Annotated in this window: 51 protein-coding genes and 1 pseudogene (1 of these 52 running past the window's edge); 18 read left to right on the top strand and 34 right to left on the bottom strand. The window is 67.7% G+C overall.

What is annotated here, in order from left to right; all coding sequences use genetic code 11:
- Positions 1–348: 348 nt before the first annotated feature.
- The 6 genes from ACZ5LB_RS20395 to ACZ5LB_RS20370 all read right to left on the bottom strand — a co-directional run bounded on the left by ACZ5LB_RS20395 (position 349) and on the right by ACZ5LB_RS20370 (position 4,963).
- The gene (locus ACZ5LB_RS20395; protein WP_464604050.1) at positions 349–1,440 is read right to left on the bottom strand and encodes a protein-glutamate methylesterase/protein-glutamine glutaminase; all 1,092 of its coding nucleotides are present in this window, start codon (positions 1,438–1,440) and stop codon (positions 349–351) included.
- 5 nt (positions 1,441–1,445) lie between these two features.
- The gene (locus tag ACZ5LB_RS20390) at positions 1,446–2,294 is read right to left on the bottom strand and encodes an HDOD domain-containing protein (protein ID WP_464604049.1); all 849 of its coding nucleotides are present in this window, start codon (positions 2,292–2,294) and stop codon (positions 1,446–1,448) included.
- Between the two features lie 2 nt (positions 2,295–2,296).
- Positions 2,297–3,145, bottom strand: coding sequence for an HDOD domain-containing protein (locus tag ACZ5LB_RS20385; protein ID WP_464604048.1), 849 nt, complete (start codon positions 3,143–3,145; stop codon positions 2,297–2,299).
- An 18-nt stretch (positions 3,146–3,163) separates the two neighbouring features.
- On the bottom strand, positions 3,164–4,018 hold the full coding sequence (locus tag ACZ5LB_RS20380; protein ID WP_464604047.1) for a CheR family methyltransferase: 855 nt from the start codon (positions 4,016–4,018) through the stop codon (positions 3,164–3,166).
- 67 nt (positions 4,019–4,085) lie between these two features.
- Positions 4,086–4,466, bottom strand: a complete 381-nt coding sequence (locus tag ACZ5LB_RS20375; protein ID WP_464604046.1) for a holo-ACP synthase — start codon at positions 4,464–4,466, stop codon at positions 4,086–4,088.
- Positions 4,463–4,963, bottom strand: a complete 501-nt coding sequence (locus ACZ5LB_RS20370) for a GNAT family N-acetyltransferase (RefSeq protein ID WP_464604045.1) — start codon at positions 4,961–4,963, stop codon at positions 4,463–4,465. The genes ACZ5LB_RS20375 and ACZ5LB_RS20370 overlap by 4 nt, the downstream gene beginning before the upstream one ends.
- A gap of 138 nt (positions 4,964–5,101) precedes the next feature.
- Between ACZ5LB_RS20370 and vorB the strand changes: the two genes are divergently transcribed.
- The 5 genes from vorB to ACZ5LB_RS20345 all read left to right on the top strand — a co-directional run bounded on the left by vorB (position 5,102) and on the right by ACZ5LB_RS20345 (position 10,140).
- Positions 5,102–6,502 (top strand): 3-methyl-2-oxobutanoate dehydrogenase subunit VorB, encoded by a 1,401-nt coding sequence (gene vorB / locus ACZ5LB_RS20365; RefSeq protein ID WP_464604044.1) that lies wholly within the window; start codon positions 5,102–5,104, stop codon positions 6,500–6,502.
- A complete protein-coding gene (locus tag ACZ5LB_RS20360) occupies positions 6,502–7,926 on the top strand; it encodes a 2-oxoacid:acceptor oxidoreductase family protein (protein WP_464604043.1) in 1,425 nt (474 codons plus the stop codon). The genes vorB and ACZ5LB_RS20360 overlap by 1 nt, the downstream gene beginning before the upstream one ends.
- A 70-nt stretch (positions 7,927–7,996) precedes the next feature.
- On the top strand, positions 7,997–8,248 hold the full coding sequence (locus tag ACZ5LB_RS20355) for a hypothetical protein (RefSeq protein WP_464604042.1): 252 nt from the start codon (positions 7,997–7,999) through the stop codon (positions 8,246–8,248).
- Positions 8,249–8,320: 72 nt separating this feature from the next.
- Complete coding sequence (locus ACZ5LB_RS20350) at positions 8,321–9,379, top strand: sensor histidine kinase (protein ID WP_464604041.1); 1,059 nt, start codon at positions 8,321–8,323, stop codon at positions 9,377–9,379.
- Between the two features lie 20 nt (positions 9,380–9,399).
- Entirely contained in the window at positions 9,400–10,140 is a 741-nt protein-coding gene (locus ACZ5LB_RS20345; protein ID WP_464604040.1) for a LytR/AlgR family response regulator transcription factor, read from the top strand.
- Positions 10,141–10,145: 5 nt separating this feature from the next.
- On the opposite strand, the gene ACZ5LB_RS20340 is transcribed toward ACZ5LB_RS20345, so the two are convergent.
- From ACZ5LB_RS20340 to metK, 3 genes are all read right to left on the bottom strand, one after another.
- Entirely contained in the window at positions 10,146–11,735 is a 1,590-nt protein-coding gene (locus tag ACZ5LB_RS20340) for an NHL domain-containing protein (RefSeq protein WP_464604039.1), read from the bottom strand.
- A 481-nt stretch (positions 11,736–12,216) separates the two neighbouring features.
- Positions 12,217–12,786, bottom strand: a complete 570-nt coding sequence (locus ACZ5LB_RS20335) for a hypothetical protein (RefSeq protein ID WP_464604038.1) — start codon at positions 12,784–12,786, stop codon at positions 12,217–12,219.
- Positions 12,787–12,900: 114 nt separating this feature from the next.
- A complete protein-coding gene (gene metK, locus ACZ5LB_RS20330) occupies positions 12,901–14,043 on the bottom strand; it encodes a methionine adenosyltransferase (protein ID WP_464604036.1) in 1,143 nt (380 codons plus the stop codon).
- Between the two features lie 181 nt (positions 14,044–14,224).
- Here metK and ACZ5LB_RS20325 point away from each other — a divergent pair, with 181 nt between their 5' ends.
- Together ACZ5LB_RS20325 and ACZ5LB_RS20320 are read left to right on the top strand one after the other, a co-directional pair.
- On the top strand, positions 14,225–15,313 hold the full coding sequence (locus ACZ5LB_RS20325; RefSeq protein WP_464604035.1) for a coiled-coil domain-containing protein: 1,089 nt from the start codon (positions 14,225–14,227) through the stop codon (positions 15,311–15,313).
- A 195-nt stretch (positions 15,314–15,508) separates the two neighbouring features.
- Positions 15,509–16,198 carry a CsgG/HfaB family protein gene (locus tag ACZ5LB_RS20320; protein WP_464604034.1) on the top strand — a complete coding sequence of 230 codons (690 nt, stop codon included), beginning with the start codon at positions 15,509–15,511 and terminating at the stop codon, positions 16,196–16,198.
- A gap of 42 nt (positions 16,199–16,240) precedes the next feature.
- On the opposite strand, the gene ACZ5LB_RS20315 is transcribed toward ACZ5LB_RS20320, so the two are convergent.
- Both ACZ5LB_RS20315 and ACZ5LB_RS20310 read right to left on the bottom strand, forming a co-directional pair.
- The gene (locus tag ACZ5LB_RS20315; RefSeq protein ID WP_464604033.1) at positions 16,241–16,642 is read right to left on the bottom strand and encodes a phage holin family protein; all 402 of its coding nucleotides are present in this window, start codon (positions 16,640–16,642) and stop codon (positions 16,241–16,243) included.
- Positions 16,643–16,728: 86 nt separating this feature from the next.
- Positions 16,729–17,340 carry an LPP20 family lipoprotein gene (locus ACZ5LB_RS20310; protein ID WP_464604032.1) on the bottom strand — a complete coding sequence of 204 codons (612 nt, stop codon included), beginning with the start codon at positions 17,338–17,340 and terminating at the stop codon, positions 16,729–16,731.
- 193 nt (positions 17,341–17,533) lie between these two features.
- Here ACZ5LB_RS20310 and ACZ5LB_RS20305 point away from each other — a divergent pair, with 193 nt between their 5' ends.
- A complete protein-coding gene (locus ACZ5LB_RS20305) occupies positions 17,534–18,637 on the top strand; it encodes a hypothetical protein (RefSeq protein ID WP_464604030.1) in 1,104 nt (367 codons plus the stop codon).
- Here ACZ5LB_RS20305 and ACZ5LB_RS20300 read toward each other — a convergent pair whose 3' ends face one another.
- On the bottom strand, positions 18,638–20,296 hold the full coding sequence (locus ACZ5LB_RS20300; protein WP_464604029.1) for a serine/threonine protein kinase: 1,659 nt from the start codon (positions 20,294–20,296) through the stop codon (positions 18,638–18,640).
- Between the two features lie 108 nt (positions 20,297–20,404).
- Between ACZ5LB_RS20300 and ACZ5LB_RS20295 the strand changes: the two genes are divergently transcribed.
- From ACZ5LB_RS20295 to ACZ5LB_RS20285, 3 genes and pseudogenes are all read left to right on the top strand, one after another.
- A complete protein-coding gene (locus tag ACZ5LB_RS20295) occupies positions 20,405–20,866 on the top strand; it encodes a hypothetical protein (RefSeq protein WP_464604028.1) in 462 nt (153 codons plus the stop codon).
- 61 nt (positions 20,867–20,927) lie between these two features.
- Positions 20,928–21,020: pseudogene (locus ACZ5LB_RS20290) on the top strand (hypothetical protein); the annotation flags it as partial.
- Between the two features lie 182 nt (positions 21,021–21,202).
- Positions 21,203–21,592 (top strand): PIN domain-containing protein, encoded by a 390-nt coding sequence (locus ACZ5LB_RS20285; RefSeq protein WP_464604027.1) that lies wholly within the window; start codon positions 21,203–21,205, stop codon positions 21,590–21,592.
- On the opposite strand, the gene ACZ5LB_RS20280 is transcribed toward ACZ5LB_RS20285, so the two are convergent.
- From ACZ5LB_RS20280 to ACZ5LB_RS20215, 14 genes are all read right to left on the bottom strand, one after another.
- Positions 21,589–22,881, bottom strand: a complete 1,293-nt coding sequence (locus tag ACZ5LB_RS20280) for a protoporphyrinogen/coproporphyrinogen oxidase (protein ID WP_464604026.1) — start codon at positions 22,879–22,881, stop codon at positions 21,589–21,591. The two genes, ACZ5LB_RS20285 and ACZ5LB_RS20280, sit on opposite strands and share 4 nt — an antisense overlap.
- Before the next feature lie 13 nt (positions 22,882–22,894).
- Positions 22,895–23,842 (bottom strand): ferrochelatase, encoded by a 948-nt coding sequence (gene hemH, locus ACZ5LB_RS20275; protein ID WP_464604025.1) that lies wholly within the window; start codon positions 23,840–23,842, stop codon positions 22,895–22,897.
- Positions 23,839–25,209 carry an oxygen-independent coproporphyrinogen III oxidase gene (hemN, locus tag ACZ5LB_RS20270; protein WP_464604024.1) on the bottom strand — a complete coding sequence of 457 codons (1,371 nt, stop codon included), beginning with the start codon at positions 25,207–25,209 and terminating at the stop codon, positions 23,839–23,841. Before hemN ends, hemH begins: the two co-directional genes overlap by 4 nt.
- Positions 25,210–25,272: 63 nt before the next feature.
- Positions 25,273–26,259, bottom strand: coding sequence for a uroporphyrinogen decarboxylase (gene hemE, locus ACZ5LB_RS20265; protein WP_464604023.1), 987 nt, complete (start codon positions 26,257–26,259; stop codon positions 25,273–25,275).
- A gap of 12 nt (positions 26,260–26,271) precedes the next feature.
- Positions 26,272–27,537, bottom strand: coding sequence for a glutamate-1-semialdehyde 2,1-aminomutase (hemL, locus tag ACZ5LB_RS20260; RefSeq protein ID WP_464604022.1), 1,266 nt, complete (start codon positions 27,535–27,537; stop codon positions 26,272–26,274).
- Between the two features lie 2 nt (positions 27,538–27,539).
- Positions 27,540–28,511 carry a porphobilinogen synthase gene (hemB, locus tag ACZ5LB_RS20255; RefSeq protein ID WP_464604021.1) on the bottom strand — a complete coding sequence of 324 codons (972 nt, stop codon included), beginning with the start codon at positions 28,509–28,511 and terminating at the stop codon, positions 27,540–27,542.
- Between the two features lie 2 nt (positions 28,512–28,513).
- A complete protein-coding gene (locus tag ACZ5LB_RS20250) occupies positions 28,514–29,110 on the bottom strand; it encodes a uroporphyrinogen-III synthase (RefSeq protein ID WP_464604020.1) in 597 nt (198 codons plus the stop codon).
- 35 nt (positions 29,111–29,145) lie between these two features.
- The gene (gene hemC / locus ACZ5LB_RS20245) at positions 29,146–30,015 is read right to left on the bottom strand and encodes a hydroxymethylbilane synthase (protein WP_464604019.1); all 870 of its coding nucleotides are present in this window, start codon (positions 30,013–30,015) and stop codon (positions 29,146–29,148) included.
- Positions 30,012–31,085, bottom strand: a complete 1,074-nt coding sequence (locus ACZ5LB_RS20240; RefSeq protein WP_464604018.1) for a glutamyl-tRNA reductase — start codon at positions 31,083–31,085, stop codon at positions 30,012–30,014. Before ACZ5LB_RS20240 ends, hemC begins: the two co-directional genes overlap by 4 nt.
- A gap of 269 nt (positions 31,086–31,354) precedes the next feature.
- On the bottom strand, positions 31,355–32,758 hold the full coding sequence (locus ACZ5LB_RS20235; protein WP_464604017.1) for a M20/M25/M40 family metallo-hydrolase: 1,404 nt from the start codon (positions 32,756–32,758) through the stop codon (positions 31,355–31,357).
- 46 nt (positions 32,759–32,804) lie between these two features.
- Positions 32,805–34,463 carry an AsmA family protein gene (locus ACZ5LB_RS20230; protein ID WP_464604016.1) on the bottom strand — a complete coding sequence of 553 codons (1,659 nt, stop codon included), beginning with the start codon at positions 34,461–34,463 and terminating at the stop codon, positions 32,805–32,807.
- A gap of 104 nt (positions 34,464–34,567) precedes the next feature.
- Positions 34,568–34,888 (bottom strand): hypothetical protein, encoded by a 321-nt coding sequence (locus tag ACZ5LB_RS20225; RefSeq protein ID WP_464604015.1) that lies wholly within the window; start codon positions 34,886–34,888, stop codon positions 34,568–34,570.
- Entirely contained in the window at positions 34,881–35,438 is a 558-nt protein-coding gene (locus tag ACZ5LB_RS20220) for an RNA polymerase sigma factor (protein WP_464604013.1), read from the bottom strand. The genes ACZ5LB_RS20225 and ACZ5LB_RS20220 overlap by 8 nt, the downstream gene beginning before the upstream one ends.
- 66 nt (positions 35,439–35,504) lie before the next feature.
- Positions 35,505–36,986, bottom strand: a complete 1,482-nt coding sequence (locus ACZ5LB_RS20215; protein WP_464604012.1) for a carboxypeptidase-like regulatory domain-containing protein — start codon at positions 36,984–36,986, stop codon at positions 35,505–35,507.
- A gap of 62 nt (positions 36,987–37,048) precedes the next feature.
- Here ACZ5LB_RS20215 and lepA point away from each other — a divergent pair, with 62 nt between their 5' ends.
- The 5 genes from lepA to ACZ5LB_RS20190 all read left to right on the top strand — a co-directional run bounded on the left by lepA (position 37,049) and on the right by ACZ5LB_RS20190 (position 45,640).
- A complete protein-coding gene (gene lepA, locus ACZ5LB_RS20210) occupies positions 37,049–38,866 on the top strand; it encodes a translation elongation factor 4 (RefSeq protein WP_464604011.1) in 1,818 nt (605 codons plus the stop codon).
- 3 nt (positions 38,867–38,869) lie between these two features.
- On the top strand, positions 38,870–39,112 hold the full coding sequence (locus tag ACZ5LB_RS20205; protein ID WP_464604010.1) for a hypothetical protein: 243 nt from the start codon (positions 38,870–38,872) through the stop codon (positions 39,110–39,112).
- Positions 39,113–39,139: 27 nt separating this feature from the next.
- Positions 39,140–40,033, top strand: a complete 894-nt coding sequence (locus ACZ5LB_RS20200) for a response regulator (RefSeq protein ID WP_464604009.1) — start codon at positions 39,140–39,142, stop codon at positions 40,031–40,033.
- 369 nt (positions 40,034–40,402) lie between these two features.
- Positions 40,403–45,088, top strand: a complete 4,686-nt coding sequence (locus ACZ5LB_RS20195) for an RHS repeat domain-containing protein (protein WP_464604008.1) — start codon at positions 40,403–40,405, stop codon at positions 45,086–45,088.
- Positions 45,089–45,091: 3 nt separating this feature from the next.
- Positions 45,092–45,640 carry a hypothetical protein gene (locus ACZ5LB_RS20190; RefSeq protein WP_464604007.1) on the top strand — a complete coding sequence of 183 codons (549 nt, stop codon included), beginning with the start codon at positions 45,092–45,094 and terminating at the stop codon, positions 45,638–45,640.
- Between the two features lie 826 nt (positions 45,641–46,466).
- On the opposite strand, the gene ACZ5LB_RS20185 is transcribed toward ACZ5LB_RS20190, so the two are convergent.
- The 7 genes from ACZ5LB_RS20185 to ACZ5LB_RS20155 all read right to left on the bottom strand — a co-directional run bounded on the left by ACZ5LB_RS20185 (position 46,467) and on the right by ACZ5LB_RS20155 (position 54,220).
- Positions 46,467–47,699 carry an ISL3 family transposase gene (locus tag ACZ5LB_RS20185; RefSeq protein ID WP_464604006.1) on the bottom strand — a complete coding sequence of 411 codons (1,233 nt, stop codon included), beginning with the start codon at positions 47,697–47,699 and terminating at the stop codon, positions 46,467–46,469.
- Between the two features lie 501 nt (positions 47,700–48,200).
- Positions 48,201–48,569, bottom strand: a complete 369-nt coding sequence (locus tag ACZ5LB_RS20180) for a HepT-like ribonuclease domain-containing protein (RefSeq protein ID WP_464604005.1) — start codon at positions 48,567–48,569, stop codon at positions 48,201–48,203.
- Entirely contained in the window at positions 48,535–48,828 is a 294-nt protein-coding gene (locus ACZ5LB_RS20175; protein WP_464604004.1) for a nucleotidyltransferase family protein, read from the bottom strand. Before ACZ5LB_RS20175 ends, ACZ5LB_RS20180 begins: the two co-directional genes overlap by 35 nt.
- Before the next feature lie 56 nt (positions 48,829–48,884).
- Positions 48,885–49,757 carry a hypothetical protein gene (locus tag ACZ5LB_RS20170; protein WP_464604003.1) on the bottom strand — a complete coding sequence of 291 codons (873 nt, stop codon included), beginning with the start codon at positions 49,755–49,757 and terminating at the stop codon, positions 48,885–48,887.
- A 113-nt stretch (positions 49,758–49,870) separates the two neighbouring features.
- Positions 49,871–51,550 (bottom strand): LytS/YhcK type 5TM receptor domain-containing protein, encoded by a 1,680-nt coding sequence (locus ACZ5LB_RS20165; protein ID WP_464604002.1) that lies wholly within the window; start codon positions 51,548–51,550, stop codon positions 49,871–49,873.
- Positions 51,551–51,566: 16 nt separating this feature from the next.
- Positions 51,567–53,699, bottom strand: coding sequence for an L-lactate dehydrogenase (quinone) large subunit LdhH (ldhH, locus tag ACZ5LB_RS20160; protein ID WP_464604001.1), 2,133 nt, complete (start codon positions 53,697–53,699; stop codon positions 51,567–51,569).
- Positions 53,696–54,220, bottom strand: a complete 525-nt coding sequence (locus tag ACZ5LB_RS20155; protein ID WP_464604000.1) for a LutC/YkgG family protein — start codon at positions 54,218–54,220, stop codon at positions 53,696–53,698. The genes ldhH and ACZ5LB_RS20155 overlap by 4 nt, the downstream gene beginning before the upstream one ends.
- Positions 54,221–54,431: 211 nt before the next feature.
- Here ACZ5LB_RS20155 and btsR point away from each other — a divergent pair, with 211 nt between their 5' ends.
- Positions 54,432–55,145: a two-component system response regulator BtsR gene (btsR, locus tag ACZ5LB_RS20150; protein WP_464603999.1), complete on the top strand. Its 714-nt coding sequence runs from the start codon at positions 54,432–54,434 to the stop codon at positions 55,143–55,145.
- A gap of 438 nt (positions 55,146–55,583) precedes the next feature.
- On the opposite strand, the gene ACZ5LB_RS20145 is transcribed toward btsR, so the two are convergent.
- A complete protein-coding gene (locus tag ACZ5LB_RS20145) occupies positions 55,584–55,817 on the bottom strand; it encodes a hypothetical protein (RefSeq protein ID WP_464603998.1) in 234 nt (77 codons plus the stop codon).
- A 218-nt stretch (positions 55,818–56,035) separates the two neighbouring features.
- Between ACZ5LB_RS20145 and ACZ5LB_RS20140 the strand changes: the two genes are divergently transcribed.
- On the top strand, positions 56,036–56,153 hold the 5' portion of the coding sequence (locus tag ACZ5LB_RS20140) for an IS4 family transposase (protein WP_464603519.1). It continues 1,118 nt past the right edge of the window; the window shows 118 of its 1,236 coding nt (coding positions 1–118); its start codon is at positions 56,036–56,038; the stop codon falls past the right edge of the window.

Genomic DNA, 56,153 nt, shown 5'->3' with positions numbered 1-56,153 from the left:
GGAGGAGCAGGGCCTCGCCCTGGAGGAGCGGGGCCAGAATGGCGGGGGGGGCGGGGGGCTGGGCCTGGAGGGTCTGGAGGCGGAGGTTGCCGCCGTCCGCGGCCGTGACGCGCACCAGGAGCTGGGTGCCCTCGGGATAGGGGAAATCGCCCTGGGCGGTGAGGATCTGGCCGGACGGCAGGGTGAACTGGAGGCCGGAAGGGGTCTGTCCCTGGAAACGGAGGTTCACGTCCTGGCCCACGAGGGCGTTGAGGACGGCCTGGGGGGCCGCCGGCAGGTCCGGCAACGGCTTGGCCGCCTGAACGGCGTTCAGGAAGGCGGTGACGGCGGTCTGGACGGGGTCCATGGTCAGATCTGGAAGTGCCTGCGCAGGATGCCGGCCATGTCCTGGAGGGGGGCGACCTGGTCCACGCAGCCCTTCTCGAAGGCGGCCCGGGGCATGCCGTACACCACGCAGGACTCCTCGGCCTCGGCCAGGGTGTGGGCGCCCTTGGCCTTGAGCGACACCATGCCGCGGGCGCCGTCGCTGCCCATGCCCGTGAGGATCATGGCCATCACCTGGCGGGTGCAGTGGTCGGCGATGCTCTGGAAGAGCACGTCCACGCTGGGGCGGTGGAGGGTGGAGGCGGGCTCCGCGCTGAGCTCGATGAAGCCGCCCAGGCCCCGCTGGCGGTAGAGCATGTGGTGGCCTCCGGGGGCGATGTAGACCACGCCGGGCCGGGCCGTCTCGCCGTGCTCGGCCTCCTTGACCTCCACCTGGCACAGGCCGTTGAGGCGCTCGGCGAAGGCCCGGGTGAAGGTTCCGGGCATGTGCTGGACGATGAGGCAGGGGACGGGGAGCGTCCGGGGAATGTTGGGCAGCAGGTCCTGGAGGGCCTTGGGGCCGCCGGTGGAGCACCCGATGGCCAGCAGTTCCGCCATGGGACCGCTGATGCCCCCCACCCGGCCCACGTGGGCGGCCGGCGCGGCGGGGGTGGGCGCGGGGAACGCCGGGACCCCGGGCCGCGGCGGGGGCGCGGGGGGCCGCACCTTCTGGAACCGGGGGCTCCGGGCGAGCTTGCGCACCTTCTCCTGCAGGTCCTGCTGGATCTGCAGGATGCTGGAGCTGGCCAGGCTGCTCTCCTTGGGGATGAAGTCCAGGGCGCCCAGGGCCAGGGCGTCCAGCGTGGCGGCGGCGCCTTCCTGGGTGAGGCTGGAGACCATGAGCACGGCCCGGGGCATCTCGGCCATGATCCGCCGGAGGCAGCCCAGGCCGTCCAGCCGGGGCATCTCCACGTCCAGGGTGACGATGTCGGGGTTGAGCTGGGGGATCTTCTCGAGGGCGTCCAGGCCGTCGCGGGCCGAGCCCACCACGGCGATGTCGGGCGCCTGGAGCATGCGCTCGAGAGCCTTCCGCATGAAGGGGCTGTCGTCCACGATCAGGACGCGGATGGGGTCCATGGCATTCAATCCTGGAAGGCGAGTTTCACGAAGGTGACGGCGTGCTCGAGCTCGTCGTCGATGCTGAAGGTAAGGCGCTCCGCGTCGAAATCCCCACTGCCGAAGACCACGGGATAGCCGGGCTGCTCCTCCAGGGCGAACATCAGGGTCTCGTCGGCGGGCCCGTTGGGGATGCGGGTCCGCACCAGCAGGTCGGCGATCTGCACCAGGGCCGGCAGGAAGTCCGTGGGGTGATCCTGGTGATGGTCCCGGATGGCGGTGACCATGGCCGCCGGGAAGCTCCAGTGCTCGGCCACCATGGCCCCCACCTCGGCGTGGGTGATGCCCAGGGTGCCGAACTCCGCGTCGAGGCAGGCGTCGCCGCGCTCGATGGCGAGCACCACGGGGCCGTACTCGTCGGTGAAGCAGCGGTCCAGGGCGATCTTGCCGATGTCGTGCAGGAGGCCCGCGAGGTAGGCGGACTCGTCCATGTGGTTCATGCGGATGAGCCGGCAGATGCCCTTGGACACCAGTCCCACCGCCACGCTGTGCTGCCAGAGGCGGAAGGGGTCCAGGTGGTTGGTGCCGCGGAAGCTCCGGATGATGGCGGCGGTGCGGCCCAGGTTGAGCAGGGCCTCGAAGCCCAGGCGCATCACGGCGGTGCGCAGGTCCATGACCCGCTGGTCGCCGGCGTACATGACCGAGTTGGCCAGGCGCAGCATGGTGGCCGACAGGGCCGGGTCCTTGGCCAGGATGTTCAGGATCCGGTCCACGCTGCAGCGGTCGTCCGCGACCGCCTGGCCCAGCGACACCACCGTGGTGGGAAGGCTGGGGAGGGTCCTGACCCTCGTGCGGACGAGATCGGAGGTGATCATGGTCAGAAATCCCGGATGAGGTTCTTGTCGGTCTCGAGGGCCTCCACGACCTGCAGCTGGTAGGCCTCCATCTCCTCGGGGGAGATGACGAGGAGCTCCATGGCCTGCCGGGTGCTGCGGGCGAGGGATTCGGGGCGGCCCAGGCCGGACTTGCGGTCCAGGGCCATCTGGTTGCCCAGGGCGACGAAGGCGGTGAGCGCCTGGTCCTCGTCCGGGGCCTGGCGGGGGTCGTGGTGCCAGCGCACCGTGTGCACCATGCTCGCCGGAAGGTTCCAGGAGATCAGCAGGGCCTCGCCCACCATGGTGTGGTCGAAGCCGAAGAGGTCCAGCTCCGACTCCAGGCAGTCCGCCTCGCCGTTGTAGATGCTGCGCACCAGCGCCGAGTAGCGGTCGGTGAACTTGATGCCCATGACGGACTTGCCGATGTCGTGCATGAGGCCGCCCAGGAAGGCCTCCTCCACCCGCGGGCTCCGGAAGGCCTTGGCGTACGCGCGCCCCGCCATGGCCGTGACCAGGGCGTGCTCCCAGAGCACCCGCTCCTGGAGACCCGTGCCTCCGCGGCTGTAGAGGTTCTTGGCGCTGGAGGCGATGACGACGCTCTTGATGGTGGAAAAGCCCAGGGTCATGATCGCCTGGGTGAGGGTCTTGACCTCGCGCACCATGCCGAACATGGCCGAGTTGGCGATCTTCAGGATCTGGGTCGTGAGGGCCACGTCCGAGGCGATGACCCGCCGGAGTTCGTCGGTGGTGGAATCCGGATCCGCGGCCAGGCGGAGCACCTGGGCGGCCACCTGCGGAAGCGGGGGCAGGTCGCCGAGGTTCGAGATCAGTTCCTGGGGTGTGATGGGCATCTTGGTGAACCCTCCTGGTCAGCGCTTCCGGTAGCCCATGGCCTTGCTGAAGTGAAGCAGCTCGAAGCCTACGTTGAAAGAGTGGATGGATTCGCTGTGCCCCACAAGGAGAAAAGACCTGGGCTGAAGGACCTCGTGGAATCCCTTGATCACCTTGCTCTTGACCGCCTCGTCGAAGTAGATCAGGACGTTGCGGCAGAAGATGATGTCAAAGATCCCCAAGGTCTTGTAGTTGGCGTAATCCACCAGATTGAAGTTCCTGAAGCTGATGAGCTGCTGGAGCTCGGGCTTCACGAGGAAGTTGTCAGGCCCCTGCTGGTTGAAGTGCTGCTTGATCTGCACGGGGGTGAGGTTGCGCAGGGTGTAGTTGCCGTAGCTCCCTTCCCGGGCCATGGCCAGCACCTTCTCCGAGATGTCGGTGGCGATGATCTCCACCTGCATGCCCCGCAGGAGCGCGTCCCGGGCCTCGACGCAGATCATGGCCAGGGTGTAGGGCTCCTCCCCGGAGGAGCAGGCCGCGGACCAGATCCTCAGCCGGTTGGCCCCGCGCGCCTTGGCCAGGGACACCGCCTCGGGCAGGACGATCTTCTGGAAGGCCTCGATCTGAGGGGGATTCCGCCAGAAGCTGGTCTCGTTGGTGGTGATCTCGTTGAAGAGCTGCTTGAGCTCCTCCTTCCCGGCATGGCCCTGCAGGTGCCCCAGGTAGTCCCGGTGGCTGCCCAGGTTCAGGTCCTGGATCCGCCGGTTCAGGCGGTTCTCCAGGAAGTACTGCTTGGACTCGTTGAAGAAGATCCCCGTCCTGGCGTAGATGAACTCCCGCACCGCCAGGAAGTCCTGGGCACTCATCGGCTGGTTGGCGGGAAGGGCGGTCATCTACGGTTCCGGGTGGGGGTCGGGATGGTGTCTTATCATGCGGGATCGGCTGGATTGGCAAAAGGCATTAATCGCGGTCACCTTTCTTCTCGAGAATCACCACCGCGAAGGAGATCCCCCCGTCGTGGGTGACGCTGCCGTGGATGGGCCCGACGCCCCTTTCCTGGATCATCCGGGCCAATTCCCCCTCGGCCCAAAGCCTTCCGTCCAGGAACCGCAGCTGTTTCCAGGACCAGCCGTCCAGCCCAATGCCCAGGGCCTTGCCGAAGGCCTCCCGCAGGGCCCACCTTCCCGCCGCCCGTTCCGGCAGGCGCTGCCGGTTCCCCCCCAGGAGGTAGTCGGCCTCCTCCTGGCAGAGGACCCGCCTGAGGGCCTTTTCCCCGAAGCGGTCCAGGAGGTGGGCCCACCGCGCGGCGGGACAGATGTCGGTGCCCATGCCCAGGATCATTGCGTCGCCTCGAGGTCAAGAATAAACCACTTATCACACCCGTGATGCCCCGTGCCCCCCATGGGGGCGCACACCGGCCGGAACCCGACCCGCGCATAGAGCCGCATGGCCGCATCCATTCCCGTGAGCGTCTCCAGGTAGCAGGACCGGTACCCCAGTTCCCGGGCCTTCGCCAGGCACATCCGCATCATGCGCTCCCCCTGGCCGCGGCCCCGGGCCGAGGGCAGGAAGTACATCTTCCGCAGCTCGCAGATTCCCGGGGGCCCGTTCTCCAGGGCGGCCACCCCGGCTCCCCCGACGACCCTGCCCTCCTCCTCCAGGACGAAGTAGGCGGCGCCGGGCTGGGCGTAGGCGCGGGACATGTGGTCCACTTCCGGGTCGTGGAGCGCGAAGCCGGGGCCGTCCGCGCCGAATTCGGGCATGACGGCCCGGATGATGGAGGCAACGGCCCCGTCGTCGGCCGCGCAGATGGGTCGGATCACGGATTGGGTAAACATCGGGGCTCCGGTCTACATCATGACAAGGGTGGCATCCAATTGTGACCCCCTGCACTGGTGGCACGTTTGATACTTCAGCGTCGAGTTGGCTAGACCCCTTAATTTTCAGCACGTCCACCCGCCCTGAGGAGTGTGCAAATGGCTCAGCTTAAGGAAAGACCCAAACCGTTCCTCTTGCCGGACTACTGCAAGGGCTGCGGCAGGTGCATCAGCGCCTGCGCGAAGCACTGCATCAGCTTCGACAAGGAGATCGACGCCGCCACGGGCTACGTTCCGGTGGTCATCGATCTGGAGGCCTGCAACGCGTGCGGCCTTTGCATGGAAGCCTGCCCGGAACCCTACGGCCTTCGCGGAACCCCCGAGGACGTCGATTTCGAGCTCCAGGACCCCGCCAAGCTCTTCGGCAGCAAGAAGCCCCGGCCCGAGCCCAAGGTCGTGCCGGACACCCTGATCCCCCTGCCCCGCACCGAGCCCCTGGTCATCAAGGGCAACTACGCCTCGGCCCTGGGCGCCCTGATCGCGGGCTGCCGCCACGTCTTCGGCTACCCCATCACCCCCTCCACCGAAGGCGCCGAGCTCATGGCCAAGCTCCTTCCCAAGCTGGACGGCACCTTCCTGCAGGCCGTGAGCGAAGTGGCCACGGTCAACCACATGTATGGCTCCGGCGGCGCCGGCTACCCCTGCATGACCTTCACCTCGTCCCCGGGCTTCAGCCTCATGCTCGAAGGCGTCTCCTACATGATCGGCGCCGAAGTTCCCGGCGTCTTCGTGAACGTCATGCGCGGCGGCCCGGGCCTGGGCAACATCGCCCCCGAGCAGTCCGACGTCAAGCTGGCCTGCCGCGGCCTCGGGCACGGCAACACCCACGCCATCGCCCTCATGCCGAGCACCCCCCAGGAGATGCTCGACCTGACCATGCTCGCCTTCGAACTCACCTTCAAGTACCGCAACCCCGTGATCATCCTGGGCGACGGCTACCTGGGCCAGATGACCGGCAAGGTCAACCTGCCCTCCGCCATGATCAAGCCCGGCATCCCCACCTGGGCCGTGAACGGCGACCCCGACCACCGCGGCAACCTGATCAGCTCCATCTATCTCAGCGAGCAGGATCTTGAGCAGCACAACATCTACCTGAACGACAAGTACCGCCGGATGGAGGAGAACGAGAGCCGCAGCGAGTCCTTCATGACCGAGGACGCCGAAATCCTCATCATCGCCACCAACACCCCCGCCCGCGCCTCCAAGGGCGCCGTGCAGGACCTGCGCAGGCAGGGCATCAAGGCCGGCCTGTTCCGTCCCATCACCGTGTGGCCCTTCCCGGTCAAGCAGCTCGTCAAGGACCTGGCCGGCGTCAAGAACGTTGTCGTGGTGGAAGCCAGCAACGGCCAGCTCGAGGATGAGATCCGGCTGGCGCTCTCCAAGGCCGGCGTCACCCAGCTCCCCGTCATGTCCCACGTCCGGCACTTCGGGGGCATGCTGCCCCAGCAGACCGAGGTCCTTGCCCACGTCAAAGCCATCATGGCGAAGGAGGTCCGCTGATGTCCGTCTTCTACGACAAGTTCGAGCGTCATTCCCAGGGCGCGGGCCTCAAGGGCAACTCCACCCACTACTGCCCCGGCTGCGGCCACGGCCTGGCCCACAAGTACCTCGCCGAGGCCATCGAGGAGCTGGGCATCCAGGACAACACCGTGCTGGTGTCGCCCGTGGGCTGCTCCGTGTTCGCCTACTACTACTTCGATGTGGGCAACACCCAGGCCGCCCACGGGCGCGCCGCGGCCGTGGCCCTGGGCCACAAGCTCAGCAACCCCGAGGCCAACGTCATCAGCTACCAGGGTGACGGCGACCTGGCCTCCATCGGCCTGGCCGAGACCGTCTCCGCCGCGCAGCTGGGCGCCCCCATCACCGTCATCTTCATCAACAACGCCATCTACGGCATGACCGGTGGCCAGATGGCCCCCACGAGCCTCATGGGCCAGTCCACCGCCACGAGCCCCGACGGACGGAGCATGTACAACGGCCAGCCCATGCGCATGGCCGAAGTCATCGCCGGCCTGGACGGCCCGGTGTACGTGGAGCGCGTGGCGCTCTTCGACGCCAAGAACCGGCGCAACGCCAAGAAGGCCATCAAGAAGGCCGTGCAGTGCCAGGTCGAGGGCCGCGGCTACGCCTTCGTGGAAGTGCTGGCCGAGTGCCCCACCCACCTCAAGATGAGCCCCGAGGACACCGAGAAGTGGGTCAAGGAGTGCATGGTGCCCATCTACCCGCTGGGCGTGAAGAAGGACCTGGCCACCGAGAGCTGGTGGAAGCGCCCCGCCCCGAACTTCGAGGCCGACGCCTTCCTCCACGCAGCGGGCGCCACCAGCGAAGCCCCCGTGCGCCACTGCGAGGCCTTCCCCACCCACCTGAACCCCACGGACATCTCCCTGAAGCTGGCCGGTTCCGGCGGCGACGGCGCCCAGACCGCGGCCATGCTCATCGCGCGCGCGGCCATCAACGAGGGCTTCGACGCCACGCACATCCCCAGCTACGGCCCCGAGAGCCGCGGCGGCACGTCCTACGCCGACGTGCATGTGGCCAAGGACGAGGTGCTCAACCCCGCCAGCCCGCACCCGGACGTGCTCATCGCGTTCAACGCCCCCAGCCTGGCCAAGTTCGGCCCCACCGTCGTCAAGGGCGGCACCATCATCTACGACAGCTCCATCGTCAAGGATGTCCCCCCGGGCATCGACCCCGGCGTCAAGGTGGTGGGCGTGCCCTTCACCGAGATCGCCGTGGACCTGGGCAAGGCCGTGGTGAAGAACATCGTGGCCCTGGGCGCCCTCCAGGCCGCCACCGGCATCTTCCCCAAGGCGACCCTCGTCGGCGCCATCGGCCAGATGCTCAAGGACAAGTGCGCCCTGATCCCCCTCAACGAGGAAGCCTTCGCCTGGGGCGTCAAGGCCGTGGAAGAACTGGGCAAGTAGCCCGCAAGCACCCCCGGGGGGCGCGGCCGGATTTCCCGCCCGCGCCCCCCTTCCCTTTCCGGAGCGCCCCGTGTCCGAACCCATCCGCCTCACCGCCTCCGAACTCCGAATGATCACGACCCTCCGGGACATGCCCGAGAGCCCCCTGCGCACCCGGGTGGAACGGCTGCTGGAGGACCTCCTGGCCTTCGCCCGGAACCCCCGCTGCCACGAACTCCAGGCCGACGGCGTCCCCTGCGCGGACCCCGGATCCGACTGCGACCAGTGCCGGGTGGTGCTGGACATGCTGGAAGCCATCGGGAAGCGCCTCCCGCGGGACTAATCCGCCCCTGAATTCGGCCGCTTCGCCCCATGGGGGCTTGTGGACACGCGGATTGGCCACCACCATGGAGGCATGTTCAGAAAGCCTGTGCACGCGTTCATGTACGCCGGCATCTGGGTCCTCATGGGCCTCTACTACACGACTTGGGACATGCTGGCCTACCACATGTCCTTCCTGTCCGTCCTGCCCATGAACCTCCTGCAGAACGCGGTGTGGGCCCTGGAAGGCCTCCTCATCATCCGCATCGCCCGGCGCTTTCCCATCCGGTCCTTCTCCCTGCGGGGGCTTCCGGCCTGGATCATCAACCTGGGGTCGGGCTTCGTCCTGGCCTGCGTGGGGCTGGGCATCGCCTGGCTCATCTCCCTGGCCTTCCAGGAGCCGGCGATGCGCGCCAAGACCCTCCAGTGGCCCGGCGCGAACCTCCTGCGGTTCTTCTTCACCTACCTCCATTCCACCCTCCTCCTCATGTGGGCCGTGCTGGGAGGCTTCCACGGATTCCTCCTCTACAACGGGCTCAAGGCCCGGGAGCTGGAGGCGGCCCAGCTGGAGGCCTCGCTCACCCTGGCCCGGAACCAGATGCTCCTGGCCCAGTTCCAGCCCCACTTCCTCTTCAACGCCCTCAACTCCATCTCCGCCCTCATCCATGTGGACCCCCTGGCCGCGGACCGCATGGTGGCCAGGCTCGGGGACCTCCTGCGCCTCAACCTGGACGCCGAGGCCTCCCAGGAGCTCCCCCTGGAGAAGGAGATGGCCCTGGTGGACGCCTTCCTGGCCATCGAGAAGGTGCGCTTCCAGGACCGGCTGGAGGTGGAGGTGGACATCCCCGCCGACCTGGCCCGGGTACCGGTGCCCAAGTTCCTCCTGCAGCCCCTGGTGGAGAACGCCCTGAAGCACGGCCTGGCCCCGCGGGCCCGGCCCGGCAAGCTCACCATCCGGGCCCGGAAGGAGGCGCCCTGGCTGATCCTGGAGGTGCAGGACAACGGGGCGGGCTTCGAAGGCAACCGCGAAGGGGTGGGCCTGCGAAATACCCGGGCCAGGCTACTAATGCTTTATCACGAAAATCACCAACTGGAGATATTCTCCGTCCTGGATAAGGGGACCCGCGTCGTCGTGCGTATACCCCTTCATTGATCCCGAAGGCGGCCACGAAGATGATCCGGTCCCTGATAGTCGATGACGAGATGCTGGCCCGCCAGCGTCTGCGCCGGCTCCTGGAGGACCACCCGGACATCGAGGTGGCCGGCGAATGCGCCAACGGCCTCGAGGCGGTGCGGGACCTGGAGGCCCTGCGCCCCGACCTGGTCTTCCTGGACATCCAGATGCCCGAACTGGACGGCTTCGGCGTCATCGAGGAGGTGGGCCCCGACCGGATGCCCCCCACCCTCTTCGTCACCGCCTACGACCAGTTCGCCCTGAAGGCCTTCGAGGTCCACGCCCTGGACTACCTCCTCAAGCCCTTCGACCCCGAGCGGTTCGCCGCGGCCCTGGCCCGGGTGCGCACCTGGATCCAGGGCAGCCCGCGCCCGTCCCTGGAGCCCATGCTCAAGCAGGTCCAGGCCGACCGCCCCCCTCCGGACCGCCTCCTCATCAAGGAGGGCACCCGCTACGCCTTCGTGCGCCCCGCCGCCATCCAGTGGGTGGAGGCCGAGGACAACTACGTCCGGCTTCACGTGGAGGGCACCAGCCACCTGGTGCGCCAGACCATGGGCGGCATGCTGGACAAGCTCAGCCCCAACCGCTTCCGCCGCATCCACCGCTCGGCCATCGTCAACCTCGACTTCATCAAGCACCTGGAGCCGTGGACCGGGGGGGACTACCTGGTCACGATGAAGGACGGCAGCCAGCTGACCATGAGCCGGACCTACCGGAACCAGCTGGGGGAGTGGCTCTGACCCCGTCAGGGGATCGTCGAGGAGGAACTGGAGCTGCTCGTGCTGGATGAGGAATCGTCCCGCGAGGAGGAGGCTCCCCGGGGCATGGGACCCGGGAACACCGCCGAAAGGTCCATCCGGAAGAGCTCGTGCCGGGAGGCAAGAATGCACTGCCCGTCCGCGTTGAGGGCGAATTCCGCCAGATCCCAGCCGACGGTCGCGCATTCGGAAGCGGGCCGCTGGCAGAAGAGGCGGAGAGGGCCTTCCCGCCAGGTTCCGCGCTCCGAGACGTCGACCAGCGTCTCCATGACCCGGGTATCGCGATTGTAGACGTAGATGGCAGAAAGCATCGGATCCATGATGAACAGGGACCTCCCGGACACATGCAATCCGTAGGGCACAGACCGGAAGCAACTGGTGCCCGGCGTCATGACCAGGGGATGGTCTTCCACGGGATTGACGGTGCACCGGTCCGCCCCTCCCAGGATCGTGTCGACCCTCAACCCCTCCTTCGTCTGGTGCACCCGCCGCACCGTGTAGAGGTCCGCGACGAAGAGCTCGCCGGTGGCGGGATCCAGCGCCAGGTCGGACAGACCCCTGAAGGTCACCTGGTTGGCCAGGCCGTCCGCCTCGGGCTGGCTGGGCGATGGCAGGTGGGCCGAAGGCCGGCCCGCGTACAGGGAAACCTCGCCCGTGGTGTCCAGCCGGCGGATGACCCGGCTGGTAACATCGCAGAAGTAGAGGGTTCCGTCCCGGTCCATGGCCATGCCGTGGACACCTCCGATGCGGGCCTCCGTACCCTTGCCCTCCCGGTAGACCGTGGGGTGCATCGGGTCGGCATCCGGACCCCCGGCCAGGGTGCGAACGGTCCCATCCAGCTCCATGGACCGGATGAGGGTGCCCGGCGAGCCCTTCATTCGCTCGGTGAACACCAGCCGGTGCGGATTGTCCGGGTGGCTGTCCCGGGGCCGGGTGATGAAGGTGGTGACCTCGTTCATCCAGGCGGGCACCGGGACGATCAGGCCTTGGGGGGAGACGGCCATGGCGTTCCGCCGCCACGGGTTGCCGTCCGTGACGAGCCAGGTGCCATCCAGGGCGCCCAGGCCCGTCCCCGGCTCGATGAACCGGACCTGGCCCACGTCCTGGAACAGGAACCCGCTCCCGGTCATGGGGTTGGCCCCCGGCGTGAAGCGCGACAGGGTGGGAACGGCGAAGAGATAGTCCGGCCCCAGGACGGCCGGGAGGACCACGTCGGCCAGCAGTTCTGGAAAGCCAGGAATCACCGGCCGGACCACGATCTGGTGGATCGCATTGGACCCCGGATGGGCCCGGTCGCTCACCTGAATCCTCACGGTTACCGGCTTGACGGTGACCACCGGGGCCTGGAAGCTGGCCTTCCCGTCCGGTCCTGGCTGGATCTGGCCACCCCCCGACAGGATGGCCCATTCCCAGGCGGGGTTCGTGCCGGGTTCCGCCGGATGGGCGCGGAGGGTAAGGCTTTTGCCGGATTCAACATGTGCCTTGGAGGCGGAGATCCGCACCTGGGCCTGGAGGAATGGGGCAGCCAGCACGAGGGCCGGGACGAGAAGGGCCAAGGAACGGTGGCGAGAGGACATGGGACTCCAGGAAAACCAATTAGCCACTCATTGAATACGCGCTTGACCTGGAAGGTTCCTTCGGAAAATCCGGCGGACCGTCGACTACGGTAGTCCGATCGTCCTTTCGTGCGGCCTTGCGGAGCTGGCTCGGTGGGACGGTGTGCGCGTCGCCGATGACGGACGGAGCACCTTCTGCGAGGTCCCTGGGGACGTCCTTCCACCGGGGCAAAGGGGGGCTGGGAGATTTCTCGTTTGCGAGGGAGGCCGCTTGGAGATCCGCCAGCTCGGGCGAGGAGTCGGCCGGGGATGAAAAAGGATGACAAGCTGGCATCCCAGACATGAATCGCAAGTCATGCTCGCTGCGGGGTTCAGCACGTTATGCGAGCGGGCGCCAACCGAGGTGATGGAAAAACGGAGGGATCGCTCCCTCCGTCTTTGGCTCGATTCTATGCGAACGGAATGGCCTTGGCCCCTGAAGGGCCCCTTCCCCGCGTATCCCTCAGCGGGAGGCCACCACGGATACCGTGGCCATGCCCCTTCCGTAGCTCGACACGCTGTTCACGAAGTTCGCCCGCTGGGGCAGGATCACCCCCACGGTCCCGATCATCTTGTCGGTGACCAGCAGGTTCATTCCCGTGGCCTCGCCGATGGCGAACACCGCGCCCTGGGCGATGGCCTGGGGGGTGGTGCCGATGGTGGGGATGCCCTTGTACGCGAGGCGGTTCACCACCTGGGTGGCGGCGAAGGAGCCGTCCCACACCAGGCGGTCCTTGGGCAGGAGGACCAGGTAGTCGGGCCGCACCCGGTTGGCGATGAGGGTGTAGGCCTTCTCCACGCTGGACTGGTTCCGCGTGTCCAGGACGGTGATGCGGTTCCCTTCGCCCGCGGCGAGGGCCAGGGCCTGGACCTCATCGGCGGACCGGCCGTAGTCGGCCACGACCGCCAGGTGCGTCTTGGCCGGCCAGGTGGAATGGGCGGCCTCCATGAGGGGGCCGAAATCGGTGGCGTGGACGGCGAAGCCCGCCAGGGCCATGGCCGCGATGCCGGAAATCTGAACCAAGGTGCGCATGCTACCTCCTCCTGGTGGGGACGGGATCGATCCCGTGCGCACCAAGGTTCGGGCATCCGCTCCGGAGCCCCAGGGAACTGGGGCGAACCCGGCGGGCGCCGGGGCGAAATCGCCCTAGCGCGCGGCGGACCGCAGGGCGTCCGCCTTGTCGGTGCGCTCCCAGCTGAAGCCCTCCCGGCCGAAGTGCCCGTAGGCGGCGGTCGGCAGGTAGATGGGCCGGCGCAGGTCCAGGGTCTCGATCATCGCCTTGGGCGTGCAGCTGAAGACCTCCCGCACGGCCCGGACGATGGCCGCGTCGCTCACCGCCCCGGTGCCGAAGGTCTCCACCGCGATGGACACCGGCTCGGCCACGCCGATGGCGTAGGCCAGCTGGATCTCGCAGGTGCGGGCCAGGCCGGCGGCCACGATGTTCTTGGCGATGTGGCGGCCCATGTAGGCGGCCGAGCGGTCCACCTTGGAGGGATCCTTGCCCGAGAACGCGCCGCCGCCGTGGTGCCCGGTGCCCCCGTAGGAATCCACGATGATCTTGCGGCCCGTGAGGCCCGTGTCCCCCATGGGCCCGCCGATGACGAACCGGCCGGTGGGGTTCACGTGGTAGATGGTGTCCGCGTCCAGGTACTCGGGGGGCAGGGCGGCCTGGATGACCTCCTTGATGATCCGCTCCCGGATCTCCTTGTTGCTCGCGGATTCGGCGTGCTGGGTGGAGATGACGACGGTGTGGATGCGGGCCACCCGGCGCCCGTCGTACTCCACGGTCACCTGGGACTTGCCGTCGGGCTGGAGCCATTCGATCTGACGGCTCTTGCGCACCTCGGAGAGCTTGCGGGTCAGGGCGTGGGCGAAATGGATGGGGGCCGGCATCAGTTCCGGCGTCTCGTCGGTGGCGTAGCCGAACATGAGGCCCTGGTCCCCGGCGCCGCCGGTGTCCACGCCCATGGCGATGTCCGGGCTCTGCTGGTCGAGGGTCACCATCACGGCGCAGGTGTTGCAATCGAAGCCCTTGATGCTGTGGTCGTAGCCGATGCTCCTCACGGTGTCCCGGGCGAGCTGGGCCACGGGGATGTAGCACTCCGTGGTGATCTCCCCGGCCACCAGGATCAGCCCGGTGGTCACGAGGGTCTCGCAGGCCACGCGGCTGCGCGGGTCGCCCCGCAGCGCGGCGTCCAGGACGGCATCGGAAATCTGGTCGGCAATCTTGTCGGGATGGCCTTCCGTGACGCTTTCGGAAGTGAAAAGGGCCCTGGAATCAGCTGACATGACGCCTCCCCCCGGATTGGGAGAATTATGGTAGCAGCAAAAGCCCGGTCCCCTTTCTTGCCAGCGGGCCCCGGGATGGCTATTCTGACGGGGCATAGCCACCCTGAGCCAACTCAACCATGGAGCTTTTATGAACGTCTCGCGAATAGCACGAATCCTGTTCGGAGCCCTGGCCGTCGCAATGCTGACGATTTCGCCGGCCTGCAAGAAGTCCGCCGAGGACAAGGAGATCCATGAACTCTCCGAGAAGGCGGCCGAACTGGACAAGATGAGCCAGAAGGCCAACGTGGCCGGCTCGGAACAGACCCGCAACCTGAAGGCCGCCGGCGTCAACGACATCCGTCCCAACGCCGAAACCCTGCAGCTGACGCCCGAACAGAAGAGCGCCCTGGAAGAGCGCATCAAGGCCGAGAAGAACAGCTCCTACCAGGCCCTCCTCCAGGAGGTGCTGGACAAGGACAAGGAGATCAAGGAACTCAACGAGAAGATCGCCAAGCTCCGCGCCGTGCTGCCCAAGCCCGACATCGCCAAGGAGAACGACAGCCACTACGGCCTGGCCATGCGCTTCCTCAAGCGCAAGGGCGTGGGCGAGGAGAAGGCCAAGCAGCTCATCAGCCGCGTGCTGATCATGGACAAGATGGCCGCCGGCTTCGAGGTCTACCACTACTACAACAACGGCGTGTACGGCAGCTGGGTTTCCCAGGGCAAGGCCCACATCTCCCCCACCGAGCTCCAGGCCGAGGAGAAGGCCAAGATCGAAGGCGAGCGTGACGTGGCCCAGGCCGAATCCACCCGGAAGACCGAGGAGCTCACGGACCTCACCGCCCAGAAGGCCAAGCTCGTGGCCGACATCGAGGGCCTCCAGGCCGAGAAGACCAACATGATCAAGGAGCTGGAGAGCCTGAACGCCAGCAACGAGGCCGCCAAGGCCAAGCTCAACTCCCTCCACTACGTGGTGGGCGACCGCAAGGCCCTGGAGAAGGACGGCGTCATCGTCGTTCCCATCTTCGCCAAGGACCGCGCCGGCTCCAACTGGGCCGACGGCGTGTTCACCAAGGCCCTGGACCTGCGCTCCACCGACACCATCACCATCACGGCCTCGGAAGTGGGCCTGAAGAAGATCGGGAAGGTCAGCGTCATCCCCGGCTCCATCGAGCGGGACAAGCACTTCACCCTCACCATCGCCGAGGACAAGGCCTCCGCCGTGGTCAAGCTCATCAACAAGGAGCGCTTCAAGAACGAGAAGGTGGTCTTCGCCGTCACCGACTAGGCTTCCTTGCCCCATGGAAAAGCCCCCGCGAGGGGGCTTTTTTTATGGAACATTCCTTGCGCCTTGGGGTGGGTTTTTTCCCGGCCGTGGGTATACTCGGTATGGCAAACCCAAGAAATGGAGGATTCCGTGGTGACACGCCGGTTGTTCGCACTCTGCGCCCTTAGCTTGTTCGCTTTGGCGCCCGCAATCGCGGTGGTTCCCAAAAAGGACCGCCCCCGCGTCATCGTCGCGCCCTTCCCCGTGGCCAAGGGCGCCTACGAGGGCTGGGGCGGCTGGGGCTACGGCTACGTCGGCGGCGAGACCCGCATCAGCGACGTGCTCCAGGACCTCTGCGTCACCACCCTCATCGAGGAAGGCAGCGACAAGGTCCGGGTCATGGACCGCGCCCGCCTGGACGAGGTGCTGGCCGAGCAGAAGCTCAACGCCAGCGGCCTGGTGGAGGAATCCGACGATCCCGCCGAGCAGCGCAAGGTGGCGAAGATGGGCAAGCTCCTGGGCGTGCGGTGGATGGTCACCGGGAAGGTGACCCGCTTCGCCTACAAGAAGAGCGGCTTCGGCACGGGCTGGGGCGCCGGCGCCCTGGTGGGCAGGCTCACGGGCAGCGGCCTCGCCGGAGGCGTGGCCGGGGACATCCACGTGCAGAAGGCCACCCTCACGGGCCGGCTGGACATGAAGCTCATCGACGTGCAGACCGCCGAGATCGTGGCCGTGGCCCACGACGAGGCCACCGTCAAGGACATGGGCGTCAAGGTCGCCGGCACCGGCAGCCAGCTCCAGTTCGACCAGAGCATGGTGAACCAGATCTTCGAGCCCATCATCCAGAAGCTCGCCAAGCAGATGCTGGGCAAGATCACCCGCGCCAGCCTCGAAGCGGACGAATGACCTGGGCGGACCGCGCGTCCGTCCCGTCCAACCTTCCTTACGTCAATTGACGATCTTGATGCGCCGGGGGGCCTCCTCCCGGCGCTTCTGTTCCTTGCCGATGAGCACGGTCTCCAGGAACGTGGCGCAGACGCTGGACACCAGGGCGCCGAAGAAGCCCGCCCAGAACCCCGACACCCGGAAGTCCAGGCCCAGGGTCACCGCCACCCAGCTCGCGGCCCAGAACACCAGGCCGTTGATGAACAGGCCCAGGCACCCCAGGCTGCAGGCCAGGGGCACGAAGGCCACGAACCGCAGCAGCATCCCCAGGGTCGCGTTGAGCGCCCCCAGGATGACGGCCACGGCCACCAGGTCGATGAAAGCCCCGTGGTGGATGCCCCGCACGAGGTAGGACGCGATGAGCAGGCCCACCGCGGAAAAGAGGAACCGAAGCAGCGTTCTCACAATCCGTCTCCGCATCCCATTCTAGACCCTCTAGACCCCGGCCGCCGATCCGCGGGGAGCGGATGCGGCGGCCGGAGGCGGGGGGGTTACTGCCGGTTGGGGTCGCTGGCAGCGATGGCGGCGTCGAGCTTGTCCAGGGCCGCGTTGAGGCTCTGCTCGCCCTGGGCGATCTCCCTGCGGATCTGGCTCTGGGCGGCGCCGGCCAGGGCGCGGTCCATGGTCTCCTTGGTCATGACCACGAAGACGTAGAGGTTGCCGTCCGACGGGTCGTTCCAGTAGTTGCGGGTGGTGGTGCCCGCCAGTTCCTGGTCCACCAGCTGCCGGGTGACGTTCTCGATGACCCGGTTCATGACGTCGGTCTTGATGGGCTTCTTGGTGTTGTCGGCGGCGGCGGTGGTCACCTGCTGGTTGAGCTGGCTGAACATGTTCTGCACGCGGACCTTGAGCTTTCCGGCCAGCTTGCTGCGGGCGTCGGCCACGGCCACGGTGCGCATCATGGACTTGTCGCCCATGGGGTTGGGCTGGGCGATGCCCACGGCGGCGAGGCCGTCGGGGATCTCCTCGTTGTCGATCCAGCTGGGGGCGTTCTTGGTGGCGGTGGTGGTCACGGGCACCTTGTTGGGCTCCGTCTTGGGACCGCCGCAGGCCACGAGTCCGGCCATGGCCAGGCCCACGGGAAGGTGGAGGGTGAGACGCATGGGGACTCCTTGGAAAGAGGTTGGGAGGAGCGGCACGACGATGGGGCGATGGGGCGATGGAGCGGCCCAGCGATGAATGGAACATTCTTCCCTGAATGCCATTGTGCCGCAACTGCAAAGCTGGCATATTTGCGGCATCAATCCTAGCATCATTTCCGAACCCGCAGAATCCCACCCCCCAGGAGAAATCGCCATGAGGACCGGAAGCCTGATCCTTGCCGCCCTGCTGTCCGGCACCGGGTGGGCCCAGACGCCCACGATCCGCCAGGGGCTCGTCAAGCCCATGTGGATCACCGCCCTTCCCTCCCAGGCCGGAAGGGTCTACGCCATGGGCCTGGCCCCGGTGGCGCCCAGCGAGGCCCAGGCCCTCACCCAGGCGTCCCAGAGCGCCCGGGGCGAAGTGCTCAGCCGGCTCCGGGCCAGCGTGAAGTCCGAAACCAACGTCTCCACCCGGGCCACCATGACCCAGCAGTCCGGCGGCAAGGCCACGGGCACCTCCGAACAGCAGGTGGGCCAGGACACCCGGATCCAGGCCTCGGCCACCGAGCTGCCCGGGCTGGTGGTGGAAGAGACCTGGGTGGACGTGAAGGGGGCCACCGCCTACGCCCTGGCCTACCTGGACGTGCCCGTCGCCGAACGGGAACTGCGGGCCCGCTTCACGGCCCAGAAGAACGACCTGTTCCAGGAGTCCGACACCCCCACCGCCCCCCGGGAGCGCCTGCGCCAGCTCAACCGCCTCCGGAACGCCCAGATGGAGCTGGCCAAGCTGGACGACATGGCCGCGCTCCTGGCCGCCGGCGGGGGCGACGCCCAGCTCCGCCGGGACATCCGCGCCGGGAAGCTGTCCGTGGACCGCCAGATGGAGCAGCTCCGGGCGTCGCTCACCCTGTCCATGGAAGGGGGGCCCGGCGCCAGCCAGATCGCGGCCATCCTGCGCAACGCCGCGCTGAAGACCGGCCTGGGATGGGCCGAGCGGGACGGCGAGTTCCAGCTGGTGCTGGACTACCGCTCCGACGCCAAGACGGCCAAGGTCGACACGAGCCGCCAGCAGTGGAACGGATGGTGGCGGGGCGGCTGGGTCAGCCACTCCACCAGCAAGGACACCGGCATCATCGTGGCCCGGGGCGCCCTGTCCATCACCCTGCGGGACCGCGCGGGCACGGAGTACGAGTCCGTGGAGATCGAGGCCAAGGGCCTGGGCGTCTCGGACTTCCAGGCCGAGAGCCGCCTGAAGCAGGACTTCCGCGAGAAGATCGAGAAGACCTTCTCCAAGTGGCTCGACAACCTGGTCCGGTAGCTACAGCCCGGCGCTGATCTTCTTCATGACGTCCCCCGGCAGGATGCCGGCGGGGGGGTTCGCCTTCTGGAGCCGGATCTCCTGGCCCAGCGCCTTCTTGAGGGGCGGCGCCGCCTGGAGCATCTGCCCGACGGTGAGGCCCGAGGCCAGGGCGCGGTTGAGGCCGCGCTCGAAGTCCCAGGCGTTCCGGCTCTGGTACAGGGCCGCCAGGTAGAGGCCCTGGACCTCGGCGTTGCCGGGGTCGGCGGCGGCCATGGCCTTGGCCTGGGCCGCGGCCTGGCGCGGGTCGGTGTCGATCAGGGCGAGGATGGCCCGGGTGCCGGTGGGCTCGGCCTTGGCGGGGACGGGCCGGGCCGGCTCCGGCCGGGGAGGGTCGGGCCGGGTGGCTTCGGGCTTGGCGGGCTCGGGCCGGGCGGCTTCGGTCCTGGCCGTGACGGGCCGGGGCGCCTCGGGGGCGGCGGGCGCGGCCTTGGGGGCTTCGGCCTGGGCCGCGGGGACGGGCTCCTCCCGCGGGGCGGCGGGGTGGACCGGAGCCTGCGCCTCGGGGAGGGGCGGCGCGGGCCGGGGCCGGAGGGCCAGGTAGCCGCCCCCGGCGGCCGCGGCCAGGGCCGCCGCGCCCAGGGCCGCGAAGAGGCCGGCGCGGCTGCCGCCGGCCTTGGCCGGGGCCGCGGGCAGGACCGCGGTGCCTTCGGCGGGGGCGATCCGGCCCACCGCCGTGGGCGCGCTCTGGGGCCGGATGACCTCGGTCTCGTCGGGGTGGGAAGGCGGCGCCGCGGCCAGCGCCAGGGCCTGCTGGTGCTTGGTGATCAGGGCCGTGGCCTCGTCCAGGGTCCCGGCCCAGCTGGGATCCTTGCAGGCCCTCAGGGCCTTGGCGAAGTCGTCGGCGGTCTGGAAGCGTTCGCCGGGTTCCTTGGAGAGGGCCTTGTCCAGGACGTTCCGGATGCTCGGGCTGATGCCGTGGATGGTGCTGAGGTCGATGGGGGGGGCCGTCTCCGAGACGATCTTGAACAGGATGGTGGTGGTGTTGTCCCCCGCGAAGGGCTTGCGTCCCGTCAGGCACTCGTAGAGCATCACGCCCACCGCGAACAGGTCGGACTGGGTCGTGGCGTGGCCGTTGCGGATGTACTCGGGCGCCATGTAGCTGACGGTGCCCATGACGATGCCGGTGGCCGTCATGTTGCTGTCCTCCACCCGGGCGATGCCGAAGTCCATGACCTTGGCCTGGAGGTTCCGGCCGTCGCGGATGACGCGGACGTTGGCGGGCTTGATGTCCCGGTGGATGATGCCGTTGCGGTGCGCGTGGCTGAGGCCGTCGCACACCTGGGCCAGCACCTCCAGGAACTGGGAGTGGGACAGGGCCTGGTTCCGGATGACGTCCTCGAGGTCGTCGCCCCTGACGAATTCCATGACCAGGTAGAAGGTGTCCCCGTCCTTGTCGAAGTCGAAGATCGTGACGATGTTGGGGTGGCTCAGCTTGCCGGCGGCCTCCGCTTCCCGACGGAACCGGCCCTCGGCCTCCTCCCCCTTGGCCACGTTGGGGAGGATGGTCTTGATGGCCACCTCCCGCCCGATCGCGGCCTGCCTGGCGAGGTACACCTCGCCCATGGCCCCGGAACCGAGGGAGCGGATTATTTCATACTTGCCGATGGTCTTTGCCATGATTCGCCCACTGTAGGATCGAACCCATCATACATGGGTCCGCGTTTTCCACCTTGTGGGTTAATGTAGGACAATCGGGTTGAAACCCACCCTGTCGCGAGGTCCGGAATGCCCCATTTCGATACGTTCAGTCTCCTGAAGAGCCTTCACATCATCACCCTCGCCGTGGGAGGCGGCGCCGCGGCGGTGGTCCTGCTCCTGGTGGGCTTCGAGGAAAGCCGCGAGGACCTCCAGGGCCTCACGTCCCTGCTGTGGAAGCGCACGGCCGCCTGGGGCTTCCGCCTGGCCTTCCTCCTGGGCCTCGTGCTCCTGGTGATGAAGTTCAAGGCCGGCGCCGAGCCCTTCCAGGCCCTCTACCTCCACTGGAAGCTGGTCCTGGTGTTCCTGATGGTGATGTTCTCCGAGATGAGCCCCAAGGCCCTGGCGGCCCGCAAGCGCGGCGCGCCCATGCTGGCCTTCGTGCTCTTCCTGCTGGCGGTGTTCGTGAGCGTGAACCACGACGCCTTCGGGTTCAAGGCCCCCAAGGCCAACCTCGGGTCCTATTCGGGCACGATGGAGAAGGGGAAGTAGGGCCGCAGGAGGCCTTGCCGGTAAGCATAAAAGGCCTAAAATGTAAGACGAGGGTAAAGCCATGCGGCCCACTGTGTCTTACATTCCGCTGCCGGACGTTGAAGCCACGGTCAGCTCCAAAGGCCAGGTCACTCTCCCGAAGGCCCTTCGGGAGAGTCTCGGCATTCAAACGGGAAGTCGGATCCGGTTCAGTCAGACGTCCCACGGCGGGTTCAGAGGGGAGCCGGTGCGCTTCGACCTCCAGGATCTCTGGAAGATGGCCGACGCGGGTCCAAGGGCGACCGAAGTCATGACCTTCGAGGAGATGGACGCCGCCAAAGTCCGGAGGGTCTGGTGATGGTCGTCGCAGATACCAACGTCTGGGCCAGGGCCCACCTGAACGATGACCCGCCGCAGGCGAGGAAGGCCCGGAAGGCGCTGGCGGAGGCTCAAGGGGAGGGAGGGGTGTTCGTGCCGCTTCTGGTGTTGGCCGAGCTGGCCTGGGTCCTGCGCGGCAGGTGGGAGCGGGAACGGGTGCTGACGACCCTTGAAAATATGCTGCAGACCCGCGGTGTGCTCATCGAAGCACCCGGACTGGTTCGCGAAGCCATCGACGCCACCCGCGCGGGCGGGGGCGGCGGATTCGCCGACAACCTCATCACGCAGATCGGTTTCGCCAACGGGGCCACCGGGGTCATCACCTTCGACAGGAAATACGGCCGGGCCGGAAACGTCCAGCGGCTTTAGAGGGTCTCCAGCCAGGGCTCCAGGCCCTCGATGACGTCGCGCACGCCCGGGCCGAAGCGGGCGTTGGACAGCCAGTGGATGCCCTGGGGCAGGCCCTCCAGGGCTCTGCGCACGCGGCCCCGGTGGCCCTTCTCGGCCCGGGGGATGGCGTTGGTGCTGATCTCCTCCCGGGCCTGGGAGGCCTCGGACAGTTCGGGCACCCAGTGGCGGAGCTTGCCGAAGGTCCAGGGCCAGTCCTTGGGGACGCCGGGTTCGGGGTCGCCCCACAGGGTGGAATCGCCGATGAAGCTGCGCAGCTGCATGCGATCCTCGGGCGCGCAGCCGGCGTCGATCCAGCTGGGCACCAGGGAACCCAAGTAGGGCCGGCCCTCCTTGGGGTGGATGAGGAAGCCGAAACCGTCCTTGAAGGGGGCCAGGTTCGCGTGGCGGCTGTGCCAGAGCTTAACGGAAGTGTAGGGGATCTCGGCGAGGGCCCGGGCGGAGGCCTCGGCGTGGGGTGCCAGGAGCCGCCCGGCGTCGTAGGCGGGCAGCGCGAGCACGACCCGGTCGGCCACTCGCTCCAGCCCGTTGCCCTTCACCCGCCACTGGCCGTCGGCCGTGCGTTCCAGGGACTCGGCCCGGAGCCCGGTCTTCACCGCGGCCAGGCGGGAGGCCACCCGCAGGGGAAGGCTCCCCATTCCGCCCTCGGGCACCTGCAGGTGGCTGACGCCGGACTTCATGATGCCCTGCAGGAGGCTGCCGTAGGACTCCCACTGGCGCAGCTTGGGGATGGCGTCCACGCTGAGCAGCTCGGCGGGGGACGCCAGGATGCCGGCCACCATGGGCGGCAGGAGCTCGGTGGCGATGCCCGGGCCCGCGCGGCGGGCCATGAACTCGGCCAGGCCCTCCTCGGGCTCCTCGGGGCCCACGGGCATGAAGGGTTCGAAGCACATGCGGAACTTGGTGGACCAGGACATGAGGGGGGTGCCGAACAGGCCCACGGGATGCGCGGGCACGGGCACCAGCCGGCCCCCCGTCCCCACCCAGCGCGCGCCCTTGCCGGGGCTCTTGAGGGGCAGGTCCAGGGCCTTGAAGAGGACGTCGGTGCGGCTTCCCGGGGTCACCAGGACGCCCTGGGGGCCGCGCTCGATGCGGCCGGGACGGCCGGCCTCGTCGGCCCACGGCAGGGTCTTCACCCAGCCGCCCACGGCCTCATCGGCCTCCCAGACCTCCGAGGCCTCGCCCCGTTCCTGCAGGTAGTAGGCCGCCAGCAGTCCGGTGATGCCTCCGCCGAGAATCAAGGTGGTCATGACGTCCTCACTTTCACAGTACCGACAGGGTTCGCCTCGCCAGGCAGCGGATGTAGGCGGGATCCGCGGCGGGGGCCGGAAGGCGCCGGTAGCTGCGCACGCCCGCACTCCTTGCCACGTCCCTGAAAAGGATATCCAGTTCGTGGAGGGTCTCGATGTGCTCGGTGACGAAGCTCACAGGGAGGACGATCACGTCCCTGCCCCCGAGGGTCGTGAGCACCGATCCCAGTTCGGGTTCCAGCCACTTGATGGGGCCGACCTTGCTCTGGTAGGCCAGCCTGAAGCCGCCGGGGATGTCGCCCACCCGGGCCTTGAGGGCCGCCACGGTGGCCTCGATCTCCCGCTGGTAGGCGTCGCCCTGCTCGATCTGCCGCGCCGGCAGGCTGTGGGCGGAAAACACCACGGTGGCGCCGGGAACCTCGCGCAGCGCGGCCTCCAGGGGCCCCGCGAGGCTCTCCAGGTAGTCGGGGTCCGTGGCGTAGTGCAGGACGCCGGGGAGGACCTCCAGGCCCAGGCTCCGGGCCTCGCGTTCCAGCTCCACGAGGCTGGAACCGGTGGTGGCCCTGCAGTCGTGGGGGTAGAGGGTGACGGGGACGATGCGGCGGACGCCCTGCCCCTTCAGGGAGCGCAGCACCCCCGCGGCCCGGGGCGAGGTGTAGCGGAAGGCGATCTTCACGGGCTCCAGGCGCCCAGCCTCCCGCAGGGCGGCGCGCAGCGCCGCGGCCTGGCGCGCCGTCTCCCGCAGGATGGGGCTGCCGCCGCCGATCTCGTCGTAGCGGGCCATCACCTCCTTGCGCCGCCCCTTGGACAGCAGGGTGGCGAACAGCGGCTGGAGGAAGGCGGGGCCGGGGAACTTGATGATGTCCCGGTCCGAGAAGAGCCGGTAGACGAAGCCCTCCACGTCCCGGGATCGCAGCGGGCCGCCCAGGTTCAGGAGGACGACGGCGGTGTCGGGCCTCACACCGTTCTCGAGAACGGGGTGCCGGCGGCGAGCTTCTTCAGGTAGCCGTCGAAGGGCTGCACGATGTTGCGCACGAAGCGGCGGCCCAGGGGGGTGATGAACACGCCCTCCTCCCGCACTTCCACGGTGCCGAAGGGCTCCTCGGCCTTGAGTTCCTCGATGGCGCCGGCGAAGTGCACCGGGCCGTCCACGCCGTAGCGGGCGCGGAGGTCGTCCCAGCGCAGCTCGAAGGTGCCCATGAGTTCGTGGATGAGCCAGCGGCGCATGAGGTCCTCCCCGTCCAGGCGGTGGCCCTTGTGCACGGAGAAGCGCCCCTCGGCGATGTCCCGCTCCCACTTGGTGAGGATCTTCTCGTTCTGGGAGTAGACCCCGGCCACGTTGGAGATGGCGCTGGGGCCGAAGCCCAGGAGGTCCGAGCCCGCGGCCACGGCGTAGCCCATGAAGTTGCGGATGAGGCGGCCTTCCTTGACGGCCTTGGCCATCTCGTCGCCGGGACGGGCGAAGTGGTCCATGCCGATGGCGACGTAGCCGTGCTTCTCTAGGATCTCCACGGCCAGGAGCAGGAGGTCCAGGCGCAGCTCGGGGCTGGGCAGGGTCTCCGCGGGGATGCTGCGCTGGTACGGCATGACCGAAGGCAGGTAGGCGAAGCCGTAGATGGCCATGCGGTCGGGGTTCAGCTCGAGGGTGCTTTCCAGGGTGCGCCGGAAGGTGGCCAGGGTCTGGCCGGGCAGGCCGTACACCAGGTCCAGGTTCACGCCGGGGAAGCCCAGGTCCCGGGCCTGCCTCACGGTGGTCAGGGTCTGCTCCCAGGTCTGGCCGCGGGTGATCAGCTCCTGCACGCGCTCGTCCAGGTCCTGCACGCCGAAGGAGACGCGGTTGAAGCCCATCTCGCGCAGGGCGGGGAGCTGGTCAGGCTCCAGGAAGGTGGGGTCCACCTCGATGGAGACCTCGGCCCCGGGCAGCAGGGGGAAGCGGTCGGTGATGAGCTTGAAGGTGCGCCGGAGGTCGGCGACGTTGAGGTAGGTGGGCGTGCCACCCCCCCAGTGGAGCTGGATGGCCTTGCGCCGCGTAGGGAGGTGGGAGGCCCACATCTCCACTTCGGTCTCCAGGGACTTCAGGAAGGCGTCCACGGGCGAGTAGTGCGGGCTCACCACCACGTTGCAGCCGCAGTAGGAGCAGCGGCGCTTGCAGAAGGGGAGGTGGGCGTAGAGCGACAGGGGTTCGGGGTCGGCGTCGGCGCGGGCCAGGGCCTGGGCCACCTCCTCCTGGGGGAACCCCTCGGACCAGGCCGGCGGCATGGGGTAGCCGGTGTAGCGGGGCCCGGGGCGGTCGTAGTGCTTGATCAGGTCGGAGAGGGACAGGGCCATCTTCGGAACCTCCAGAGTCCATTTTCGCAGATGAAGGGGATGATTCCGGTCAACTATCCGAGGCTAAGCCTTGACCGCGTCGATCACCGCCCCCACCACCGCCGGGTCCGTCTCGGGCAGGAGCCCGTGGCCGAGGTTGAACACGTGGGGGGCGCCCTTCATGACCTGCACGATGGCCTTGGCCTTGCGGACGGCCGTCTCTTCGCCAGCCAGCAGGGAGGTGGGGTCCAGGTTGCCCTGGAGCACCTTGCCGGGGAACTGCGCCCGGGCCTGGGCCATGGGCACCTGCCAGGACACGGCGAAGCCTTCGCACGGCAGGGTGCCGAGGCTCGGGGGAAGGATGCCCCGGGGGAAGAAGAGCCGGGGGGCGCCTTCCACCTGGGAAAGGGCCCGGTGGGCCGCGGGCAGGGCGAAGGCCTCGAAGTCCTCCCGGTCCAGTTCGCCGGCCCAGGTGTCGAAGAGCTGCACGCCCTGGGCGCCGGCCCCGATGTGGAGGTTGAGGAGGCGCGCCGAGGCGTCCGCGAGGCGGTCCAGCCACTTGCGGGCCTTTTCGGGCTCCTGGTGCAGGTAGGACTTGGCCCGCACCCAGTTCTTGCTGCCCTTGCCTTCCAGGCCGTAGGCCAGGAGCGTCCAGGGGGCGCCGGCGAAGCCCAGCAGGGCCTTGTCCTCGGGCAGGGCCGCGCGCACCTTGCGCAGGGCGGCCTGCACGGGCTCGAAGACCTTCTCGTCCAGGAGCACGTCGGGGTCGATCTGGTCCAGGGTCTTCGTGAGGCGGGGGCCCCCTTCCGGGATGACCACGCCGCAGCCCAGGGCGTCCAGGATCACCAGGATGTCCGAGAAGATGATGGCGCCGTCGAGCTTGGGGAAGCGACGCACCGGCTGGAGGGTGACCTCGGCGGCCAGGTCGGAATCGTAGAGCAGGTCCTCGAAGGTGGCCTTCTCGCGGATCTTCCGGTACTCGGGCAGGAACCGTCCCGCCTGGCGCATGAACCAGATGGGGGGCGTGGGCAGAACTTCACCCCGGAGGGCGCGGACGAGCTGAGGGGTCATGGGGAATCCGTTCTAGGCTTCGTTCTTGAGGGCGGCGGCGACCACGCCGATGGCGCGTTCGACGTGGGCCAGCTCCTCGTCGCCGTGGGCGGCGGAGAGGAAGGCCACTTCGTAGCCGGAGGGGGGCAGGTACACGCCTTCCTTGAGAAGCAGGCCGTGCATCCGGTTGAACCGCTCGATGGCGCCGGATTCCACGCGGTCGGCGCGCTTGACGCCGGGCTGGAAGAGGGGCCACAGGAGGCTGCCCACGCGGGGCACGTGGAGGCCGGGGATCTTCTCGAAGGCGGCGGCCCACTGGGCCCCCTTCTGGTCGAGGCTGCGGTAGAGGTTGGGCGTGAGGCGCTCGAGGGTGGCCAGGCCCGCGGCCATGGCCACGGGATTGCCGCTGAGCGTGCCGGCCTGGTACACGGGGCCGTCCGGGGAGATGACGGCCATGATGTCCTTGCGGCCGCCGTAGAGGCCCACCGGCATGCCGCCGCCGATGATCTTGCCGTAGGTGACCAGGTCGGGCGTGATGGCCAGGAGCTCCGCGGCGCCGCCGGGGGCCACACGGAACCCGCTGATGACCTCGTCGAAGATGAGCACCACGCCGTAAGCGTTGCACAGTTCGCGCAGACGCTTGAGGAAGGCCGTGTCCTGCACCAGGAGGCCGTTGTTGGCGGGGATGGGCTCGATGATGGCCGCGGCGAGCTCGTGGCCGAGCTTGTCGAAGGTGGCTTCCAGCGCCTCGAGGTCGTCCAGGCTGATGACGGTGGTCAGGTCGGCGAAGCCCTTGGGCACGCCGGCGCTGCTGGGCTCGCCGAAGGTCACGAGGCCGGAACCCGCCTTCACGAGCATGGCGTCGCTGTGGCCGTGGTAGCAGCCGTCGAACTTCAGGATGCGCGAGCGCTTCGTGAAGCCGCGGGCGGCGCGCAGGGCGCTCATGACGGCCTCGGTGCCCGAGGACACGAACCGCATCTTCTCCACGAAGGGGACCATCGACTTGATCCGGCGGGCCAGGGCGACCTCCCGGCGGCTGGGGGCGCCGAAGGTCAGGCCCTCCTGCATGGCCTCCACGGCGGCCGAGATGATCTCGGGCACGGCGTGGCCGAGGATCAGGGGGCCCCAGGACATGCAGAGGTCCACGTAGCGGCGGCCCTCCTCGTCCTCGAAGCGGCTGCCCCAGGCCTTGCGGAAGAATTTCGGGGTCCCGCCCACGGCGCGGAAGGCCCGCACGGGACTGGAGACGCCGCCAGGAAAGTGGGTGAGGGCTTCCTGGAACAGGGTGTCGTTGCTCATGGTCAGATCCACTTCTTCTCAAGGGCCTCGCGGGCCACGTAGGTTACGATCCAGTCGGCGCCGGCGCGGCGGATGGCCAGCAGGTGCTCCCTGAACAGGTTGGCCTCGTCCAGCCAGCCCATGCGGGCCCCGGCCTTGACGCTGCTGAATTCGGATGAGACGTGGTAGGCGGCGATGGGGCAGAGGGTCTTCTCCCGCAGGCGCCAGATGAGGTCCAGATTGGGCATGGCGGGCTTGACCATGAGGGCGTCGGCGCCCTCCTCCAGGTCCAGCAGGGCGTCGCGCAGCCCTTCCCGGGCGTTCCGGGGATCCATCTGGTAGCTGCGGCGGTCCCCGAACTTGGGCGAGGAGTCCGCGGCCTCGCGGAAGGGGCCGTAGTAGGCGCCGGCGTGCTTGATGGCGTAGCTGAGGATGCCGGTCTGGGTGAAGCCCTGGGCGTCCATGGCCTCGCGCATGGCGCGGATGCGGCCGTCCATCATGTCCGAGGGGGCCACGATGTCGGCGCCGGCCTCGGCGTGGGCCACGGCCATGCGGGCCAGGATCTCCACGGACTTGTCGTTGACGATCACGGGGCCCTCGTTGATGCCGCAGTGGCCGGTGTCGGTGTAGGCGCACAGGCACACGTCGGTCATGACGATGACGTCCGAGCCGAACTCCTTCTTCAGGCGGCGCACGGTCACGGGCACGATGCCCTCGTGGTCGTGGGCGGCGTGGGCGTCGGGGGCCTTGTCGGCGTGGTCGGGCACGCCGAAGAAGAGGTGGCTGCGCAGGCCCAGCTTCAGGTCGGATTCCACCTGGCGCACGGTGGCCTCCACGCTGTTGCGGGAGATGCCCGGGAGGCTGGAGATCTCGGTGGATTCGTTGCCGGGCTGCACGAAGTGGCCCTGGATGAGGTTCCGGGCCTGGACGGTGGTCTCGGCCACGAGGTCCCTCATGGCGTTGGTGGTGCGTAGGCGGCGGGATCGGATCAGCATGGTCAACCTCGTGAAGACAGGAGTTGCTGCAGGGCGGACAGCTGGGGCTGGCACCACCCATGGGAAGGATATCCCACTTGGGCGTAGGCCCGGTCCGTTCGTTCACCCCAGGCCAGGCGCAGGCGGTCCCCGGCGAGGGGGCCCAGCACTTCGGCCTGGAGGGGGCTGAGGGCCAGGACGGCCTCCAGGGCGGGCAGGGCCGGCAGGGGATCCAGGGGCACTTCCCGGTGGGTGATCCAGGGCAGGAGGGTCCAGGCGGAGCCCCGCAGGGCCTCCTCCAGGTGCTCCCGGCTGCGTCCGGCCCGGGCCAGGAGGAAGGTCCCGCCTCCGGGGAAGCGGTCCTTGAGCAGCTGCACGAGGCCCTCGGCATGGGGGATGGCGCTGGTGAGCACCTGCCGGCCTTCCAGGGCCAGGGCCGTGGCCGCGCCCTGGGCCAGGCAGGGCACGCCCTGGGGGATCCGCCCGAGGCGGGCCGCGGCGGGGCTGAGCACGATGACCCCGTCGGGACGCGGGTGCGGCGGGGCGGCGCCCGTGGCCTCCATGGCCGTGACGTGGAAGGGGACGGGTTCCCAGCCCGCGGCCGCAATGGCCCGGCTCATCGCGTCATCCTTGGCGCGGGCGAGGCCCACGCGTTTCACAGCCCCAGCCCCCGGAGGACCTCGGTGACGAGGACATCCTCATCGGTGCCGCGGGATTCGGCCCACCGGATCCCGTCGGGCCCCGCGTAGGCGGCCCGGAGATGGAAGGCGCCGCCCTCCTCGACGCAGAGGGCGCCCAGGGGCTGCTGGCAGCCGCCGCCGATGCCCCGGAGCACCCGGCGCTCGAGGGTCACGCACCGCAGGGTCGGGGGGTGGTGGAAGCCCTTGAGGGCTTCCAGGATGGCGGTGTCCTCGGCCCGGCATTCCGCCAGGAGGGCGCCCTGGGCCGGGGCCGGGAGCAGTTCCCGGGGCCCGAAGGGCCGCACGTCCAGGCCGGTGAGGTCCAGGCCCAGGCGGCGCAGGCCCGCGGCCGCCAGCACGGTGCCGTGGAGGGGGGCGTCGCGCAGCATGCCGTCCTTGACCCGCTGGAGCCGGGTGGGGACGTTGCCGCGGATCCAGGTGAACGAAGCCTTGGGCAGGGCCTCGGTGAGGAACCGCAGGCGCCGCTCGGAGCTGGTGCCGATGACGGGGTTCTCCGGGGCGTCGGGACGCATCACGAGCCAGTCCGCGGAGTCCTCCCGGTGGGGCACGCAGGCGGTGGCGATCCCCGCGGGGCGGTCCAGGGCCACGTCCTTGAAGGAATGGATGAGCAGGTCCACGTCCCTGGAAAGGAGCGCGTCCTCCAGTTCCTTGGTGAAGAAGCCCGCGCCCTCCTCCTTGCCCAGAGGGCCGGCGAGCCACTGGTCGCCGTGGGTGGTGAAGCGCTTCCATTGGATTTCATGCCCGGCCGCACGGAGGTGGGCCACCAGGTCTTCCGATTGCTGCACGGCGAGGAGCGAACCCCGCGTGCCCAGTATGATCTTCATCGTCCTTCCAGGGCTGGCTCACGGTGGAGGTTGAGGGCCCGGAACGCCAGCGTGCGTCCCCGCTTGAGGAGAGCTTCCAGGGCTTCCATCTGGACGGGGTCGAGGCCGGCGAGCGCGCTTCCGGGCGCGACGGCTTCCGCTTCCATGGCCTCCCAGGCGTCCGTGAGGCGATCCTGGGCGGTGCGGTTGGCGTGCTTCTGAATCCGTGCGTCCGCCCGGCGCCGCAGGCGCTCCACGGCGCCGACGATGAAGGGCTCGGCGTGCACGGCGGCTTCCCGCCGCTTCATGCGCCCGCCCTCGGTCTCGGCCAGGAACGTGGAAAGATCCACGCGGGTGACCCAGGGAATCTCGTCCATCTCGGGTTCGGTGTCGTAGGGGAGGGCCAGGTCCACCAGCCTCACGGGGGGCCGATCCAGACGCTCCCAGTTGCCCTTGGTGAAGATGGGCGCGGAGCTGGCGGTGGCGGTGACCACGGCGTCGAAGCCCTCGGGGTCCATCTGCAGCTGCGCCAGGGGCACCAGCGGAAGGCCGAAGGCTTCGGCCTTGGACAGGGTCCGGTTGGACATGGAGATCTGGAAGCCGCGCTCGGGCAGGCGCTGGGCCAGGTACCGGCTCATGGGGCCGACGCCCACGATGGCCACCTTGGCGTTGGGGGCCAGGGTCGTCTCCAGGTGGCGCAGGGCGGCGGTGGCCACGCTGGCGCTGCCGTCGTCCAGGCCGATGCGGGTGCGCAGGCGCTGGGCTTCGCGGAGGATGTCCTCGAAGGCCGCCTGGGCCTCGTGGCCCGCGGTGCGGGTCTCCTTGGCCGTCTGCAGGGCCTGCCGCATCTGCCCCACGATCTCGCGGTCGCCCAGGTTGGCGCTGTTGAGGCCGGTGGCCACCTCCAGCAGGTGCCGCCAGGCGGCCTCCCCCTGGAAGCACTCGATGTCGGGATCGAAGCCCAGGGTGGTGCCGTCGCCGCCCCAGAACATGAAGATGACCCGCTGGCAGGTGGCGAGGTAAACCAGTTCGCACGCGTCGGAGATGCGCCGCCACATGAGCAGGTGATCAGCCAGGTGCGCACGGACCACGTTCCTGGCCACAACCTCAGGGTCATGCCTCGGTATGTAGTAGGAATAGAGAACAGGATCCATGGGCCGCCATTTAGTCTGTCTAAGGGATCAGGGTATCTTAAATAATTGAATCGACCGAACCGGAAAGTTCAGGTTCCGGCCGGACCCCCACCGGTCACGGGCGGGGCAGGCAGGTAAATTCCCTTCTGCCATATTGTTTTCCCATCGGTCGGCGAAAGGGAAGCACAAAGGCGTAAAAAAAGGAAATTGATGGCAATCACAGCCTCCTAGGGTTCCAGGAGCCGTCCGGGCATATCGGCGAGGCCGTACACCGCCACCGCAAGGATGGCCGCGTTCCGGGCCAGGTCCTCCTGGTTGATCTTGTCGAAGGTGTCCGCCTTGGAGTGGTGGACCTCCCAGTACTTGGCCGTTTCATGGTTCATGCCCAGGCCGGGGACGCCCACCATGACCGAGGGCTCGATGTCCACGCCGCCGTGGCCCAACACCAGCCTTCCGGCGTCCAGGGGCTCCAGCATGGGCCGCAGGCCCGAAAGAACCGCCAGGGCCTTCTGGGCGTCCGGGGCCTTGCCGCCCTCGGGGGCGTGCAGTTCCAGGGAGAAGCCCCGGGCGGGACCGTTGCCCGAATCCGTCTCGATGGCCGCCACGTGGTCCTTCATCTGGGCGCGGTGCCGGGCCAGGTAGCCCTCCCCGCCCCGGTTCCCGTTCTCCTCGTTGGCGAAGAACACGACCCGCACGGTTCGGGCGGGCTTCAGGCCCTGCTCGTGGATGAGCTGCGCGGCGGCCAGGGACAGGATGCAGCCCACCCCGTCGTCCTGGGCCCCCTGCCCCACGTCCCAGGAATCCAGGTGGCCGCCCACCAGGACGATCTCGCCGGGCCTGGCCGAGCCGGGCAGTTCCCCCACGACGTTGGCGGCCTCGGCGTCCGGAAGGGTCTGGCAGTTCATCTCCAGGTGCACCCGGATGCGCTGGCCCCGTTCCCACTGGCGGCGCATCATCATGGCGTTCTCCACGCTCACCGCCGCCGCGGGAATGGCGGGGGCGTCGGCGTCGTAGTGGAGGGTGCCGGTGTGGGGGGTGTCGAAGCTCAGCGAGGCCACGGAACGCAGGAGCATGGCCACGGCCCCCTTTCGCGCCGCCGCCGAGGCCCCGGAAAAGCGCATGCGCGCCCCGGGCCCGTACCCCTTGAAGGGCGACTCGAACAGGACGATGCGGCCCTTGACCTGCTCGTCCTTGAGGGCGGCCAGCTCCTCCAGGGAGGACACCACCACCACGTCGGCGGTGATGCCGCCCGGCGGCGTGGGCACGCTCATGCCCAGGCCCAGGATGCTCAGCTCCTGCGCGGTGGGCGCCACCATGCGGGCCGATTCCTGGTTCCGCACCCAGTGGGGAACCATGACCTTCTCGGTGTGCACGTTCTGGAGCCCCGCGTCCCGCATGGCCTGGAGACCCCACTGCACGGCCTTGTCGTAGTTGGCCGAGCCGCTGAGGCGGTGGCCCACGTCGTCGCACAGGGACCCCAGGGTCCGGTAGGCCCGGTCCGAGGCCAGGGCCCTGGCCGCCAGGGCCGAAGCCTGGACGCGGATCTTCGCCAGGGGGTCCTCCGGGGCCGAACCCAGCAGGCTGGGCGCCACGAAGGCCAGGGCGAGGAGCAGGGGGATGGAACCGCGCATGGGGCCTCCGAACATGCATCATCATGCGCGGTATTGTCAGCCTTGGCTAGGACCCTTCCTTGCCCAGGAACCCGGGCCGGATCGCCCGGAACAGGCCATTGCCCAGGAGTTTGCGTATCACCTGCCACTCGCTGGTCTCGGGCGCCCGGGTGGAACCCGAGATGCGGACGACCGTGGCCACTGAGCCGGACGACCGGTTCTTGAAGAGTTCCCCCAGGGCCTGGAAGACGTGCATCTTCACCCGCGTCCCGAAGCCCTTGCGCCCGTCCTTGGCCTTGTCGTAGATCCTGAGGTTCCGGATGAGGGGCTTCACGTAGCCCTCCACCCGGCCGTCCTTGACCGTGAGTTCGGTGAACACGGACAGGGAGCCCTGGGCGACGTCCACCCCCCCGTGGGCCATGAGCATGTCGTTGAGGCTGGGCAGGGGCGCGTCGTTCAGTTCCAGGCGCACCTGGAAATCCGCCGGTTGCGCGCCGCCCCGGAACCTTCCCGAAAAGCTGGCGGGGGCGCTGCCCATGAACATCCCGGAGGCCTGGAAGGGCGACGTTCCATGGCCGGCCTGGTTGTCCAGGTTCTCCAGCCTCAGGTCCACCTGGGTCAGGAAGACGCGGTAGGGGGGCCGGGGCGCGGCGTTCTGGAACCCCAGCTGGGCGTTGGTGAGGCGCAGGGTGTCCAGGTGGAGCTTTAGGGTGGGGGCGTTCCGGAGCCTGCGGGCCAGCTTCACGGCCTGCCGGCCATGGGCCTTCTCCTGGTCCACGGTGGCCAGGCTGTGCACGTAGTCCACGCGCAGGTCCTCCAGGTGCACCTGCTTGAGATGGGCGGTCTGTCCTTCCGGCGTGCTTTCCACCGTGCCGTCCAGGGACAGGAACCCGCCCGTGGTCTTGACCTGGTAGGCCTGGGCCAGGGGGTTCAGCCGGTCCAGGGGCACCCGCTCCAGGTGGAGGTCCCCCCGGGCGGCCACGTAGGGTTCGCGCAGGAAATCCGCCCCGCCCTGGAAGCGGACCTTCCCGGTGTCGAACATCACCGCCGAGAGGCTCACCGGGGAGGGGTAGGTGCCCCGGGCCGTCGCGATGTTGCGGATGTTCAGGGCCAGGAGCGAGATCCGGGTGAGCTGCAGGGGCTTGTCGGCGGTGTCCGCGGAAAGGTAGAGCATGGAGCCGTTGCGCACCTCCACCCGGTCCAGCTTGAACGGGAAGACCGACTCCACCGCCCGCTGCCAGCCCCGTTCCTTGAGGCTCACCCGGCTCCGCACCTCCTCCGTGGCCTGGGCCAGGTCGATGTGCAGCGCGGGGCTTTCCAGGGTGAGGTTCCCGGCCACCTTGAACCGGAGCAGTTCCCCGAAGAGCAGCGAGAACCGGAGCGAGCCGAAATCCGCCACGGGCGGGACCGGATGGGTGTCCTGGGCCACCACCACCTGGTCCAGGTCCAGGCCCAGGCGCCAGAGGTGGGGGTGGGCCCGGCCGATGCGGACCGTGTAGCCCTTGAGCTGCCGGTTCATGGTGCGCTCGGCCCAGGCCTGCAGGGGCCGCGCCAGAATCTGGTCCGCGAGGGGGAGGGCCAGGGCCAGGAGGAGCCCTGCGGCGCCCAGGGCCGCGCGCACGGGATGGGCGCGGCACCGGGCCTTCAGCCTCGCCAGGACCGGACCCCAGCCCGGCCCCCTCCGGGGAGGCGCCGCGCCGGTGTCCATGGGAGGCCTGGTATTCATGGGGCACGCCAGGAGAAATCAAGAATTGTAAAAACAAGGCATGGGAAGTCAGCCCGGCTCCATGATCCCACACCTCGGGGCGTCGTCCACCCGTTCTCCGGTGCTCAGCACCCGCAGTGCCGGCCCCGGAGGCCCTCCCGGAATTTCTCCCGCTCCTCCGGCGTCATGGCCTCCCAGCGCCGCATCAGGTGGTGCCGGCGGTGGAAGCCGCCCCCGTGGGACCGGTGGAAGCCCCCGAACAGGATCCTGGACAGCACCAGGAGCCCCACGGCCTGCCAGAAACGGATGGACCGCAGCCCGAAGACCTCCGGCATCAGCCCATTCCAAAGACCCATGACGACGTACCCCAGCACCGCCACCGCGGCCACGGCCAGGACGGCGATGCCGATCCCCTTGCGGACGGTCATTCCCTTGTGCCTAAACATCGACGTACTCCTCGTAGATCGCCCGCAGGCGCTTGCGCAGATGCAAAACCGCGTAGTGTTTCCTCGACAGCAGCGTGTTCACGGGCACGCCCGTATCCGTCGCCAGTTCCTTGAAGCTCCGCCCCTCCAGCTCGTGGGCCACGAACACGGCCCGCTGGTCTTCCGGAAGTTCCTCCAGAGCCGCGTCCAGCTCCTCCAGCAGCATCCGCCTCGCGAAGGCGGCCTCGGGCCCCGCGTCCCGGGAGGGCAGCCAGTCCTCCAGGGCCCGTTCCTCGCCCTCCAGGTCCCGTTCGAAGGGGGCCTGCCGCCGGATCTCGTTCCCCCGGCGCCGGAAGAGGTCGGTGATGCGGTTGCGGGCCACCCGGTACATCCACGCCCCCGCTTCGCGCAGCGGCGTCATGAGGCGCTGGGCTTCCACCAGCTCGAAGAACACCTCCTGGAGGACGTCCTCGGCGTCGGCTTCGTCGGGCACCCATTTCCGGATGAAGTTCCGGAGCCTGGACGCCTCGCGCTCAACCGCTTCGGTGATCTGACGATCCTGCTCTGACATCCAGGCGGCTTCCAGGGGTTCCTCCTTCTATACCTGAAGACGGAGGAACCCGGGGAATATTGTGCGTCACCTTGCGGGAACCTGCTGGACCTGAACCCGCACCCGCAGCCGGCCCGAGGCGTCGGCCTCCAGGACCTCCCAGGAAAGCGGCCCGTCGCTGCCCGCGGACACCTCGCCGGGGCCCACGTTGAAGGCGGCGTCGTCCAGCTGCCACCGGCGCCCGGGGTAGCTGGGCGCGGGCGGCTCGGGGGTGCGGGGATGGGCGTCGATGACCCGCACGGGGCCCCTGGGCTCGCCCCGGGTGAGGAGCCCCGGGTCGACCCGGGCCACCACCAGCCCCTCGAACCCGGGTCCCCAGCGGTTTCCAACACGCCCGCGGTCGAAGCCCAGGGGCCTTCGCACGTTCAGCTCCCAGAACCGGCCCTGGCAGCGGGGATCGGGAATAACCAGGCGCTGGGGAAGGTCCCCGGGGGCGCGCTCCAGGGGGTCCAGCCAGCCCACCCAGGCCCGGCGCACCTTCAGGGCTCGCACGGTGTCGCGGAAAACGCCGTGGTACCAGAGGTCGGTGCGCACCCAGCCCATGGGCTGGGAGGGGCTGTAGGCGGTGTCCTCCTGCCAGGGGCCGGTCTCGGGATGGTAGCGGTCCCAGCCCCGGAACATCCCGGCGTCCATGACGTCCCAGGCGCCGGCGGTGAGGGGGTGCTTCGAATCCAGGTAGAAGTCGTCCACGCGGTTCTCGCCCATGGCGTGGAGGGCCTCGTGGACGATGAAGCCCAGGGGGGTCTCGTCCGTGAAGAAGACCGCGGGCCACTGGACGAATTCGTTCCAGGGAAGCGGCTTGAGGATGCAGATGGCGGTGAGTTCCTTCGTGCTCTGGGTGACCGTGCCGGGGGGGCCGGGGGGGACGATCCAGAGGTGGTCGGGCTTGCCATCGGCCGCCCGTGCGCCAATTCGGTTCTCCACCTCGTCGAGCGACGCCAAGCCCCGGTTCCGGATCCGCTCCAGGACCCACCCGACCAGTTCCCCGCGCTGGGCATCCGTGCGGGGCGCCGGATGATCGGTGTCTGCCAGGTGGATGAAGGCCCCCTCCTCCAGTTCCAGGCTCCCCTTGGAGATCTCGTAGAAGTAGTTGGCGGCGCTGGCCTCCCCAGCACCCCGGCCGAAGAAGAGGGCCCGAAGCTCGGCGTCGGTGCGTAAAGGGGCCTGGTCCGGGTAGTCCAGGCGAACCACCAGGACCCGCTCCTTCCGGAAGCGAGGGGCCCGGGCCAGCACCACCGGCGCGGCCAGTTCGCCCACGGGGACCAGGTCCCGCTGGTACCCGGACTTCTCCACCACCACGTGGGTGTCGGCCGGGTCCAGGTCCAGCGCGAAGCCGCCCTGGGCATCGGTGAAGGCCACCGGGGGCCGGGTCCGCGGCCGCACCCGGACGCCGCGGTCCGGATGCACCCGGACCCCCTCCAGGCCCCGGGCGCCGTCGGTCACCCGGCCCCGGACGGGCCCGGCGGCGGCCGGCAGGCACAGGAGGAGGGTCAATAGCAGACGTACCATGGATTCAACGATACAATGGACGGTTCTAGGAAACCCCGGGACTGAACCTCAAAAGGCCACGCGTGACCGAATCCAACCTCATCCGCAATTTCTCCATCATCGCCCACATCGACCACGGGAAGTCCACCCTGGCCGATCGGCTCCTGGAGCTGACCAACACCATCGCCCGGCGGGACATGCAGGCCCAGATCCTCGACGACATGGACCTGGAGCGGGAGCGGGGCATCACCATCAAGGCCCACGCGGTCACCTTGAAGTACCCCGCCCTGGACGGCAACACCTACACCCTGAACCTCATCGACACCCCCGGCCACGTGGACTTCACCTACGAGGTGAGCCGGAGCCTGGCCGCGTGCGAAGGGGCCATCCTGGTGGTGGACTCCACCCAGGGCGTGGAGGCCCAGACCCTGGCCAACACCTACCTGGCCCTGGAGAACGAGCTCGAGATCTTCCCCGTCCTGAACAAGACCGACCTGCCCAGCTCCGAGCCCGAGCGGGTGCTGGAGGAGATCAACACCGTCATCGGGCTGGTGGACACCGCCCACGCCATCAACGTGTCGGCCAAGACCGGCGAGAACTGCCTGGCGGTGCTGGAGCAGATCGTCAAGTGCGTGCCGCCCCCCAAGGGCGATCCCAAGGCGCCGCTCCAGGCCCTGGTGTTCGACTGCCACTACGACCAGTACCGCGGGGTGGTGTGCCTCGTCCGCATCATGCATGGCACGCTCAAGGCCGGGGAGACCATGCACTTCATGGCCACCGGCAGCGACCACCGCGTGGACGAGGTGGGCGTGTTCAACCCCAAGATGAGCAAGGTGGACGAGCTTTCCGTGGGCGAGGTGGGCTACGTCACCGGCAGCATCAAGACCCTGGCCGACGTGAAGGTGGGCGACACCCTCACCCACACCCTCACCAACACCACCCGCCCGTCCACGGAGATGCTCAAGGGCTTCAAGGAACTCCAGCCCGTGGTCTTCGCGGGGATCTTCCCCACCAACAGCGAGGACTACGAGGGCCTCCGCGACGCCATGGACAAGCTGCGGCTCAACGACAGCTCGTTCAGCTACGAGCCCGAGACGAGCCAGGCCCTGGGCTTCGGCTTCCGCTGCGGGTTCCTGGGGCTCCTGCACATGGAGATCGTCCAGGAACGCCTGGAGCGGGAGTTCGACCTGGACCTCATCACCACGGCCCCCTCCGTGCGCTACCACGTGTTCCTCACCGACGACACCGAGGTGGACGTGGACAACCCCTCCAGGCTGCCCCCCCTGCCCCGCATCGCCCGCATCGAGGAGCCCCTGATCGAGGCCACCATCCTCACCCGCCCCGACTTCGTGGGCGGCCTCCTGAAGCTCTGCGAGGATCGCCGCGGCCTCCAGCAGCGGCTGGAGTACGTGGGCAAGGACCGGGTCATGCTCGTCTACGAGCTGCCCCTGAACGAGGTGGTGCTGGACTTCTACGACAAGCTCAAGTCCATCTCCAAGGGCTACGCCAGCTTCGACTACCACATGAAGGGCTACCGGGAATCCGACCTGGTGAAGATGGACATCCTCGTCAACGGCGACGCCGTGGACGCCCTGTCCATCCTGGTGCACCGCTCCAAGAGCCAGGCCATGGGCCACGGCCTCACGGTGCGCATGAAGGAGGTCATTCCCCAGCAGATGTTCGACGTGGCCATCCAGGCCGCCATCGGCGCCAAGATCATCGCCCGCACCAACGTCAAGGCCCGGCGCAAGGACGTGCTGGCCAAGTGCTACGGCGGCGACATCTCCCGGAAGAAGAAGCTCCTGGCCAAGCAGAAGGAGGGCAAGAAGCGCATGAAGTCCATCGGCAGCGTGGACATCCCGCAGGACGCCTTCCTGGCCATCCTCAAGGTGGAGGGCTGAGCCATGCTGCAACCCGCGATGGAAGTCACCCAGCAGCCCGCGAAGGCCGGCGTGAAGAGCATCACCGGCTTCGTGCTCACCGGCCCCCAGAAGGGCGTGATCCTGTGCGTGCTCCTGGGCCTGATGTACCTGCGCCTCTACCGCCGCAAGCGGTCCCAGGACAAGATCTGTTCCCACTGCGGCACCCGGAACCCGCCGCACCAGACCAATTGCAAGCAGTGCTCGGCCCCCCTGTTCCACAAATAGCGGCTATCATCGGACGCGGGTGGGCCCATGAGCAAGATCCGAGTCCTGGTCGCCGACGACGATTCCACGAATCTCGCGCTCCTGGTGCGGGTGCTCAGCAAGGCCGGCATGGAGACCGTGGCCGCCGAGGACGGGGCCGAGGTCCTGGCCTATCTGCGCAAGGCGCCTGAGTCCTTCGACGTCCTTCTCATGGACCTGGTGATGCCGCGCATGAACGGTTTCCAGGTCCTCAAGCGCATGAAGGCCAACGCCCAGCTCAAGGACCTTCCCGTCATCCTCCAGACCGCCTCCAGCTCCCCCGAGGACATCCAGCGGGGCATGGAGGCCGGCGCCTACTACTACCTCACCAAGCCCTTCACCCAGCGCGTGGTGCTGGGCATCGTCAAGACCGCCGCCCAGGACATCGCCCGCATCCGCGTGCTCCACGCCGAGGTGGAGCGCCTGGGCACGCCCCTCTCCATGATGGTGACGGGCCGCTTCCGCTTCCGCACCCTGCTGGAGTGCCACGAGCTCACCAACCTCCTGGCCAAGGCCTGCCCCGACCCCGCCCGCTCCGTCACCGGCCTTTCCGAACTCCTCATCAACGCCCTGGAGCACGGCAACCTGGGCATCACCTACCCGGAAAAGGGCGAACTCCTGGCCAAGAACGCCTGGAAGGCCGAGATCAACCGCCGCCAGGCCCTCCCCGAGAACCAGGACAAGTGGGTGGAAGTGGAAGTCACCCGCCACCCCGACCGCATCGCCTTCGAGGTGCGCGACCAGGGCAAGGGCTTCGACTGGCGGAACTTCGTGGTGCCCAACCCCTCCCGCCTCTTCGACAACCACGGCCGGGGCATCTTCATGGCCAAGATGGACAGCTTCGACCGGCTGGAATACCTGGGCGAAGGGAACCATGTGAGGGCGGAGATCAAGCTGGCATAGGGGCCTTCCCCACCCTGATGCGGCCTTCATTTCTCCATGGACCAAACCTACAAGACCAGAATCAACATTAATTTTTTGACGCTTAACCCGGGTTGCAAAGCAAAAAATAGAATCCAGACTTTCCGGTGAACCCACGGAAGGGGCCGGATCCACGGACCTTCGCGTGGCGCTCCACATCCACCGGACGGAACCATGGACACTCGAACCACGTTCGCAGCCAGACTGGCGCTGCTCGGGTTCGCGCCCCTTCTTAATCTGGACGCGAATGACAGCGGCTGTTTTTCAACGAATAAATCAATTCCATTCGCAAAAGGCCCCGCGATCACCCATGGCGGCCTGGGCGTCGAACTGGCGTCAGGCGCCTTGGACTTGGCCATTCCCCTCGGGCCGGGCCTCGGCCGGCCCGGCCTCAGCTTCGTGCCGGTCCTACGGGGGCGTTGTCATCCGCATGTGGACGGACAGGGCCCCGTCACAGCGGCCGGCTTCGACCTCAGCCCCGGCTTCCTGGACGTGGAATGGGGCTCGAAACAGCCTCTTTCGGCCAGGTGGTCGTACCCGGACGGCACCCGCTCCCATCTGGCCGGCACCCTGCCCCACGGCGTTGACGCCGCGCGGTGTCTGGCCCGATTCCTTCCCGGAAGCGGCGCTCGCCCCTGCGGATTCGAACCCGGGGCTCCCTACGTGGGGCCCGGCGCGCAGGGCGATCTCCTCGTGGGACTGGCCCCGGGCGGTATGGATCCGAGCGGGTTCCCCGGGGCCCCTCCGCCCGCGTTCCTGGCCATCCACGGCGATCTGGCCTACGTGTATCGCCTTGCGGTCCCCGTGGTCGGGGACGGAATCCGGCGGGCCCATTACAGCCTTTCAGCCATCCATGACGGCTTCGGCGATGCCATCGCGTTCACCCACGGTCCGGGTTCCCGATTCCAGGCCAGCCGAGGGTCCGCAGTCATCCAGGTCACCCTCGACGACACCCGGTCGGTCACGTCGGCACCGTCCCTGGGGGACGGAGCAGGCTCTGGCGAGGGTCCGGCCTTCGAGGCGACCCTCCACATCGACTACCGTTCGGCAGCGGGACCCGGGCCTTCCTTCACCCTTGGAACGCTCGTACGGCAAAAGGGCGCCTTCGGCGAACCGCCTCCCGAGGCATTCCTGCGCAATCTGCAACCCCTTCGGCTCACCCACCCGGCCACCGACGAATCCGTGACCTTCACCTATGGCAGGTGCCCGGTGGGTCCGGCGGCTTTCGCCCCCACGGTGCTCCAATCCGTGGGTTTCCCAGGCAGAGAGGTGGATCTGGAATGGGAGGGCCGTCCTGCGCTCCGCTGCACTCACCTGCCCGGCCAGAGCCTTTGGGCCTTCGGGATTTCCGCCCTTACGGAACGGGACCTCACGGGCCACGCGCCGGACCGCGCGACCCGCCACCGGCGGGTCCTGCCGGAACGGGATCCGCTGGCCATGGGTTGGCGCTCTGTCCTTTGGTCCGATACCGTCACCCGGCCCGACGGGACTCTGGAGGTGTTCCACTTCGCCGCCCCGGACGCAGGAACGGAAGCCCTGGCTGCCCACCTCCGGCACCATGGCGATCCGTACCCAATGGTGACCCTGGAGCAGCGCTTCGAATCCGAGGAGGCCCTGCGAAACGGCCGTCCCTGGCTCACGTCAACCCACGACCGATTCGAGTTCCGGTCGGCCGTGAACCCCACGGGCGACCCCGCCCTGGGCACGCGGCCCTATGCCTCCCGGGTCCGGACCTGGGAGGCCGGCACCGGCGTGGTGTCGGTCCAGGCCCTCGAGGACTGGGACCCGGCCAGCCTGGGTTGGCGACGGAAGGTCTTTCAGGTGGGCACGGCCGAGGAGACGAAGCAGCCTGACTTCGACCGGTCCGTGACCTGGACACTGGACGCCGAACCGGCGTGCTGGATCTGGGCCCGGCCGGTCAAGGAAACCCGTCCCGGCTGGGCGGACAAGCGTACCCAATTCGAACCGGGAACCCGCCGGCCCGCATCCGTAGCCTGGGAGGCCGACAATGCCCTCGCGGTGCACGAGACCTTCCGGTGGCATGGCCCCCGCCTCCTTGCGAGAACTCTGGAATCCCCCTCTGGCCTACGCCTGTCAGGCCGTGTGGGCACCACGTTCCGGTATGACGAGATGGGCTTCATGGCGGAGGCCCGCCCCCTGGGCGCGGCCTGGGCCCGGGGACAGGAACGGGACGACTTCGGACGGATAATTGGCCTCACGGACGCCAACGGAAAGCGAACGACCATCGTCCGGGATGCCGGCGGACGCACGATCCGCATGGAGCCACCGGACGGGGGCCGCCCCACCGTGATCCGCTACGAGGACGACCACCTGGGTTTTACCGTGGCCCGGGGTGCCTGCCGGACGACCTACCGCTACGACGGATTCGGCCAGTTGACCCAGGTGAGCCGCGGGGGCGCTCGTCCCTTCCATCGGAAGTTGGATTACGACACCATGGGCCGCCTGACCTTCGCCTCGGCCTGGATGGAAGGCGAAGGGACCCGGCTCCCGGGCAAGATGGGGCCCGGCCAGACCTGGGCCTATGACAGGCAGGGAAGGCTCATCCTCCATGCCGGAAACGGAATTCCTGCGACCCGCCTGCGGCACGCAGGCCTCGTCACCTCTACGGACCGGGGCTCCTCCCGCCGGGACGCGCTCGGCCGTGTGGTGGAAGTGGCGGACGCCCTGGGTGGCAGGACGCGTTTCGCATACGACGATGCGGATCGAATGACGGGCGCGCGGCAGGGGGACCACCAGGCCCGCACCTGGACCTTCAACCGGTTCGGCTGGTTGACCCGCACCATCCAGCCGGAAACCGGCCTAACCACCTACCGCGATTTCACGGTCACCGGCGCACCCGGAACCGTGGACCGGGCCGGCCGCATTCTCCGGACCAGCTTCGACACCCTGATGCGCCCGCTCGCGATTCGTTCGGAGGATGGCACCGTGGATGAGGCGTTCGACTACGATGATCCTTCTGGCGCGCACGGCGCGGCCATGGCGGAATGCTGGCGGCACCGGGACGGCGCCGTGGAGGTGCGGCGCACCTTCGGGGCCCCGGGGGGGCGCCTTTCCCGGATGGAAACCCGGGTGCGCCTGGGTTCCCGCGAGGTGGTCATCCCTCAGTTCTTCACCCGCGACCTGGCCGGCGCCGAAGTGGCGGCCGGCGTGGGATCGAACACGGTGGTGGTGGACCACGACCCGGAGGGCATGCCCAGGGCCGTCTCCCGGAACGGGGTCCCCATCGCAGAGGTGTCGGTGAATGCCGCCACGGGGTTGTGCTCCACCCTGACCCTCGCAAACGGTGTCACGACGCATTTTGACCGGAACCCCGCGGGGTTCCTTCGTGCGCTCTGCACCCGACTCCCGGGTGGCGCCGGGGGACTGTCCTGGGCCTACGACTATGACCAGCGGGGCCGCCTTGTCTCCGACGGAGAGGACCGGTATGGTTTCGATGCCATGGACCGCCTCACCGGCGTGACCGCCCGGCGCCTGGATGGCGCGGGCCTCGTCGCGGTGACTTACCGATATGATCTCGAAGGCAACCTTGTACACTCCTTCGCATCCGGCGACGTTCCAGGGGAACTCAGCCCGCGTTACACCTTCAACAACTTCTCCCTGAACGCGAAGGAGCAGGTCGCCCTTCGGGCCTCCAACCGTCTCCCCGCCACCGCCGGCGGCGTTCCCACCGGAGCGGAGTACGACGCCCAGGGGCATTTGACGCAGGTCTGGGCCCAGACAGGGAACCCCCGGACCCAGCTGAACCTGGCCGTGGACGCCCTGGGGCGGGTGACCGGCTGCTTTGATGCGCGGACCGGGCGCACTGAAACCTACGCCTATGATGCCCGGGGCCTTTGCACCCTTTCGGAAATCTGGGAGGGATCAACCCGCATCGCCCGCACGGTCAACGTGCATGACGATGATGGCCGACTGGTGAGCCAGTGGGAGGGGGAGGATCCCGTTTGGCGCCGGGACCTCATTCACCTGGGTACCCATCCGCTTGCGGAAGTGGATGGCCGGGGCACCCGATTCCTCCACCTGGACCGCCTGGGCAGGGTCCGCATGGTCACCGGGCCCGCCGGGGTTGTGGTGGCTCGCATGAAGCACCTGCCCCACGGCGAGACCCTGGATGTGGAAGGCCGAGCCCCCCAGGGATTCACCGGCGGCGAAATCGCAGCGCCCGCGGGTCTCATCCGGCTCCAGGCCAGGCTGCTCCTGCCCGCCTACCGGCGCTTCCTGTCCCCCGACCCCCTCTGCCCATCCGGTCCCGCGACCTCCCAATTCTGGAATCGCTATGCCTTCGTCCAGGGAATGCCCACCGCCTTCGCGGACCCCACCGGCTGCGCCATGGTCCCGGTGGATCCCCCGCCGCCCCTGCGCCCGTCGCCACCGGACATGAGTGGCCTGTTCAACCCCACCTTCGCCCCGCCTCCCGCCCCCGGCGGCCCTCCGCCCATTTCCCCCTGGAATCCCAGCTTCATCCACGAGGGCAGCCAACTGGGAAACGCCATGAGCGGCTTCCAGAACTTCATGCAAGGTGACCGCCTCACCACCGAACCCACCGTGACCTACTCCCAGCCCTCCGGAACCTTCACCTACCATTCCGACACCCTTGGGTTCCCGAGGGACGCCTCCATCGGGACGGGGTGGTCTGGGAGGGGGTTGGGGAAGAATGAACCAAGCTTACAGTCATGGAAGGACCACGGACCTATCCCACAAGGGGATTGGACGATTCAACCCTCTGTCACCCATCCACGTCTGGGCGAGTTGGCGATACCCCTCCGCCCAAGGGAGGGTACCGACCTTTTCGGGCGCGACAACCAGTTCTACATCCACGGCCCGTCTCGAAATCCATCAAATTTCGGGCAGGAATCCCATGGATGTCCGATCCTTAACCAAAAAGGACGCCAATTCATAAGCGACAGTGGCGCTACCCGCCTCACCGTAGCGCCTCCACCCGAGCCGCCACCGCCCCCTCTCAGATACGCCCCCCCCAGATACTGCCCCCCTCCCAGATGGTGCCCCCCAAGGAGATAAGTTATGACAAGGGGATCCAGTTCCTTCCTCCTGGCCATGATCCTCGCGATGCCTGGTGTGCTTCAGGGTTCCCCACCCCTTGAGGGCAAGGCCAAAGGCAACACCTTTGTCCTCGAGGGCACGCTGGGGGGAAGCACTCGAATGAAGATCCAATTCGACATGATTCCGACCCAGCATCCGACCGAATCCGAAATTGAAGCCATGAACGCAAATCCATTTTCCTGGATGAAGGGGCGGGAGAACTGGACCAAGCCCCTGAGGAAAGTACAGATCCAGATCGACGGGGTCTTCGTGCTCATTCCCCAGAGCGCGTTCGCGGATATTTTTGATCCGGTCAAGGCGAAGGCATGGAAGGAGAAGAACGCTTACGTTCTTTCCGTTGAGGGTGGCGATGCAGCGGCTTCCTACGAGGTGAAGTTCAGAATGCTCCCCTCCAGGCACCGGAAGGGGAAATACCAGATCGTCGAGCGTCTCTGGAGGCACGGTGAATTCCCCACCGAGGTCTGGGAGCGCACCACCTATCACAACACCCGCTGGGACTCAGATCTCTGAGGTTTTCCAAGGCTAGCTGGATGATTTTGGGCGCAATAAAGTAACCGTTAGGTAGCCTATCGCAAGGCTTGCCATCCCTGTCCAGATGTTGATCCCACCCAGGGCCAGGTAGAGGAGAATGATTGAGAAGATAGCAATATAAACAGGGAATTTCCTTGAATGCATACACCCATTCTCCCCATGCCCTGTAGCCCCACGCCAGGATTGTACTTGATGTGGGGGCCTTAATCGAATTGATTGCTGGTTACTTGGCCCAACTGCGGGGCAGATCTACATGTATAGGGGTTGGCGGTTCGCAGGAATGCGCATACAGGAATCGATATTGGACGAATAGGTTGGTCCAACCCCAGGGCCATGGGTGGCGCAATAGCCCATTCCCGCCGCCAGTCCTCCACCGATGGCTCCGGGGGGAACACCAGCCGGACCGCCCTGTTGAAAGCCCCTGGCCGCACCGTCGATCATTCCGCAGGTCATTCGATTTCCCAGGTCATGGCATGAGAAATTGGACGGGGTTGCCGGGTTGGTCAATGGCCTGTCAGAGCCTCTCAACGCGAGCATCATTCCTCCGATGATGAGCGACAAGTCCTTTTCTGTATAAGAATTTAACTGCCGAGCTTATTCATGACAGCCTCCATCGCGGGACGGAACAATTGCGATGTTCCTCCTCAACGGGGAGAGTGCTGATTCAGGCGTGGAAGGTGCCATATAATGAAATTATTTTGCAAATTATATTAGTCGTTAAGGTCGCCCCGGCGATGGTGGCCGTGCGATGGTCTCCTACGAGGGAAAAGCAGGTTCCTCGCTGAATCGAGTGGGTAGCGACCGGTTATAACCGGGCGGTTTGCCAGGCTGGGGTCAGATCGAACTTCAGCTTGCCGGCGATGAGGTAGGCCATCGTCACCAGGTTGCGGATGGTCCGGTAGCCCCGGGCTTTGGACTTGGCGGCCTGGAGCAGCGAATTGATGCCTTCCAGCAGGCCATTGGCTAGGCCGCTCTTGAACCAGCGCAGAACCCCAGCCATGTGGTCCTTGAGCGTGTCGGCGGCTTTGACCATGGGTTGGATGCCGGACTCCCTGACCATCGTGATCCACTCCTTCAGGAACATCCCGGCCGCTTGTGGATTCGCCTGCTCATAGAAGTCCTGGAGGGTGAGTTTCATTCGGTAGGCCTCAGCCGTCAGCAGGTTCGCGCCCCGCAGCTCCTGGAGCCTCCCAGCCTGGGTCGCCCTGAGGTTCGAGGGGTTCTTCAGCCAGATGTAGCGGGTCTTCTTGAGCTCAGGCCGATCCTTGGCCTCGCGGCGCCGCACGTCGTCCACGGCCCTGTTGATCATCTGCATGACATGGAAGCGGTCGAAGGTCAGGTACGCCTTCGGGAAGTGCGCCCTCAGCCCCTTGATGAACGAGGGAGACATGTCCAGGCAGACCTCCTCGATCCTCCCCGGGTCACCCATGTGGGCCACCAGGTCGGCCTTGAAGGCCTGCACGGTCTCATGGCTTCGCCCGGCCACACCGAACAGAACCTTCTTCTCCTCCATGTCCATGACCAGGGTGATGTAGTTGTGCCCGCGCTTGGCGGCGGTCTCGTCAATGCCGATCCGGGTGACGGCGGACATGTCCACCTTTGCCCGGGCCTCATCCACGTGGTGATGTACCAACCGCCAGAGCTTGGTATCGTGCTCGCCGACCAGCTTGGCGACTGTGGCTACCGGCATGGCCTGGACCAAGGTCATGATCAAGGCTTCGAACAGGAGGGTGAAGCCTGATCCGGGTCGAGCCCAGGGGACCTGGACTTGTTTGACCCCGTCCACATCGCACTTGCAGCGAGGCACCCGGGCCGTCAGGTAAGCGGCGTGCTGAAAGAAGTCCAGGTGCCGCCAGGTCTTCTCCTCGGTGTCGTGGACCTTGGCGGGCTGGCCGCAGACCGGGCATGGAAAGTCAGCCCCACGGGTGAAATCGATCGTGATGTCCAACCGCTTGGCCTCCTCGTCGAACTGGAGGTTCTTGACCTCCCAAGGGGCCTGGAGGCCGAGTGCCATGGTGAACAGGGTGTTGGTGTCCATGGCCCCATTGTCCATGGAACAGGCGCGCCGACCCACCCTCTGTGGCCGGTGCTCGGGAATGGAAAGCCCGGCGGATTCCGCTCCGCGGAACGGCCTATGGCCGCCCTTCGGGTCCGCGTCCTTCCCACACCCTCGGGCTCCGCCTGGAAAACGCTGACGCGTTTCCCACACCGCCCACAGCGACGGTCAGCAGCAGCATGGTTTTGAGCCACTTCTTTCCTGGAATCCGAGTCCTGGTTTCACCGTTCCAGGAAACCTTGCGGAACTGGGCCACAGCACGGAACAGGTCGGCGGTTTATGCGCTGGTTACCCACACGAAACAGCGACGGGCCAACAAACAGGTCCACTGCTGGCGGCCAATATTCGGTTAGCTCCATCACATCTGCTGAAAACACCTGCTGGGACTCGGCCATCCGAGGATCTGCGGCTGTCGGCCCCAATTCATTCGAGCCAATGGAACCTGGGGGCCGGAAACCATGCGGGGGTGGAGATCCGGCTACCCTAGGAATCCAACTGCTCCAGGATTTTTCGGACGGTCTCCTGGAGAGGTTCGATATGGTTGGCGGCCACGTCCCACACGATTGCGTCATCCAGTGAGAAATAGGCATGGGCATGCACGTCCCGGAATCCGGCGATGCGCTTCCACGGGATTTCGGGATAGGCTGCAACCAATTCCGCCGGAAGTCGTTTTACCGCCTCGCCCGCCACCTCCAGGTTGTGGAGGACCGCGTCCCGGACCCGCCAATCATTCGAAAATCCATCGAGGTCCATTCCTTCCGCAAGGATCAGGACCTTGGAACAGGCCGCCAGGATGTCCTGGAGATACAACCCTTGATCACGCGACACGGTGCATTTCCGCCAGGACGGCATCCCGGATCCTGGGCCTCAAGCCCGTCGAGGTGACGAGATCGACATCCCGCATCAACAAGGCTTCCAGATCCTCCTTCAGCCCCATGAAGCGGTTAAAGGTGGGGGCACCGGCGAACGTCACGATGAAGTCCACATCACTATCCGGCCTGGCATCGCCGCGGGCGAAACTGCCGAAGAGATCCAGATGGAGCACACCATAGCGCTCCATGAGTTCAGGGATCGCGGGCTGGAGGATTTCTATGATTTCCTGCCGGTCCATGGGTAGGTTCCTTCCGCTGCAGGATAATGCTGCTGGGCGATATCCGGTTGGCGCCATCACATCTGCTGAATTGACAGAACCTTCTTCGACGCCATGTGCGCCCAAACCACCTGGCAGAACCACAGGGTGGACCGGAAACGCTCCATGTAGTTCACCCTGGCCATGAGCCTGAGGGCCTTGAGGGCCGGTTCGTCCGTGGGTGGGGCGGTTCGGTCCAGGTCCAGGAGGGCCGCGGCTTCGCGCTTCAGGTGGGCGGTGAGGGGCGCCCAGGCCTCGGCCAGATGCGCGGCCTGGGCGTCGGCGTAGGTGGTAGCGAGCTTGCCGAACTCGGTGTTGGCCCCGTATTCCATGCGGTCCACGGCCAGCACCTCCACCCACCGGACGTTGGGGGGGAGGCGCAGCACCGTGTGCTCCCGGCCGGCGGGGTCCTCGCAAAGGACCTCCAGGGTGCTGCCGGCGGGGGGGATCCGGCCGGTGACCTCGGCCTTGCTGGAGGACAGGAGCCGCATGCTGTCGGCCATGCGCTGGGCCTCGGCGGGCCGGGCCATGCCCTGGCGGAGCAGCGTGGTCTGCCACGCGTTCCAGTGCTGGAGGAGCGGGTCCTCCAGGGCCAGGAAGGCCCCGTCGAACAGGAATCCCGACAGGGTCTGGGCCTCCCCGGCCAGGGCCGCGGGGAGGATGAACGGGGCGCCGCCCCGGCCCAGGGCGGCAAGGTCCCGGGAGCACGCCGCCAGGTAGGCCCCGGCCTCCCGGTAGGCGGTGTCCAGGTCCTTGCGGACCCGGGCGTAGTCCTTGCGGGCCTCCGCGACGCTGGCCGGCAGGGGCGGGATCCCCGTGGTGGCGGCCTCCAGCACCACCACCTTCCCGGGAGGCTCCCCGTGGAGGGCCCCGGCGAGAAGGAGGACCGCCCCGGCCCGCCTATGCCACATCGGTGCGGACGGCGAGCACGTTCCCGCTGGGGTCGGCGAAGTGGAAGCCCCGGCCGCCGGGGGATCCGAAGGTGGCGTTCTCGGGACTGGCCATGGTCGAGCCTCCGGCTCCATCATTCCACCAAGGCGCCCTCCAGGGGCACCCGGATGGTCATGCGGGTGAGGCTGCCGGGCTCGCAGTGGATCTCCGGCCCCGCCCCGGGACCGAAGAGGCTCGCCAGGCGCTTCTGGACGATGCGCAGGCCCAGGCCCTCCCGGGAACGCCGGCCCTCGTCGAAGGCCCCCGCGTCGTCCTCCACGTCGATCCTCAGGGCGCCCCCCTCGGCGAAGGCCAGGATCCGCACCGTCCCCTGCCCCGGCAGGCGGGAGACGCCGTGGCGGATGGCGTTCTCCACGAGGGGCTGGAGGGTGAAGGTGGGCACCTTCGCGGCCCGGAAGGCCGGCGCCACGTCGATCTCCACCCGGAGCCCCTCGAAGCGGGCCTTTTCGATCTCCAGGTAGGCCCGGATGTGTTCCAGCTCCTCCTCCAGGGTGCTGAGCTCCCCGTGGCGCTGGAGGTTCTTGCGGAAGTAGCCCGAGAGGTGGCCCACCAGCTCCCGCCCCCGGGCGGCGTCGGTGCGCAGGATGGCCATGATGGTGTTCAGGGAGTTGAAGAGGAAGTGCGGGTTCACCTGGGCCCGCAGGAGCCTGAGTTCGCTGAGCACCAGGAGGTTCTTCTGTTCCTGGTACTTGGCGATGAGCAGTTGGCTGGAGAGCAGCGTGCCGATGCCCTCGCCCAGGCGGCGGTTCATGTGCAGGAAGCGCCGGTTCTTGGGCTCCAGCAGCTGGACGGTGCCCAGGACCGTCCCGTCCACCTCCAGGGGCACCACCAGGACGGAATGGAGCGGGCACCGCGCCTCGACCCCGCAGGTGAAGACCTGGTGCAGGCCGTCGGCGAAGACCACCGCCCGCTCCTGGATGGCCTGCCGGGTGCGCGCCGAGGAGATGGGGCTGCCGGGGCGGTGGTGGTCCGACCCCAGCCCCACGAAGCCTAGCACCTTCTCGTTGTCGGTCACCGCCACGGCCCCGACGCCGGTCTCCTCCTTGACGATGGCGGCCATCTCGCCCGCGGTTTCCGGACCGAAACCCCGGCCCAGCAGGCCCAGGGCGCGCTCGGCGACCCGCAGGGCGGCGGCCGACGACGCCGCGGCCACCCGGTCCAGGTCCCGCTGCCGGTGCAGGAGCACCGCCATGAGCAGGGCGGCGCCCACCGGGTTCAGGAAAACCATGGGCGGGGCGATGACTTTCACGATCTCCACGGCCTCCGGGAAGGGCCGGGTGAGGAGCAGCACGACGCCCATGTGGAGCACCTCGCCGGCGAAGGTGGCCAGGAAGGCCACCTTCATGGTGATGAGCACCTCCGGCCGGTCCCGCAGCCTGCGGCTCAGGAACCCGGCCAGCACGCCTTCCAGCGTCGTGGCCACCGCGCCCGAAAGGGCGGCGATGCCCCCCAGGCTCATGCGGTGGACCCCCGCGGTGGCCCCCACCAGGCCGCCCAGCACCGGCCCCCCCAGCAGCCCCGCCAGCACCGCGCCCACGGCCCGGGCGTTGATGATGGCCCCGCCCTTGAGCACCGGGGTGCCCAGGTAGTTGCCCAGGATGGTGATGCACGTGAAGACCAGGAACAGCCGCACCCTCCCCCGCGGCCGGGCCCAGTCCGAGGACAGGGGCTGGAACGCGGGGGATTCGCAGTAGAGGTAGAACAGCACCAGGAAGGCCGAGATGGTCTGGAAGAGCGTCACCAGAGATCGCACGGGCCCCCTGCTCAGGTCACTTCAGACGTTTCGCGAGCCTCACGGCGGTGTGCTCGACCTTGATTCCGGATCCCAGCTTATCCAGTCCGCCCCGGATCTGCAGCACGCACCCCGGGCAGTCCATGGCCACGGAGGTGGCCCCGGTGGCCTTGATGTTCTCGAGCTTGCGCTCGAGGATGGGGGCGCTCAGCTCGGGCAGCTTGAGGGAGTAGGACCCCGCCATGCCGCAGCAGGTGTCGCACTCCTTCATCTCCGTGACCGTGAAGCCGGCCTTCTTCAGGAGGTCCCGGGGGGCCTGCTGGGCGTTGAGGGTCCGCTTCAGGTGGCAGGAATCGTGGTAGGTAAGCGTCTCGGCCTGCTGGCCTTCCTTGAACTCCAGCCGGCCTTCGTCCACCAGCTTCTTCACCAGGGTGGCGAAGTCGAGGGTCTTGGCGGAGAGCCTGCGGGCGTCCTCCATAGCGTCTTCCATGCCCAGGCTCTCGAAGGTGGCGATGAAGTCCTCCTTCAGGGCCACGGTGCAGGTGGGGCAGGCGGAGACGACGTAGGTGACGTCCTCGTCCAGAAGGGCCTTGATGTTGTCCCGGGCGTTGCCCGCGGCGGTCTCGTAGGCGCCGTTGTAGCGCGCCGGCGCGCCGCAGCAGGTCTGGCCCTCGGGGAACACCACCTGGATCCCGGCCTTGTTGAGCACCCGCACCACGGACTCGCCCATTTCCGGGTAGGAGAAGTCGATGAGGCAGCCCGCGTAGATCGCCGCCTTTTCCTTGCACTCCGGCTGCACGATGTCCTTGAAGGTGTCGCGGAAGGGCCGCGGCGCGATGGCCGGCAGGCTCCGGAACTCCGTCAGGTCGGACAGGAAGAGCGGCAGGTGGCGGATGAACCCGCCCTTGGCGAACGGCTTCTGGGCCACCGAGGCCGCGCGCAGCAGGGAGTGGAAGAGCCGGCGGTTGTTCACCACCGAGAAGATGGCCTTCTGCACCAGGGGCATGCCCTTCTCCAGGGCCAGCCGCCTGCGCAGTTCGAGGATGAGGTCGGGGATGTCGATGCGCCCGGGGCACACGTCCTTGCAGGCCCCGCACTGGATGCACAGCCCCTGGATGTCGTCGGACTGCTTGAGCTCGTCGAACCAGGCGGTGAGGATCGTCCCGATGCCGCCCGTGTACACCTTGCCGAAGACGTGCCCCCCCACGAGCCGGAACACGGGGCACACGTTCAGGCAGGACGCGCAGCGGATGCACTGGAGCGCCTGGCGGAACTTGGGATCCGCGGCCATCTCCGAGCGCTTGTTGTCCATGAGGATGATGTGCAGCTGCTTGGGGCTTCCGTCGGTGTTGGGGACCTGGCCCGTGATGATCGAGACGTAGCTCGTGAGCAGCTGGCTCGTGGCGTTGCGCGGCAGGGCCTGGAGGATGGGATGGACGTCCTGGAAGGTGGCCACCAGCTTCTCGATGCCCACCACCGCCACGTGGATCCTCGGCAGGGTGGTCACGAGCCGGGCGTTGCCCTCGTTGGTCACCAGCACGAGGCTGCCGGTCTCGGCCACCGCGATGTTGGCGCCGGAGATGCCCATGTCCGCGTTCAGGAACCGGCTCCGCAGCTTGCCCCGGGCGAACTTCACGAGTTTGGGGATGTCGGGCTGCTGGCCCTCCTCCACCTTGGTGGAGAAGACCTCGGCCACCTCCTCCTTGGTCATGTGGATGGCGGGCATGACCATGTGGGAGGGCGTCTGGTGGCAGAGCTGGATGATCCACTCGCCCAGGTCGGTCTCGAACACCTCGATGCCCGCGGCCTCCAGGTGCTTGTTGAGGTGGATCTCCTCGGTGGCCATGGACTTGGATTTGACGATGGAGCGGACGCCGTTCTCCTTGGCCAGGGCCAGGATGTAGGCCTTCACCTCGGCGGGATCGGAGGCCCGGTAGACCTTGGCGCCGGCGGCTTCGGCCTTGGCCTTGAAGGCCTCGGCCAGTTCCTCCAGATGGGAGGCCCCGTAGGCCTTCACGTCGCGCACCGCGTCCCGCACGGCCTCGAAGTCCATGCCCGCGTACGCCTTTTCCCGGCTGATCTTGTAGGCCTCGGAAAAGCGCCCCAGGGCGCCCCGAAGGTTGGGGTTGGCCAGGGCATCCTGAATGGATTCCTTGAACGTGGTGGTCATGCCGCGCTCCCTTCGAGGAAGACGATCACGAGCCGCTCCGGCCCGTGGACGCCGATGGTGAGTACGCGCTCGATGTCCGCCGTGCGGCTGGGGCCCGTGATCATGGACAGGAACCCGGCCTTGGCGGGCTTGATGCGCCCCAGGACGGAGGCCATGTCGGGCAGGATCCGGTCGGCCCCGATGAGGGCCACGTGGATCTGCGGAAGGGTCGATACCAGGCGCCCCTCCACCTCGGTGGCGTCCACGACCAGCGTGCCCGTGTCGGCCAGGGCCCAGTCCATCTGGCTGATGCCCACTGTGGCCTGGGCCGCACCCTCCCGGGTCACGTCGTAGGAGAGGCCCGGGAAGGCCGGGCGGCCCTCGGCTTCCAGGAAGGGGCACGGGGCCCAAAGGGCGGTGCCACCCGCCTCCCGGATGAGCCCCTGGACGAAGTCCCGGGCCTCGGCGGCCGTACCGCAGCGGTGCACCTCGGCGCTCGCGGCCTCGGCGCGTTCCTTGAAGGAAGCGAACAGTCTGTCCATGGTTCACCCTGCCCTGTGGCTGGAGGTTGAATGAAATGCGGTAGGACGATCATAGGCAGAACGGGTTCCCCCCGGACGGGGCCCGGCGGACAATCTTGCCCACCGGTTTCAATTCGGACCCAGGCGGTCCAAAACCCGCCCCGACCGGCGGACAGAATTGGCGGAAATGCTATAGTCAACTGATGTTGTCATGATTGACGGAGGTCGCGGGATGCTTCGGGCGGTGCTGGTGGACGACGAGCTCCACGCCCGGGAGGAGCTGGAGGCCCTCCTGGCCGAGACCGGCGAGGTCACCGTGGTGGCCACCTGCCCCGGCGCCGTGCAGGGCCTGCGCGCCCTCCGGGAGACGCGCCCCGACGTGCTCTTCCTGGACATCTCCATGCCCGGCGTGGACGGCATGCAGATGCTGAGCATGATCGAGCCCGAGTGGATGCCCTGCGTGATCTTCGTGACCGCGTACGACGAATACGCCCTGAAAGCCTTCGACCGCAACGCCGTCGACTACCTCCTCAAGCCCGTGGAACCCGCCCGCCTCGCCCAGGCCCTGGAGCGGGTGAAGCGCTTCCTGGGCGAAGGCCGCCGCCCCACCGCCTCCGGCCCCCCCATCGACCGCATCCCCTGCACCGCCGGCCCCAACATCAAGCTCGTGGACACCGCCGAGGTGGAATGCGTGCGCTCCTCCGAAGCCGGCGTCCACGTGGTCACCCCCCGAGGCGAGTTCCTCACCGAACTCACCCTCACCGTCCTGGAGGCCAAGGGAGCCAACCTGGTGCGCTGCCACAAGCAGTACCTGGTGAACCTCGCCTGCATCGACGAGATCGACCGCCGCGACCCCGCCGCCGCGTTCATCCGCACCCGCTCGGGGAGAACGGTGCCGGTGAGCCGGCGGTTTCTGGCGCCGTTGAAGGAGCGGTTGGGGATCTAGGCGACCGGCCGCCACACGAAGCGTCAGAATCTCCGGGCGCAAAGAATGCGGCCATCGGGCGTCCAAATGATAAATCCCGATCCGAACGCGTTTGGTACGCCAAAGCCAGCCCCCCGCAGTAGAATCCATGGCAAATCAATGCCTACGCAACGCCAATCACGAATCGGCAAACCTTGGACGGCTTTGGAAGGTTGGCCCAAATGTCGTTAGGCATCACCCACCACGAAGCAATTCAGCGCCAGGAAGCACCACACTCCCTCACCAATGGCCAAGCTAATTTCCTTCCCCCTTTTATCTGTGGTCTTCCTAGCCAGTATGGTGCTAGCGGCCCAGGCCCCAACAAGCCAATCTCCCATTTGGAAATGGACAACCCCACTCCATGCAGAGCAATTTGTTGATGCCTCTGTTGAAGTGGACGGCAAGCAGATTTGGCGTGGGTCAATTCCTGTCTGCCATCACCAAAGGGAGGCAAATTGTCCAGCAGCCCAGAACGAAGAAATCACCTTCAGCGTTGAACTCCAGAGAAAGAGGGGGCGCAGCTTTAGGAGTGTCAATCATGGGCTCCTGGAATGCAGCCTTTGGCCCGCGGGCGGTGACGATGATGGCTTCACCCTTGGGGTTGGTCTGTCGAATCGAGTGAAAATCGCCTTGAACTATCTCTATGACGTTCATTTTGGAATTCGCCAGGTTGAAACAATTGCTCCTGGTTTCACAATTCGAACCGCCTGGTCAAAGGCAACACCGTGAGGTGCTCTGCTCAACCCAAGGCATTGCCCCATCGCGCCGAGTATCGGGTCTCATCACCAAACGTCCGTCTGCCTAACCTTAATACCGTTCACTTAAGCCTTGACGCCCTGCCCATGCTGCCTAACTTATAAGTAGGGCACTCCATGGCCAGAACAGCGGCAACACTGGAAGGCGGGACACGCATATCGGACTACATTACGCTCGGGTGCGTTGCCCGGGCTTTTCCCCGTGACCGGGTGGAAACCACCCTGCGCTCCACTG

Source organism: Mesoterricola sp. MK458, from assembly GCF_055384935.1.
This window is presented reverse-complemented; position numbering and strand designations above follow the sequence as displayed.

Excerpts from the sequence above, each read along its gene's own strand:
- btsR (WP_464603999.1), top strand. The coding sequence starts at position 54,432 with ATGCTTCGGGCGGTGCTGGTGGACGACGAGCTCCACGCCCGGGAGGAG.
- ACZ5LB_RS20385 (WP_464604048.1), bottom strand. The coding sequence starts at position 3,145 with ATGCCCATCACACCCCAGGAACTGATCTCGAACCTCGGCGACCTGCCC.
- vorB (WP_464604044.1), top strand. The coding sequence starts at position 5,102 with ATGGCTCAGCTTAAGGAAAGACCCAAACCGTTCCTCTTGCCGGACTAC.
- ACZ5LB_RS20310 (WP_464604032.1), bottom strand. The coding sequence starts at position 17,340 with ATGCGTCTCACCCTCCACCTTCCCGTGGGCCTGGCCATGGCCGGACTC.
- ACZ5LB_RS20295 (WP_464604028.1), top strand. The coding sequence starts at position 20,405 with ATGCCCCATTTCGATACGTTCAGTCTCCTGAAGAGCCTTCACATCATC.
- hemE (WP_464604023.1), bottom strand. The coding sequence starts at position 26,259 with ATGACCCCTCAGCTCGTCCGCGCCCTCCGGGGTGAAGTTCTGCCCACG.
- ACZ5LB_RS20220 (WP_464604013.1), bottom strand. The coding sequence starts at position 35,438 with ATGTCAGAGCAGGATCGTCAGATCACCGAAGCGGTTGAGCGCGAGGCG.
- ACZ5LB_RS20185 (WP_464604006.1), bottom strand. The coding sequence starts at position 47,699 with ATGGACACCAACACCCTGTTCACCATGGCACTCGGCCTCCAGGCCCCT.
- ACZ5LB_RS20155 (WP_464604000.1), bottom strand. The coding sequence starts at position 54,220 with ATGGACAGACTGTTCGCTTCCTTCAAGGAACGCGCCGAGGCCGCGAGC.
- hemN (WP_464604024.1), bottom strand. The coding sequence starts at position 25,209 with ATGGCCCTGTCCCTCTCCGACCTGATCAAGCACTACGACCGCCCCGGG.
- ACZ5LB_RS20170 (WP_464604003.1), bottom strand. The coding sequence starts at position 49,757 with ATGTGGCATAGGCGGGCCGGGGCGGTCCTCCTTCTCGCCGGGGCCCTC.
- ACZ5LB_RS20325 (WP_464604035.1), top strand. The coding sequence starts at position 14,225 with ATGCTGACGATTTCGCCGGCCTGCAAGAAGTCCGCCGAGGACAAGGAG.
- ACZ5LB_RS20230 (WP_464604016.1), bottom strand. The coding sequence starts at position 34,463 with ATGAATACCAGGCCTCCCATGGACACCGGCGCGGCGCCTCCCCGGAGG.
- ACZ5LB_RS20225 (WP_464604015.1), bottom strand. The coding sequence starts at position 34,888 with ATGTTTAGGCACAAGGGAATGACCGTCCGCAAGGGGATCGGCATCGCC.
- hemB (WP_464604021.1), bottom strand. The coding sequence starts at position 28,511 with ATGCTGATCCGATCCCGCCGCCTACGCACCACCAACGCCATGAGGGAC.
- ACZ5LB_RS20370 (WP_464604045.1), bottom strand. The coding sequence starts at position 4,963 with ATGTTTACCCAATCCGTGATCCGACCCATCTGCGCGGCCGACGACGGG.
- ACZ5LB_RS20390 (WP_464604049.1), bottom strand. The coding sequence starts at position 2,294 with ATGATCACCTCCGATCTCGTCCGCACGAGGGTCAGGACCCTCCCCAGC.
- ldhH (WP_464604001.1), bottom strand. The coding sequence starts at position 53,699 with ATGACCACCACGTTCAAGGAATCCATTCAGGATGCCCTGGCCAACCCC.
- metK (WP_464604036.1), bottom strand. The coding sequence starts at position 14,043 with ATGTCAGCTGATTCCAGGGCCCTTTTCACTTCCGAAAGCGTCACGGAA.
- ACZ5LB_RS20235 (WP_464604017.1), bottom strand. The coding sequence starts at position 32,758 with ATGCGCGGTTCCATCCCCCTGCTCCTCGCCCTGGCCTTCGTGGCGCCC.
- ACZ5LB_RS20350 (WP_464604041.1), top strand. The coding sequence starts at position 8,321 with ATGTTCAGAAAGCCTGTGCACGCGTTCATGTACGCCGGCATCTGGGTC.
- ACZ5LB_RS20200 (WP_464604009.1), top strand. The coding sequence starts at position 39,140 with ATGAGCAAGATCCGAGTCCTGGTCGCCGACGACGATTCCACGAATCTC.
- ACZ5LB_RS20345 (WP_464604040.1), top strand. The coding sequence starts at position 9,400 with ATGATCCGGTCCCTGATAGTCGATGACGAGATGCTGGCCCGCCAGCGT.
- ACZ5LB_RS20285 (WP_464604027.1), top strand. The coding sequence starts at position 21,203 with ATGGTCGTCGCAGATACCAACGTCTGGGCCAGGGCCCACCTGAACGAT.
- ACZ5LB_RS20360 (WP_464604043.1), top strand. The coding sequence starts at position 6,502 with ATGTCCGTCTTCTACGACAAGTTCGAGCGTCATTCCCAGGGCGCGGGC.
- ACZ5LB_RS20335 (WP_464604038.1), bottom strand. The coding sequence starts at position 12,786 with ATGCGCACCTTGGTTCAGATTTCCGGCATCGCGGCCATGGCCCTGGCG.
- ACZ5LB_RS20215 (WP_464604012.1), bottom strand. The coding sequence starts at position 36,986 with ATGGTACGTCTGCTATTGACCCTCCTCCTGTGCCTGCCGGCCGCCGCC.
- ACZ5LB_RS20180 (WP_464604005.1), bottom strand. The coding sequence starts at position 48,569 with ATGCCGTCCTGGCGGAAATGCACCGTGTCGCGTGATCAAGGGTTGTAT.
- hemC (WP_464604019.1), bottom strand. The coding sequence starts at position 30,015 with ATGAAGATCATACTGGGCACGCGGGGTTCGCTCCTCGCCGTGCAGCAA.
- ACZ5LB_RS20280 (WP_464604026.1), bottom strand. The coding sequence starts at position 22,881 with ATGACCACCTTGATTCTCGGCGGAGGCATCACCGGACTGCTGGCGGCC.
- ACZ5LB_RS20190 (WP_464604007.1), top strand. The coding sequence starts at position 45,092 with ATGACAAGGGGATCCAGTTCCTTCCTCCTGGCCATGATCCTCGCGATG.
- ACZ5LB_RS20340 (WP_464604039.1), bottom strand. The coding sequence starts at position 11,735 with ATGTCCTCTCGCCACCGTTCCTTGGCCCTTCTCGTCCCGGCCCTCGTG.
- ACZ5LB_RS20250 (WP_464604020.1), bottom strand. The coding sequence starts at position 29,110 with ATGAGCCGGGCCATTGCGGCCGCGGGCTGGGAACCCGTCCCCTTCCAC.
- ACZ5LB_RS20175 (WP_464604004.1), bottom strand. The coding sequence starts at position 48,828 with ATGGACCGGCAGGAAATCATAGAAATCCTCCAGCCCGCGATCCCTGAA.
- ACZ5LB_RS20380 (WP_464604047.1), bottom strand. The coding sequence starts at position 4,018 with ATGACCGCCCTTCCCGCCAACCAGCCGATGAGTGCCCAGGACTTCCTG.
- ACZ5LB_RS20145 (WP_464603998.1), bottom strand. The coding sequence starts at position 55,817 with ATGAACGTCATAGAGATAGTTCAAGGCGATTTTCACTCGATTCGACAG.
- ACZ5LB_RS20300 (WP_464604029.1), bottom strand. The coding sequence starts at position 20,296 with ATGGCAAAGACCATCGGCAAGTATGAAATAATCCGCTCCCTCGGTTCC.
- ACZ5LB_RS20205 (WP_464604010.1), top strand. The coding sequence starts at position 38,870 with ATGCTGCAACCCGCGATGGAAGTCACCCAGCAGCCCGCGAAGGCCGGC.
- ACZ5LB_RS20375 (WP_464604046.1), bottom strand. The coding sequence starts at position 4,466 with ATGATCCTGGGCATGGGCACCGACATCTGTCCCGCCGCGCGGTGGGCC.
- hemL (WP_464604022.1), bottom strand. The coding sequence starts at position 27,537 with ATGAGCAACGACACCCTGTTCCAGGAAGCCCTCACCCACTTTCCTGGC.
- ACZ5LB_RS20395 (WP_464604050.1), bottom strand. The coding sequence starts at position 1,440 with ATGGACCCCATCCGCGTCCTGATCGTGGACGACAGCCCCTTCATGCGG.
- ACZ5LB_RS20305 (WP_464604030.1), top strand. The coding sequence starts at position 17,534 with ATGAGGACCGGAAGCCTGATCCTTGCCGCCCTGCTGTCCGGCACCGGG.